Source organism: Achromobacter sp. (genome assembly GCF_049647645.1).
Classification (GTDB): Bacteria; Pseudomonadota; Gammaproteobacteria; order Burkholderiales; family Burkholderiaceae_B; genus Achromobacter.
Map to the genome: position 1 here is coordinate 1 of NZ_JBARYB010000155.1, position 48,744 is coordinate 48,744.

The 48,744-nt window shown below is 66.0% G+C and carries 41 protein-coding genes, 1 other RNA gene and 3 pseudogenes; 20 read left to right on the plus strand and 25 right to left on the minus strand.

Going from position 1 to position 48,744, the window contains the following annotated elements; all coding sequences use genetic code 11:
- Both WBB14_RS18005 and WBB14_RS18010 read right to left on the minus strand, forming a co-directional pair.
- A pseudogene (locus WBB14_RS18005) lies at positions 1-145 on the minus strand (electron transfer flavoprotein subunit beta/FixA family protein); the annotation flags it as partial.
- 72 nt (positions 146-217) lie between these two features.
- Positions 218-1,141: a histone deacetylase family protein gene (locus WBB14_RS18010; protein WP_080551048.1), complete on the minus strand. Its 924-nt coding sequence runs from the start codon at positions 1,139-1,141 to the stop codon at positions 218-220.
- Positions 1,142-1,151: 10 nt separating this feature from the next.
- Between WBB14_RS18010 and mltB the strand changes: the two genes are divergently transcribed.
- The gene (mltB, locus tag WBB14_RS18015) at positions 1,152-2,306 is read left to right on the plus strand and encodes a lytic murein transglycosylase B (protein WP_424241037.1); all 1,155 of its coding nucleotides are present in this window, start codon (positions 1,152-1,154) and stop codon (positions 2,304-2,306) included.
- 44 nt (positions 2,307-2,350) lie between these two features.
- On the opposite strand, the gene WBB14_RS18020 is transcribed toward mltB, so the two are convergent.
- On the minus strand, positions 2,351-3,400 hold the full coding sequence (locus tag WBB14_RS18020; protein WP_424241038.1) for a cyclase family protein: 1,050 nt from the start codon (positions 3,398-3,400) through the stop codon (positions 2,351-2,353).
- Positions 3,401-3,465: 65 nt separating this feature from the next.
- Here WBB14_RS18020 and WBB14_RS18025 point away from each other — a divergent pair, with 65 nt between their 5' ends.
- Positions 3,466-4,242, plus strand: coding sequence for an IclR family transcriptional regulator (locus WBB14_RS18025; protein WP_424241039.1), 777 nt, complete (start codon positions 3,466-3,468; stop codon positions 4,240-4,242).
- On the plus strand, positions 4,239-5,219 hold the full coding sequence (locus WBB14_RS18030) for a Bug family tripartite tricarboxylate transporter substrate binding protein (RefSeq protein WP_424241040.1): 981 nt from the start codon (positions 4,239-4,241) through the stop codon (positions 5,217-5,219). The genes WBB14_RS18025 and WBB14_RS18030 overlap by 4 nt, the downstream gene beginning before the upstream one ends.
- A gap of 105 nt (positions 5,220-5,324) precedes the next feature.
- Here the strand turns inward: WBB14_RS18030 and cysM are convergent, their stop codons facing one another.
- The 15 genes from cysM to gyrA all read right to left on the minus strand — a co-directional run bounded on the left by cysM (position 5,325) and on the right by gyrA (position 21,859).
- Positions 5,325-6,233, minus strand: a complete 909-nt coding sequence (gene cysM / locus WBB14_RS18035) for a cysteine synthase CysM (protein WP_041655288.1) — start codon at positions 6,231-6,233, stop codon at positions 5,325-5,327.
- A gap of 82 nt (positions 6,234-6,315) precedes the next feature.
- The gene (locus tag WBB14_RS18040; RefSeq protein WP_424241041.1) at positions 6,316-6,810 is read right to left on the minus strand and encodes a ComEA family DNA-binding protein; all 495 of its coding nucleotides are present in this window, start codon (positions 6,808-6,810) and stop codon (positions 6,316-6,318) included.
- A 184-nt stretch (positions 6,811-6,994) separates the two neighbouring features.
- Positions 6,995-7,984, minus strand: a complete 990-nt coding sequence (gene rfaD, locus WBB14_RS18045; RefSeq protein ID WP_424241042.1) for an ADP-glyceromanno-heptose 6-epimerase — start codon at positions 7,982-7,984, stop codon at positions 6,995-6,997.
- Positions 7,981-8,922, minus strand: coding sequence for a D-glycero-beta-D-manno-heptose-7-phosphate kinase (gene rfaE1 / locus WBB14_RS18050; protein WP_424241043.1), 942 nt, complete (start codon positions 8,920-8,922; stop codon positions 7,981-7,983). The genes rfaD and rfaE1 overlap by 4 nt, the downstream gene beginning before the upstream one ends.
- The gene (gene lapB, locus WBB14_RS18055; protein ID WP_424241044.1) at positions 8,919-10,133 is read right to left on the minus strand and encodes a lipopolysaccharide assembly protein LapB; all 1,215 of its coding nucleotides are present in this window, start codon (positions 10,131-10,133) and stop codon (positions 8,919-8,921) included. The genes rfaE1 and lapB overlap by 4 nt, the downstream gene beginning before the upstream one ends.
- Positions 10,134-10,188: 55 nt before the next feature.
- Positions 10,189-10,503, minus strand: coding sequence for a LapA family protein (locus WBB14_RS18060; RefSeq protein WP_424241045.1), 315 nt, complete (start codon positions 10,501-10,503; stop codon positions 10,189-10,191).
- Between the two features lie 139 nt (positions 10,504-10,642).
- Complete coding sequence (locus WBB14_RS18065) at positions 10,643-11,002, minus strand: integration host factor subunit beta (RefSeq protein WP_013392394.1); 360 nt, start codon at positions 11,000-11,002, stop codon at positions 10,643-10,645.
- 3 nt (positions 11,003-11,005) lie between these two features.
- Positions 11,006-12,721, minus strand: coding sequence for a 30S ribosomal protein S1 (gene rpsA / locus WBB14_RS18070; RefSeq protein WP_041655272.1), 1,716 nt, complete (start codon positions 12,719-12,721; stop codon positions 11,006-11,008).
- Between the two features lie 197 nt (positions 12,722-12,918).
- Positions 12,919-13,608: a (d)CMP kinase gene (gene cmk, locus WBB14_RS18075; RefSeq protein ID WP_424241046.1), complete on the minus strand. Its 690-nt coding sequence runs from the start codon at positions 13,606-13,608 to the stop codon at positions 12,919-12,921.
- Positions 13,609-13,621: 13 nt separating this feature from the next.
- The gene (gene aroA / locus WBB14_RS18080; RefSeq protein WP_424241047.1) at positions 13,622-14,944 is read right to left on the minus strand and encodes a 3-phosphoshikimate 1-carboxyvinyltransferase; all 1,323 of its coding nucleotides are present in this window, start codon (positions 14,942-14,944) and stop codon (positions 13,622-13,624) included.
- 5 nt (positions 14,945-14,949) lie between these two features.
- Positions 14,950-15,852 carry a prephenate dehydrogenase gene (locus WBB14_RS18085; RefSeq protein ID WP_424241048.1) on the minus strand — a complete coding sequence of 301 codons (903 nt, stop codon included), beginning with the start codon at positions 15,850-15,852 and terminating at the stop codon, positions 14,950-14,952.
- Positions 15,849-16,970 (minus strand): histidinol-phosphate transaminase, encoded by a 1,122-nt coding sequence (gene hisC, locus WBB14_RS18090; protein ID WP_424241049.1) that lies wholly within the window; start codon positions 16,968-16,970, stop codon positions 15,849-15,851. The genes WBB14_RS18085 and hisC overlap by 4 nt, the downstream gene beginning before the upstream one ends.
- A gap of 11 nt (positions 16,971-16,981) precedes the next feature.
- Positions 16,982-18,067 carry a prephenate dehydratase gene (gene pheA, locus WBB14_RS18095; RefSeq protein ID WP_424241050.1) on the minus strand — a complete coding sequence of 362 codons (1,086 nt, stop codon included), beginning with the start codon at positions 18,065-18,067 and terminating at the stop codon, positions 16,982-16,984.
- Positions 18,060-19,190 (minus strand): 3-phosphoserine/phosphohydroxythreonine transaminase, encoded by a 1,131-nt coding sequence (gene serC / locus WBB14_RS18100; RefSeq protein WP_424241051.1) that lies wholly within the window; start codon positions 19,188-19,190, stop codon positions 18,060-18,062. Before serC ends, pheA begins: the two co-directional genes overlap by 8 nt.
- Positions 19,190-21,859, minus strand: coding sequence for a DNA gyrase subunit A (gene gyrA, locus WBB14_RS18105; RefSeq protein ID WP_424241052.1), 2,670 nt, complete (start codon positions 21,857-21,859; stop codon positions 19,190-19,192). Before gyrA ends, serC begins: the two co-directional genes overlap by 1 nt.
- A gap of 402 nt (positions 21,860-22,261) precedes the next feature.
- Here gyrA and ompA point away from each other — a divergent pair, with 402 nt between their 5' ends.
- From ompA to ssrA, 5 genes are all read left to right on the plus strand, one after another.
- Positions 22,262-22,843, plus strand: coding sequence for an outer membrane protein OmpA (gene ompA / locus WBB14_RS18110; protein ID WP_013392385.1), 582 nt, complete (start codon positions 22,262-22,264; stop codon positions 22,841-22,843).
- A gap of 160 nt (positions 22,844-23,003) precedes the next feature.
- Complete coding sequence (ubiG, locus tag WBB14_RS18115) at positions 23,004-23,732, plus strand: bifunctional 2-polyprenyl-6-hydroxyphenol methylase/3-demethylubiquinol 3-O-methyltransferase UbiG (RefSeq protein ID WP_424241053.1); 729 nt, start codon at positions 23,004-23,006, stop codon at positions 23,730-23,732.
- The gene (locus tag WBB14_RS18120; protein ID WP_013392383.1) at positions 23,729-24,403 is read left to right on the plus strand and encodes an HAD-IA family hydrolase; all 675 of its coding nucleotides are present in this window, start codon (positions 23,729-23,731) and stop codon (positions 24,401-24,403) included. The genes ubiG and WBB14_RS18120 overlap by 4 nt, the downstream gene beginning before the upstream one ends.
- Positions 24,404-24,750: 347 nt before the next feature.
- A complete protein-coding gene (locus WBB14_RS18125; RefSeq protein WP_424241054.1) occupies positions 24,751-25,929 on the plus strand; it encodes an MFS transporter in 1,179 nt (392 codons plus the stop codon).
- A gap of 91 nt (positions 25,930-26,020) precedes the next feature.
- Positions 26,021-26,410, plus strand: a transfer-messenger RNA (tmRNA) gene (gene ssrA, locus WBB14_RS18130).
- A gap of 96 nt (positions 26,411-26,506) precedes the next feature.
- On the opposite strand, the gene WBB14_RS18135 is transcribed toward ssrA, so the two are convergent.
- The 7 genes from WBB14_RS18135 to WBB14_RS18165 all read right to left on the minus strand — a co-directional run bounded on the left by WBB14_RS18135 (position 26,507) and on the right by WBB14_RS18165 (position 33,777).
- Entirely contained in the window at positions 26,507-26,917 is a 411-nt protein-coding gene (locus WBB14_RS18135; RefSeq protein ID WP_424241055.1) for a Zn-ribbon domain-containing OB-fold protein, read from the minus strand.
- Between the two features lie 2 nt (positions 26,918-26,919).
- Positions 26,920-28,077: an acetyl-CoA acetyltransferase gene (locus WBB14_RS18140; protein WP_424241056.1), complete on the minus strand. Its 1,158-nt coding sequence runs from the start codon at positions 28,075-28,077 to the stop codon at positions 26,920-26,922.
- Between the two features lie 37 nt (positions 28,078-28,114).
- Positions 28,115-29,254: an acyl-CoA dehydrogenase family protein gene (locus WBB14_RS18145; RefSeq protein WP_424241057.1), complete on the minus strand. Its 1,140-nt coding sequence runs from the start codon at positions 29,252-29,254 to the stop codon at positions 28,115-28,117.
- A 30-nt stretch (positions 29,255-29,284) separates the two neighbouring features.
- Entirely contained in the window at positions 29,285-30,814 is a 1,530-nt protein-coding gene (locus tag WBB14_RS18150; protein ID WP_424241058.1) for an AMP-binding protein, read from the minus strand.
- A gap of 18 nt (positions 30,815-30,832) precedes the next feature.
- Positions 30,833-31,693, minus strand: a complete 861-nt coding sequence (locus tag WBB14_RS18155; RefSeq protein WP_424241059.1) for a MaoC/PaaZ C-terminal domain-containing protein — start codon at positions 31,691-31,693, stop codon at positions 30,833-30,835.
- A gap of 51 nt (positions 31,694-31,744) precedes the next feature.
- Complete coding sequence (locus WBB14_RS18160) at positions 31,745-32,728, minus strand: Bug family tripartite tricarboxylate transporter substrate binding protein (protein ID WP_424241060.1); 984 nt, start codon at positions 32,726-32,728, stop codon at positions 31,745-31,747.
- Between the two features lie 83 nt (positions 32,729-32,811).
- Positions 32,812-33,777: a Bug family tripartite tricarboxylate transporter substrate binding protein gene (locus tag WBB14_RS18165; RefSeq protein ID WP_013392375.1), complete on the minus strand. Its 966-nt coding sequence runs from the start codon at positions 33,775-33,777 to the stop codon at positions 32,812-32,814.
- A gap of 223 nt (positions 33,778-34,000) precedes the next feature.
- On the opposite strand from WBB14_RS18165, the gene WBB14_RS18170 reads away from it, so the two are divergent.
- The 12 genes and pseudogenes from WBB14_RS18170 to WBB14_RS18225 form a co-directional block, all read left to right on the plus strand.
- Entirely contained in the window at positions 34,001-34,753 is a 753-nt protein-coding gene (locus WBB14_RS18170) for a beta-ketoacyl-ACP reductase (RefSeq protein WP_424241061.1), read from the plus strand.
- Between the two features lie 31 nt (positions 34,754-34,784).
- Positions 34,785-35,273 (plus strand): MaoC/PaaZ C-terminal domain-containing protein, encoded by a 489-nt coding sequence (locus WBB14_RS18175; RefSeq protein ID WP_424241062.1) that lies wholly within the window; start codon positions 34,785-34,787, stop codon positions 35,271-35,273.
- Positions 35,270-37,399: an acetate--CoA ligase family protein gene (locus tag WBB14_RS18180; RefSeq protein WP_424241063.1), complete on the plus strand. Its 2,130-nt coding sequence runs from the start codon at positions 35,270-35,272 to the stop codon at positions 37,397-37,399. Before WBB14_RS18175 ends, WBB14_RS18180 begins: the two co-directional genes overlap by 4 nt.
- Positions 37,400-37,444: 45 nt before the next feature.
- The gene (locus tag WBB14_RS18185; RefSeq protein WP_424241064.1) at positions 37,445-38,599 is read left to right on the plus strand and encodes an acyl-CoA dehydrogenase family protein; all 1,155 of its coding nucleotides are present in this window, start codon (positions 37,445-37,447) and stop codon (positions 38,597-38,599) included.
- Between the two features lie 49 nt (positions 38,600-38,648).
- Complete coding sequence (locus tag WBB14_RS18190) at positions 38,649-39,386, plus strand: IclR family transcriptional regulator (RefSeq protein WP_424241065.1); 738 nt, start codon at positions 38,649-38,651, stop codon at positions 39,384-39,386.
- Positions 39,387-39,417: 31 nt separating this feature from the next.
- Positions 39,418-40,548 (plus strand): CaiB/BaiF CoA transferase family protein, encoded by a 1,131-nt coding sequence (locus WBB14_RS18195; RefSeq protein WP_424241066.1) that lies wholly within the window; start codon positions 39,418-39,420, stop codon positions 40,546-40,548.
- 62 nt (positions 40,549-40,610) lie between these two features.
- Positions 40,611-41,438, plus strand: a complete 828-nt coding sequence (locus tag WBB14_RS18200; RefSeq protein WP_424241067.1) for an enoyl-CoA hydratase/isomerase family protein — start codon at positions 40,611-40,613, stop codon at positions 41,436-41,438.
- 3 nt (positions 41,439-41,441) lie between these two features.
- Positions 41,442-42,998, plus strand: coding sequence for a class I adenylate-forming enzyme family protein (locus WBB14_RS18205; protein ID WP_424241068.1), 1,557 nt, complete (start codon positions 41,442-41,444; stop codon positions 42,996-42,998).
- A 295-nt stretch (positions 42,999-43,293) separates the two neighbouring features.
- Positions 43,294-44,448, plus strand: a pseudogene (wecB, locus tag WBB14_RS18210) (non-hydrolyzing UDP-N-acetylglucosamine 2-epimerase).
- A gap of 28 nt (positions 44,449-44,476) precedes the next feature.
- Positions 44,477-46,690, plus strand: a complete 2,214-nt coding sequence (locus WBB14_RS18215) for a hypothetical protein (RefSeq protein WP_424241069.1) — start codon at positions 44,477-44,479, stop codon at positions 46,688-46,690.
- A gap of 12 nt (positions 46,691-46,702) precedes the next feature.
- Positions 46,703-48,406 (plus strand): glycosyl transferase family protein, encoded by a 1,704-nt coding sequence (locus WBB14_RS18220; RefSeq protein WP_424241070.1) that lies wholly within the window; start codon positions 46,703-46,705, stop codon positions 48,404-48,406.
- Positions 48,403-48,744, plus strand: a pseudogene (locus tag WBB14_RS18225) (NfrA family protein); the annotation flags it as partial. The gene WBB14_RS18220 and the pseudogene WBB14_RS18225, both read left to right, overlap by 4 nt.

The following is a 48,744-nucleotide window of genomic DNA, read 5'->3' on the forward strand; positions in this document are numbered from 1 at the left end:
GGCGGGTCGCTTCCTCGACGGCAATCTCGTCGAAGGGGTTCATGGACATCTTCACATTGGCGATATCCACGCCGGTTTGATCAGACTTGACGCGCACCTTGACGTTGTAGTCAACGACGCGCTTGACAGGTACCAATACCTTCATCCCGCTGCCTCCAAATGGAAAAATAATTACCCGGCATGCGCCGGGATCGCATTGCACAATTTTTTCTTGATTCTACAGCTTCGCAAGCGCTCGTATATGCGCGACCACGCTGCGGCCCAGGGCGGACAGGTTGTAACCGCCCTCGAGCGTGCTGACGATCCGCCCCTGGCAGTGGCGCTCGGCCACCTCCACGAGTTGTTCGGTTATCCAGGCGTAGTCGGCCTCGACCAGGCCCATCTGGCCCATGTCATCTTCGCGATGCGCATCGAAACCGGCCGACACCAGGATCAGCTCGGGCCTATGCGCTTCCAGGGCAGGCAGCCAGGTGTCCGTCACGATGGTCTTGACCGCGGCGCCTCCCGTATAGGCGGCCACCGGCACGTTCAGCATGTTGGAGGCCGGATTCTCGGTACCGCTGTTGGGAAAGAAGGGGTGCTGAAAGAAGCTGCACATCAGCACCCGGTCGTCGCCGGCGAAGATGTCTTCGGTGCCGTTGCCATGGTGCACGTCGAAATCGACGATGGCCACGCGCGACAGGCCGTGGAAGTCCAGCGCATGCTGCGCTGCAATGGCGACGTTATTCAGAAAGCAGAATCCCATGGCCTGGGAACGGCAGGCGTGATGCCCGGGAGGCCGCACCGCGCAGAACGCGGTACGGGCTTCCCCGCCCATCACGGCGTCCACCGCCGCCACGCCCGCCCCGGCCGCGTACAGGGCGGCCTCGTAGGTGTGGGGATTCATCAGCGTATCCGGATCGATAGGGAAATACCCTTGCTCCGGCAAATGTTCGCGCAAACTGTTCAGATACTGGACAGTGTGCACCCGCAATATGTCATGGCGGGATGCCTGCGGCGCCTGGCGGTCATCCAGATAGGGCATCAATCCGCTGGCGAGCAACTGGTCAGAGATGGCGTCCAGCCTCTGGGGGCTTTCGGGATGCCAACTGCCCATTTCATGCAGGCGGCATGCCGGGTGGGTAAGATACATGGTCTCCATAAGGAAGATTATGTTCATCTGTCGGCGATTACTGCAACTCGGAACGCTTTCCGCCCTGCTGGCGGGCTGCTCCACCACCGCCCCCACTGCCCCCAATACCCTCGCCGGCCAGCCGGCCGCCGAATCAACCCCGGCTCCCATCCGCATCGGTCCCAGTGCGCCGACACCTGGTTCTGACCTGGCGGACGACGCCCCGGCCGCGCTGGGCGCCAATGGTGCGCTGCGGCCTGAAGTCCGTTCCTTCGTGGAAAACCTGGCCACCGAACGCCAACTGCCGCTGGACCCCATGGTCGCGGCGCTGGCCGGGTCGCGTTACAACGCCACGGTGGCGCGCCTGATCGCGCCGTCGCCGCCGGGCAAGAAGATCTGGCGCAGCTGGCTCACCTACCGCTCGCGCTTCGTCGAACCCAAGCGCATCGGCTGGGGCGTGGAGTTCTACAACGAGAACCGCGACCTGCTCAACCAGGCGGCGCAACGCTTCGGCGTCCCGGCGCCCGTGATCGCCTCGATCATCGGCGTGGAAACGCTGTATGGCCGCAATATGGGCAATTTCCGCGTGCTGGACGCGCTGACCACCCTGGCCTTCGACTATCCGGACCCGGCCAAGCCCGAACGCGCCACCATGTTCCGCGGGCAACTGGCAGATTTCCTGACCCTGGTCATGAAGGACAAGCTGGATCTGGAAACGCGCGGCTCCTACGCGGGCGCCATCGGCATGCCCCAGTTCATGCCCACCAGCGTCATGCATTACGCCGTGGACGGCGACGACAACGGCCATATCGACCTGAGCAACAACACGCGCGACGCGATCATGTCCGTGGGCAGCTTCCTGTCGCAGCACGGCTGGCAGCGCGGACTGCCGGTGTTCGCCCCGGTGGTGCTGCCCGCGGATCCCGCGCCGCTGGTTGACGGCGGGCTGGAACCCAAGCAAAGCTGGGGCACGCTCACGGCGGCGGGCGCCCGCCTGCAGCCGGGCGCGACGGCCACGGGCTGGGGCAACCAGCCGCTGGGCGTGGTCGATCTGGTCGAGGAAGCCCGAGGCACGGCGCAATATCGCGTCGGCACGCCCAACTTCTTCGCGCTCACCAAGTACAACCGCAGCTATTTCTACGCGACCTCCGTGGCGGATCTGGCAAGCGAGATCGAAGCCCGCGTGGGCCGCTGAAAGGAAAGGCCCTTGAGCCGCGGCGTCCAACGCCGCGGCCCGCTTTACACCGTCGCGACAGGCGTCACGGGCGAACCCACGGCGCCGGGCAGGTTCAGCGGCGGCGCTGTCAGCAGGAAGCGGTTGCGGCCGTTGGCGGCGAGCCAGCGGGCAAGGGCGCCCAAGTACCACATCTCGCCTATCGGCATCCCGAGCTTGAAGATGCAATGGTGGTGCAGAGGCAGCGCGGCGCAGCAGGCGTTGGGCTTCTGCGTCGGATAGATTTCCAGGGCGTGGTTGTCCGACGCCATGGCCGCGACTTTCGAGTCCGTGATCCATTGCAGCAGCTTCTCGTCGCTGCCGTCCAGGCCGGCGCAGATCTCGTGCAGCGTATGCGGGTCGGGTTCGCGGTTCTTTTCCAGCAGGGCGTCGCCGAATTCCGTATGGAACAACACGATATCGCCGCGTTCGATCTCGATCCGGTCTGCTTCGAGTATGCGCATCAGGTCGTCATAGCCGACCGATTTCTGCTCCCGCCCGTAGTGGCGCGCCAGATCGACCATCACACCGCGCGTCTGAAGGCATGACTCAGCCAGCTGGGTGATGTCCAGCTTCTTGGCGTTGGAGGCCGGCCCCTGGCCCAGATCGGTCTTGGCGTAGCCATTGTCCACGTCGTAGTCCACCGGACCCACTACATGCTCGTTGGGCCGGTAGCCGTTGTAGTAGACGCGCTCGGGCAGGCCGTCGCCATTGGCGTCGAACAGCGCGCCCACGTGGGCCAGCGAATCCCATTGCGTCGAATACTGCAAGCTCATTTCGACGATGTCATCGCTGAGCACATCGACGCATCCCGGCCGCAGGCGTCCCAACGGAAAATTCAGGTACTGGTCGCCGTCCCTCTCGGTAGGCCGCAGCTTGGGTGGATGACGCCGCACATTCACGCCATTCCCGCCCGGGTAATCCAGCGGCAGCGACAGGCAGAAGCTCAGTCCTTCGCGCACTTCCCGCATGCCGCTCAGCACGTTCGCGGGGGTGATGTAATTCAGGCAACCTCGCTGGTCGTCAGGCCCGAAATCTCCCCAGTTCGATCCCTCAGGGCGGTTGTTCCATCTCATGCTGCGACTCCTGGTCGATTGAATGCCGTTTGACATAAATTTATCACGTATAGGATACTAACATCATGGATGTGAAAACCGCAGGCCGAGTGCTGGATGTGCTGAACCTCTTCGCCGAGGAGCAGAAGCCCTTGCTGTACAGCGAAATCGCTGCCCAGATGGAGATTCCGCTCTCCAGCTGCCATGGCCTCCTGAAAACCATGGTGGCGCGCGGCTATCTCTATGAAATCGGCAAGAAGCATGGCTATTACCCGACCCAGAAGCTGATCCACGTGGCCACCCTGATCTGCCACAGCGACCCGCTCAACGCGGTGATCGAACCGGTGCTGGACCGGGTGCGCGACATCACGGGCGAGACGGCTTTGCTGGCCAAGCTGGCGGACGACAAGGTCGTGTACCTGATCGTCGCGGAATCCAAGCAGACGATCCGCTTCTCCCATCAGCCCGGCGGCTTCAAGGCGGTGCACGCGACCAGCTCCGGCAAGGCGCTGCTGTCGGTGCTGTCCCAGGACGAACGGCAGAAGTGGTTCAAGGCCTACAGCGGTTTTGCCGCCTACACCGACAGCACGCTGACCAGCCAGGAAGCCTTCGACCGCGACCTGGAAGCAGGCGTGGCGCGCGGCTGGCAGCGCTCGGTGGGTGAGAACGTCGAGGACGTGATGTCCATTTCGCTCGGATTCCGGGCATACGAACAACCCTTTGCCATCGTGGTGGCCGGCCCACTGAGCCGGATGCTGAAGAACGAAGCCACCACGGGGAAACAGCTGACCGAGGCCAAGGCGATGCTGCAAGCAGCTCTGCCCTCGGCCAATCTCACCTTTGTAGGAGTAGACAGTAGATGAACAAACGCACCTTCCTCGCCGCGGCATGCTCGGCGATCGCCACGGCAGCCCTGCCGGCAGCAAACGCCTACGCCCAGGCGGCCTATCCCGACAAGCCCATACGCGTGATCATGCCGTGGGCGGCAGGCGGACCGACGGACGTGGTCGGCCGCGTGATCGCGGTCCAGATGGGAGAGATCCTGGGCCAGCCGCTGGTGATCGAAACTCGCGCGGGGGCCAGCGGCACCATTGGCACTGCCCAAGTGGCCAAGGCGCCTGCCGACGGCTACACCTTGCTGATGAACCCCTCGGTGCAGGGCATCTACCCGGCCCAATTCAAGAATCTGAGCTTTGACCCGATCAAGGACTTCCAGATGGTGGGCGTGCTGGGCACGGTGCCGATGGTGGCCGTCGTCCCGCCCAACTCCAAGTTCAAGACCTTTGGCGAACTGATCAAGCAAGCCCAGGCGCAGCCCGGCTCGCTGACCTTCGCGTCCCCGGGCGTCGCCACCTTGCCGCACCTGGCTGGCGAGCTGATCAACACCTCCACCAAGGCCAAGATCACCCACGTCGGCTACCGCGGCAGCAGCCCGGCCCTGACCGACGTCGCGGGCGGCCATGTGGACCTGATGTACGCGCCGCTGGCGCCAGCCTTGCCCCTCATCCAGAGCGGCAAGATCCGCCCGATCGCCGTCACGACCAAGACGCGCCTGGCTGAACTGCCCGACGTGCCGACCATCGCGGAAAGCGTCCTGCCCGGCTTCGACATCGTCACCTGGTACGGCATGTGGGCGCCGAAAGATACGCCGCAGCCCATCATCGCCAAGCTGAACAAGGCCATGATCGAAGCTTCGCAATCGCCCAAGGTGGTGGAAGCGCTGAAGTCGCAGGGAACGCTGCCCAGCGCCATGAGCTCCCAGGAAGCGGAAGCCTTCAACCTTGCGGAAAGCAAGCGCTGGATCAAGGTGATGCAGGACGCCGGCATCCAGCCCGAGTAAGCAGGCGAAGGGCCGGGACGCCCGCCGCGCCCTTCCAATGAAAAACCGCCATGTCCGGCAGATGCCGGCATGGCGGTTTTGTTCAACCCGGATACGGTCTGGCGTTCAGTTGAAAACGCCCGTGGACAGGTAGCGGTCGCCGCGGTCGCACACGATGAACACGATGGTGGCGTCGTTGACGCGTTCCGCCACGCGCAAGGCCGCAACCAACGCGCCCGCCGAGGAAATCCCGCCGAAAATGCCCTCTTCCGCCGCCAACCGGCGCGCCATCTGCTCGGCTTCCGCCTGTTCGATGGATTCGTAGGCGTCCACCCGGCTGCGGTCGAAGATCTTGGGCAGGTAGGCTTCGGGCCATTTGCGTATGCCCGGGATCGACGATCCTTCAGCCGGCTGCGCGCCCACCACCTGCACCGCGGGATTGCGCGACTTCAAGTAGGTCGACACGCCCATGATGGTGCCCGTGGTGCCCATGGCGCTCACGAAATGGGTGACGCGCCCTTCGGTCTGGTTCCAGATTTCCGGCCCGGTGGTCTCGATGTGAGCGCGCGGGTTGTCGGGATTGGCAAACTGGTCCAGCACCAGCCCGCGGCCGTCCGCCTGCATGGCGGAAGCCAGGTCGCGGGCGTACTCCATGCCGCCCTTGTCCGCCGGCGTCAGGATCAGCTCGGCGCCATAGGCCGTCATGGCCGCGCGCCGTTCCACCGACAGGTTGTCCGGCATGATCAGGATCATGCGGTAGCCGCGCATGGCGGCCGCCATGGCCAAGGCGATGCCGGTATTGCCGCTGGTCGCCTCGATGAGGGTGTCGCCCGGCTTGATGTCGCCGCGCTCTTCGGCGCGCGCGATCATCGACAGGGCCGGACGGTCCTTCACGGAGCCGGCGGGGTTGTTGCCCTCCAGCTTGGCCAGGATGACATTGCCCCGGGCCGCGCCCGCGGCCCCGGGAATGCGCTGCAGGCGCACCAGCGGCGTGTTGCCGACGGTTTGCTCGATAGTGGGATAGGTAGTAGTCATGCGGACGATAATAACCTCGGCTGGCGGCGCACGGCGCCAAAAGCCGCGCTCCCGCCAGGGCTACCCGCGCCGGCCGGCGCTGTCAGGGCCGGGCGCGGGCCGCAGGCTGGGACGTCGCCGGTTTGGCTTCAGGTTTGGCTTCGGACCTGGCCGCTGCCGCCCTGCCCGCCGCGGGCTTGGCCGCCATCTCGCCTGGTCCAACCTGGGAGCCCGCGCCGCCCACCAGCAGGCCGGCCTCCTGCAAGGCCTGGGCCTTTTTCGGGCCGATGCCGCGCACGCGTTCAGCCAGGTCGTTCAGCGACTCGAACTTGCCGCCCCGTTCGCGTTCCTTCACGATGATCTCCGCCATGCGCGGGCCTATGCCGCGGACGCCCTCGAGCTGCTGGGCATTGGCCTGATTGACGTCTAGGGCGTGCGCCAGCGGCGCGGCAAAGCCCAGGCTGGCCGTCACCAGCAAGGCGCCCACGACCTGCCGCAAGGGGCGCGGCCGGGCGCCGGAACCAGTGGACGAGCGCAGCCTGCGCCACCGCGCACGAGGCGCAGGCCGGGCCGCGACGGATTGAAGAAATGGATTCATGGAAGGTCTCCCTGGAGTCTGGCGCAACGGCTGTCACGCCACGCTCAGATCATGCCGGCACCCTTTCCGCCCGCAGCGGCGCAGTGAACGGAAACATCCGCCCCGGCAAACCGCCAGGCGTTAAAAAACCACCGCGAACGGTGGTTTTTCCGTGGAGACTCCGCTGCCGCGGTGCCGCTCGCCCTTACTTGCGGGCGCGCCAGTAGCGCACGTACTCGGTCACGCCGGTCCGCACATCGCGCATGGGCGCCTGGAATCCCGCCGCGCGCAGACGCGTGACGTCGGCCTGCGTGTAGCTCTGGTAACGCCCTTTCAGGTCGTCCGGGAACGGGATGTAGCGGATCAGATCCAGCTCGACCAGCTGCGCCAGCGTCAGTTCGGCTTCGCCACGCTCGGCGCGCAGCGCGTTGACCACGCCAGCCGCCACATCGTTGAAGGGCTGCGCCCGGCCCGTGCCGCAGTTGTAGATGCCCGACTGCTCCGGATGGTCCAGGAAATGCAGGTTGACCGCAACCACGTCCTCGACCGAGATGAAATCGCGGCTCTGGCCGCCATCCACATAGCCGTCCCAGCCAGCGAACAGGCGCACGTGTCCATGTTCCAGGAACTGGTTCATGTTGTGAAACGCCACTGAGGCCATGCGGCCCTTGTGCTGTTCGTGCGGGCCGTAGACGTTGAAGTAGCGCAGGCCCACGACCTGTGCCGTCAGGCTGTCCATGCGCTGGCGCAGGACCTGGTCGAACAGCAGCTTGGAATAGCCGTAGACGTTCAGCGGGCCTTCGTTGGCGGGATCTTCCACGTAGATGGACGAACCCCCATAAACCGCCGCCGAGGAGGCGTACAGGAACGGAATGCGGCGCTCTTGGCAGAACTCGAACAGCTCCAGCGTGACGCGGTAGTTGTTGTCGAGCATGTAGCGACCGTTGCGCTCGGTCGTGTCGGAACACGCGCCCTGGTGCAGCACGGCGCGGACTTCGTGCAGGCTGCCGTCGAGGACGCGGCGGCGGAAGTCGTCCTTGTCCATGTAGTCGGCGATCTTGCAATCGACCAGGTTGACGAACTTGTCGCCTTCGGTCAGGTCATCGACCGCGATGATGTCCTCGATGCCGCGGCGGTTGAGCCCGCGCACCAGGTTGCTGCCTATGAAGCCCGCGGCTCCGGTAACGACGATCATGAGGATACTCCTGCCAATTCCGCGGCGGTGACGATGGACGTGCCGAGCTTGCCCACGGCGATGCCGCCGGCCTTGTTGGCCCAGCCCATCGCATCGACCCACGGCAGATCGATGGCGCGCGACACGGCCAGCGTGGCCAGCACGGTATCGCCCGCGCCGGACACGTCGAACACTTCGTGCGCCTGGGCGTCGATGTGATCGCGTCCCGTGCCGGTAAACAAAGTCATGCCCTGCTCGGACCGCGTCACGAGCAAGGCTTCCAGGTCCAGGTCGGCACGCAGGCGCTGCGCGCGATCGGTAAGTTCGGCCTCGGAATTCCAGCGGCCCACGGCCTCCTGCATTTCCGAGCGGTTGGGGGTGACCAGGGTAGCGCCGCGGTAGCGGGCGTAATCATGGCCCTTGGGATCCACCAGCACCGGCACGCCCGCGTTGCGGGCCAGGGCGATCAGCGATTCGACCCGCGCCAGCACGCCCTTGGCGTAGTCGGACAGCACCACGATGTCGTGATTGGCCAGATGGCGCGCAAACGCGGCGTCGACGTTGTCCAGCGCGGCCTGCGCCGGATGCTGCTCGAAGTCCACGCGCAGCAACTGTTGCTGGCGGCCCAACACGCGCATTTTCAAGGTGGTGTGCAGGGTCGGATCGGCGACCAGTTCAACCTGTATGCCGGCTTCGGCGGACAAGCGCCGGACGCTGTCGCCCGCCTCATCCTCGCCCAGCACGCCCACCAGGGTGACGTGGCCGCCCAGGGCCGCCACGTTGCGGGCGACGTTGGCGGCTCCACCCAGCCGGTCTTCGCGGCGCGCCACGCGCACCACGGGGACCGGCGCTTCCGGCGAGATGCGTTCGACTTCGCCGAACCAGTACCGGTCCAGCATCACATCGCCCACCACGAGAACACGGCTATGCGAAATGGCTTCGGCGGGAAAAGAGTTCATTCAAGTTCTTCCAAACGGCGCGGCGCATAGGTTTCCCAGGCATTGCAGCCGGGACATTGCCAGTAAAAGCGACGCGCTTGAAAACCGCAACTGCGGCATGCGTAGCGGTCCAGCCGCTGCGTATGCTTGTGTATCAGGCTGCGCAACAGCGTCAGGTCGGCGCCTGGCACCGGCGCCTGCTCGGCGCTGCCTTCCGAATTGGCCAGTTCGGCCTCCAGCAAGCGGTCCAGCCCCAGCAGCGAGGGATGGCTGCGCAGCGCACTGCGGGCAAAAGCCCATGACGGAGCGGCGCCCTGCTGGACGCGCAGCTCGCGGAACAGCACGTTGAACAGGTCCAGCGAAGCATGGCGCGCATACTGCTTCTGCAGCAGGTCCAGCCCGGCTTCCTCTTGATTGGCCGCCCGATAGTTGGCCAAGATCTGTTCGGCGACCAGACCAGCGTATTCCGGAGCGTCGGTCATGATCGACTCCAGGTACAGCCTTTCGCGCTTGGGGTCCTGCTCGATCAGGGCCAGGCGGGCGCGCAGCATCGCAGTGCGCACCATGCCGCCCTTGCTCGCACCGGCCTCGATCGCCGACAAGGCATGGTCGGCGGCGTCCAGCGCCTTGTGGGCCGCGTCGACGTCGGCAGGCTTGGCCGCCAGCGCAGTCTGCGCCTGTTCACAGTAGTAATGCACGATCTGCGGCACCGGCTCGTCAACCAAGCCTTGCAGCGTCTTCACGGCTTCGATGGCGCGCGGCCAGTCATGCTCGGATTCATAGATGCGGATCAGCGAGCGCAGCGCGGGCAAGGCGTAGCGAGTGTCCTTGAGCTGCTCGAAGCCGCTTTCGGCGCGGTCCAACATGCCGGCTTTCAGGAAGTCCTGCGCCAGTTCGTGCTGCGCGTGGTCGCGCTCGGCGGCGGGCAAGTCGGAACGGTTCAAGAGGCTCTGGTGCACGCGGATGGCGCGCTCCATCTCGCCCCGGCGGCGGAACAGGCTGCCCAGCGCGAAGTGCAGCTCGGTGGTCTCCGGGTCCAGCTTGGCCACTTCGACGAAGGCATCGATGGCGCGGTCCGGCTCTTCGTTGAGCAGGAAGTTCAGCCCGCGGAAATAGGAGTCGGGCAGGCTGCGGGTCTCCCGCAGCATTTGCCGGATATCGAAGCGCGCGGCCAGCCAGCCCAGCGCGAACAATACCGGCACGAAAATCAACCACCAAGGTTCAAAATCCACTATGCGGGCTCTTGCGGTAATTCAGTGCGGAAGGAATACACGACCGGCGCACGCGTTACAACGGCGACATCGGGGCAACGGCCTCAGGCGGCACCGCAGGCGTGGTACCGGCCACGGCGGCCTGCACGCGGTCCAGTTCACGGCGCAGGCGCATGGCCTCGCGGCGGCGGCGCATGGCGGCGGGCACGGTCAACAACAGGCCGAACACGGCGCCCAACACGAACACGACCAGCATCACGACGATGAGCGGAACGTCCTGCACCACGTAATCGGCGTAGAACTTCACGGCGACCGGATCCGTGTTTTTCAAGGCAAACATCAATACTGCAACAAACACGAGCAATCGCAGGGCCCAGACTAGGTAGCGCATGGCGCATGCTCCAAAGAATTCAAGACCATCAATTGTAAGCGACGGATCCTGCCTGGCGCCAAAAAACAAAGCCCCTTGATCGCTCAAGGGGCTAGGTTCTCGGTCCGATCCGCCCGAAGGCGGCCTTACTGCCGTGCCGTCAATGCATGGCGTGCAGACTCACCATCGACGGCATCGGTTCACTCGATCCAGAGGATTGAGCGTCCTCGTCATTGCCGCCGGCCAAGTCCACCCGCTCGCGCAATTCCTTGCCCGCCTTGAAATGCGGCACCTGTTTACCAGGCACCAGCACTTGTTCGCCGGATTTCGGATTGCGACCGATGCGGGGAGACCGCTGCGACAGCGAGAAGCTGCCAAAACCGCGGATCTCGATGCGCTGACCCGAGGCCAGGGCCTGGGTCATTGCGTCGAGCACGGTCTTGACCGCGTAATCGGTGTCGCGGGCGGCCAGCTGAGGATAGCGGGCCGCCAAGGCGGCGATCAGCTCCGACTTGGTCACGAATTAACCGTCGTTGCGCTGTTGGTCCAGCTTGGCCTTCAGCAGCGCGCCGAGGTTGGTGGTGCCGGACGAAGCGCTGGCATCAGACATGCGCTGGATCGTTTCGGCGGTTTCGGCGTTGTCGCGGGCCTTGATCGACAGCTGGATCGAACGCGTCTTGCGGTCGATGTTGACGATCATGGCTTCGATGTTTTCGCCGGCGTTCAGAACGGTGGTGGCATCTTCGACGCGGCCCGAGGAAATCTCGGAAGCGCGCAGGTAGCCTTCAACGTCCACGGACAGCGTGACAACAGCGCCCTTGGCTTCGACGGACTTGATGGTGCCCGGAACAACGGCGCCCTTGTCGAAGGTGGCAACGAAGTTGTTGAAGGGATCGCCTTCCAGCTGCTTGATGCCCAGCGAGATGCGTTCCTTGTCGGTATCGATGCCCAGAACCACGGCTTCGATCTCGTCGCCCTTCTTGAAGTTGCGCACGGCTTCTTCGCCGGTTTCCGTCCACGACAGGTCGGACAGGTGAACCAGGCCATCGATGCCGCCGGGCAGGCCGACGAACACGCCGAAGTCGGTGATCGACTTGATGGCGCCGCGGACCTTGTCACCACGCTTGAAGTTGGTGGCGAACTCTTCCCACGGGTTCTGGCGGCACTGCTTCATGCCCAGCGAGATGCGACGACGGTCTTCGTCGATTTCCAGGACCATGACTTCGACTTCTTCGCCCAGGGTCACGACCTTGCGCGGATCGACGTTCTTGTTGGTCCAGTCCATTTCGGAGACGTGCACCAGACCTTCGATGCCGGCTTCGACTTCAACGAACGCGCCGTAGTCGGTCAGGTTCGTGACCTTGCCGAACAGGCGGGTGCCTTGCGGGTAGCGGCGAGCCAGGCCCACCCACGGATCTTCGCCCAGCTGCTTGACGCCCAGGGAGACGCGGCTCTTTTCCTGGTCGAACTTGAGCACCTTGGCTTCGACTTCCTGACCCACTTGCAGGACTTCGGAGGGGTGACGCACACGGCGCCAGGCCATGTCGGTGATGTGCAGCAGGCCGTCGATGCCGCCCAGGTCCACGAACGCGCCGTAATCGGTGATGTTCTTGACCACGCCCTTGACCACAGCACCTTCGTGCAGGGTTTCGAGCAGCTTCTGGCGCTCTTCGCCCATGCTGGCTTCCAGCACCTGGCGACGCGACAGAACGACGTTGTTGCGCTTGCGGTCGAGCTTGATGACCTTGAATTCGAGGGTCTTGCCTTCGTACGGGGTGGTGTCCTTGACCGGACGCAGATCCACCAGCGAACCCGGCAGGAACGCGCGGATGCCGTTGGTCATGACGGTCAGGCCGCCCTTCACCTTGCCGGTGATGGTGCCGGTAACCAGCTCGCCGTTTTCCAGGGCCTTTTCCAGCTGCAGCCAGGCCGACAGGCGCTTGGCGCGGTCACGCGACAGGATGGTGTCGCCGTAGCCGTTTTCCAGGGAATCGATGGCCACCGAGACGAAATCGCCGGGTTGCACTTCGAGCTCGCCCTGGTCGTTCAGGAACTCTTCCAGGGGAATCAGCGCTTCGGACTTCAGGCCGGCGTTGACGACGACGAAGTTGTGGTCGACGCGGACGACTTCGGCGCTGATGACCTCGCCGGACTTCATGTCCTGGCTCTTGAGGCTCTGTGCGAAAAGGTCGGCGAAGCTTTCGCCGCCGGTGGCGACGGTAGTGGAAACGGAAGACATGGGGTTGAAATCCATTGGGCCGAAATGGCCGTTAAAAACACACCGCAACGGATTGCCCGTCACAGTGGAGTCAAAATGCCTGCTTGCCGGTTCGCCCTTGCGGGGTGGCCCGTGGGGGTTGCGCCTAGCGTGAACAGGGCCGATAAAAAAAACAGAAAACTACGGAGGATTCTTGCGGAAAACCTGCAACCAATTGCTCAATCCGCGGCGGCATTCTTCCAGAAATCCAGTATTGCCTGCACCGTTTCCGCAATCGTCAAATCAGACGAATCCAGCACGTGTGCATCCGCTGCGGGAGCCAGGGGCGCGGTAGTTCGCCCCATATCGCGGGCGTCCCGCTCGCGCATGTCCCGTAGGAGGTCATCAAGATTAGCAGAAATTCCCTTTTCGATCAACTGCTTACAGCGCCTCTGCGCCCGCGCGACCACATCGGCGACCAGGAACACCTTAAGGGGCGCGTCGGGAAACACCACCGTACCCATGTCGCGCCCGTCCGCAACCAGGCCCGGAGCTACCCGAAAGGCGCGCTGGCGCTCGAGCAGCGCCTGGCGCACGCCCGGGAAGGCAGCCACGCGCGAGGCGAAATTGCCGACTTCCTCGCGGCGGATCTCGTGGCCCACGTCCGCGCCTTCGAGGTAGACATGAGGGCCTTCGAAACGCACGTCCAGGGTTTCGGCCACGCGCGCCACGGCAGGCTCATCCTCGGCGGACAAACCGCGGTTGAGCGCCGCCAAGGCGGTCAGGCGATAGAGCGCGCCGCTGTCCAGCACGTCCCAGCCCAGGGCCTTGGCGACACGGTGGGCCACCGTGCCCTTGCCGGACGCAGTGGGGCCGTCGATGGTGATGACCGGGACGATAGAAGAAGTTTCAGAGGCAATCGAAGTCATGGGCAATTCTTCGCTAGGCCGTCACCAGGCCCGCGTAAACATCAAAGTAACCCGGGAAGGTCTTGCTGACGCAACCCGGATCGAGGATACGGACCGCCGCCGGCCCGAAAGCCGCCAAAGAGAAGCACATGGCCATGCGGTGGTCGTCCCAGGTGCCGATGTGCGCGTCGCGCCAGGCATCCTGCGCCGGCGGCGTCACGCGCAGCCAATCCGGCCCCGATTCCACCTGCGCGCCCAGCTTTTCCAGTTCGGTCTGCATGGCGTGGATGCGGTCGGTTTCCTTGACCCGCCAGCTGCCGATATTGCGCAGGCGGCAGGGGCCGTCGGCATACAGGGCCAGGGCGGCCGCGGTCATGGCGGCGTCCGGGATCAGGTTGAAATCGGTGTCGAAGGCCCTCAGGCGTTCGCCCTGGGCCACGCGTGCGCCCGACACTTCGATCCAATCAGGGCCATAGGTTACCGAAGCGCCCATCTCGGCCAGCGTGGCAGCGAAGGCGACGTCGCCCTGGATGCTGTCGGCGCCGACGCCGGTCACGCGCAGCGGCCCGCCGCCGATCGCGCCCAACGCCAGGAAGTAAGAGGCCGTGGAGGCATCGCCTTCGACCGCGATCCGCCCCGGGCTGCGGTAGGCTGCCCCGCCCTCGATGACGAAGCGGCTCCAGTCCTCGCGTCGCACCTGCACGCCGAAGCGTGCCATCAGGTTCAGCGTGATCTCGATGTAGGGTTTGGAGATGAGTTCACCCAACACCTCGATCGTGACCGGCTTGCCGCTGCGGCCAGCCTGCAGCGGCGCGGCCATCAACAAGGCGGTAAGGAATTGGCTGGATACCGAGCCCTGCACGCGCGTGACCGCGTCTGCCGCGATGTCGCCGCGGCCGATGTGCAAAGGCGGATAGCCGGGCTGACCCAAGTAGTCGATGCTGGCGCCCAGGCCCTTGAGCGCGTCGACCAGGTCGCCGATGGGACGTTCGTGCATGCGCGGCACGCCCGACAGGCGGTAGTCGCCGCCCATCAGCGCCAGCGCGGCGGTCAGCGGCCGGATCGCGGTGCCGGCATTGCCCATGAACAGGTCGGCGCTTGCCACCGGAAAGCGGCTCACGCCCTGCACCGTGACGCTGCCTGCGTCCAGCTCCGACACCTGCGCGCCCAGCTGGCGCAAGGCGCCGAGCATGACGCGGGTATCGTCGGAATCCAGCAATCCGGTGATGACCGTGCTGCCTTCGGCAATGGCGGACAGCAGCAGCACCCGGTTGGAAATGCTCTTGGAACCCGGCAGGGCAATCACGCCCCGCGCTTGCCGCACGCGCGGCAGATCGAGATAAGGCAAAGCGCCCATGTCAGCTACTCCTTGCGCCAGTTGCGGCGGGCGCGGGCCGCCGTATCCAGCAGCGTCAGCAAAGCCGCGCCATCGCCCTCGGCAATGGCGCGTTCGGCACGATCCAGCACCGCGCGCACGTCGGCCAGTTCGGCCAGCATCGCGTCGCGGTTGGACAGAAAGATGTCGCGCCACATTTCCGGCGAACCTGCGGCTATGCGCGTGAAGTCGCGAAAGCCGCTGCCCGCCAGAGCCAGGCGCGTGGATGCGTCGGCAGCCTCGGCCACCTGTTCCATGTAGACCGCGGACAACAGGTGCGGCAGATGGCTGACCGAAGCCAGCACCCGGTCATGGGCGTCGGCGTCCATGTCGATCACGTCCGCCCCGCAAGCCTGCCACGCGCGGCGCACCAGATCGAGCGACGCCACGCCGTTCTCGGCCAGCGGAGTCAGGATGACGGTGCGTTTGCGGTACAGGTCCGCATCGGCGGCTTCCGGCCCGGTACGCTCGGCGCCGGCGATGGGATGGCCGGGCACAAACTGCGCGGCCCGGTCGCCCAGGGCGGCGCGCGCGGCCGCAACCACTTCCACCTTGGTGCTGCCACCATCGGTCAGCACGGCGCCGGGACGCAGGTGCGCACGCATGCGCGACAGCACGTCCGCCAGCCCGCCCACCGGGGTCGCCAGCAGGATCAGGTCGGCGCGCGCGGCGGCTTCCTCAACCGTGGCGGCCTCGTCGATCAATCCCAGTTCGACAGCGCGCGCCAGCGATTGGGCATTGCGCCCTACCCCCAGCACCCGGCCAACCTGCCCTGCCCGGCGCAGGGCCGCAGCGAAGGAACCGCCGATCAGACCCACGCCTACGACGGCCAATACAGGAATCAGGGGGCCAGCGGCCCCCTGATCGGATTTAGGTGACGCGTCGTTCATGCGGACAGGATGGCGCTCAGCGCGTCGATGAATCGGTCGTTTTCCTGCGGCAACCCGATGGACACCCGCAGCCACTCCGGCAAGCCGTCGCCGGCAACCGGACGCACGATCACGCCGCGCTTGAGCAGTTCCAGGTTGATGCGCGGAGCGTCGCCCACATGCACCAGCACGAAGTTGCCATAGCTGGGAACGTAGCGCAGCTTCAGGCGCTCGAACGCGGCGCACAGTTGCGCCTTGCCTGCCTTGTTCGAGGCATAGGCCTCTTCCAGGTAGGCGGCGTCGCGCAGCGCGGCAATGGCCGCAGCCTGCGCCAGCGTATTGACGTTGAACGGCTGGCGCACGCGATTCAGCAGATCCGTCAGGACCGGCTGCGCCACCGCGAAGCCCACGCGCAAGCCCGCCAAGCCGTATGCCTTGGAGAACGTGCGCGACACGATCAGATTCGGATAGCGGCGCACCAGCGCCGTGCTGTCGAAGCGGAACTCGGGATCGAGGTACTCGTTGTAGGCCTCGTCCAACACGACCGTAACGCGGTCGCCGTGGGCGGCCTGGACGCGTTCCAGGAAAGCCGCGATCTGGTCGCCCGGCACGAAGGTGCCGGTCGGGTTGTTCGGGTTGGCGATGAACAACAGCCGCGTATCGTCGGCGATGGCGTCGAACATCGCATCCAGGTCATGGCCGTAGTCCTTAGCCGGCACCACGATGTGGCGCGCGCCGCGCGCCTGGGTCGCCAGGCGATAGACCGCGAACGAATGCTGCGCATACACCGCCGACACGCCCGGCTCCAGCAGCGCCAGCGCCGCGATTTCCAGGATGTCATTGGAGCCGTTGCCCAGCGTGATCCAGCTCATTGGCACGCCATAGCGTTCGGCCAGCGCCGCCTTCAGGTCGAAGCCGTTGGGATCGGGATAGCGCGCCAGCGACTCGGCCGCGGCCAGCATGGCCTCGCGCGCCGACTTGGGCATGCCCAGCGGGTTTTCATTGGACGCCAGCTTGACGATGCCGGCGGGATCCAGCCCGAATTCGCGGGCCAGTTCTTCGATGGGCTTGCCGGCCTGGTAAGGCGCGATGGCGCTGACGTGCGCGGGAGCAACGAGGGGCTTGGATGCGGTGGTCATATCGGAGGGGCTCACGGCGCCGGGTAGGAACCCAGCACCTTCAGGTAGGCAACCTGCGCCTGCAAAGCGGCCAGGGCGCGTTCGACGTTCGGATCATTGCGGTGACCCAGGACGTCCACATAGAAATAGTATTCCCACTGCCCGGTGCGGGCGGGCCGCGACTCGAAGCGCGTCATGGATACGCCGTTGGCCGCCAGCGGCGCCAGCATTTCGTAGACGGCGCCCGCGCGGTTCGGCACTGCCAGGATCAGGCTGGTCTTGTCCTTGCCGCTGACCAGCGGCTCGATGTTGCCGATCGCCAGGAAGCGCGTGCGGTTGTGCGGATCGTCCTGGATGCCCGCGGCGACGATCTGCAGGCTCCAGGCGGGCGCCGCCACTTCGCCGGCGATCGCCGCGATGCTGGGGTCGGACGCCGCCGCGCGCGCGGCCTCGGAATTGCTGGACGCAGCCACCCGGGCCACGTCGGGATAGTTGCGCGTGAGCCAGCCCTGGCACTGAGCCAGCGCCTGCGGATGCGCGGAAATCGTCTTGATGCCGTCCATGCTGCCGGACTGCGACATCAGGCAATGGCGTATCACCAGCGAACGTTCGCCCAGGATCTTCAGGGGCGTGTTCAGCAGCAGATCCAGGCTGCGGTTGACCGCGCCTTCGGTAGAGTTCTCGACCGGAACCATGCCGACGTCCGCCTGCCCTGCCTCGACGGCGCGGAAGACCTCGTCAAAGGACGTGCACGGCAGCTTTTGCACGGCATGCCCGAAATGCTCTCGCGCCGCCTGCTCGGAGAACGAACCTTGAGGCCCCAGGAAGGCGACCGTCATGCCGCGCTCCAGGCCACGACAGGCCGAGATGATCTCGGTCCAGACGGCGAACACGCCGGCGTTCGGAAACGGGCCGGGATTGGTTTGCTGCAGGCGGCGGATGACGTCGGCTTCGCGCTCGGGGCGCAGCACGGGGCCATCGGCGTTCGCGGCGTGCTTAGCCTCTCCCACTTCCAGCGCAGCGCTCGCGCGCTGGGTCAGGAGGTCGAGGATCTGGGCGTCCAAAGCGTCGATGCGCTGACGCAGGGGGAGCAGCTTGCGCTGCAGATCGTCATCCATAGCGACGCTCGAATTCCTTGAGGTACTCGACCAGCGCCGACACCCCAGCCAGGGGCACGGCGTTGTAGATGGAGGCGCGCATGCCGCCCACGCTCTTGTGGCCCTTGAGCTGGGTCAAGCCGGCCGCGTCCGCGCCTTGCAGAAAGGCGTCGTTGAGCGATTCGTCGCGCAGCACGAACGGCACGTTCATGCGCGAGCGCACGGGCGCGTGGATGGGATTGCGATAGAAACTGGTGCTGTCCAGATAACCGTACAGCAGATCAGCCTTGGCCTTGTTCGCCGCTTCCATGCCGGCCACGCCGCCATTGGCCTTGACCCACTTGAACACCAGGCCGGCGACGTAGATGGCGAAGGTAGGCGGCGTGTTGTAGCGCGAATGTTCCGCAGCCACGTTGGCGTAATCGAACGCGGACGGGCAGATCGGCAAGGCGTGACCGATCAGGTCGCGGCGCGCGATGACCATGGTAACGCCCGCCGGACCGGCGTTCTTCTGCGCGCCGGCATACATCATGCCGGTGCGCGTCACGTCCATCGGACGCGACAAGAAATGCGAGGACGCGTCGACGACCAGCGGCACGTCGGGTGCGCCCAGCGCGGCGGTGTCGGGCCAGTCCATGAACTCGACGCCGCCGATGGTTTCATTGCTACAAAGATGCAGATAGGCCGAATCCGGGCGCACCTGCCAGGTGTCGACCGGCGGCACCCAGGTCAGCGGCGCCTGCTCGCGGCCATCCAATTGGATGGCCTGCTCGCTGCTTGCCGCGACATGGGTACTGCCGTAGCGGCCGGCTTCCTTGTACGAACGCTTGGACCAATGGCCCGTCACGACGAAGTCGGCAGCCGGCGCGCTGCGGCGCCCCATGAGATTCATGGGGACGATGGCGTTTTCCCCGGAACCGCCGCCTTGCATGAACATGACGGCGTAGTCCGCCGGCAGTCCGAGCAAGTCGCGCAGATCGGACTCGGCTTCATCGCAGATCTGCACGAAATGCTTGCCGCGATGGCTCATTTCCATCACGGACATGCCGCTGCCGTGCCAGTCCAGCATTTCCGCAGCGGCTTGCTGCAGCACCACCTCGGGCAAGGCCGAGGGGCCTGCCGAGAAGTTCCAGGGGCGGGCCATTATTGCTCCGTAGGTTCCGTCGAATCCGTCGAGTCCGCAGCGCCGTTGTCGTCGCCGCCATCCGCGTCCTGACCGTCCTCGTCCAGGTCGCCGTCATCGTCCGCATCGCTTTCAACGACGCGGCGCACGCCGGACAGCGTACTGCCGTCGTCGACGTTGATGAGCGTGACGCCTTGCGTGGCGCGGCCCATTTCGCGGATTTCCGAGACGCGGGTGCGCACCAGCACGCCGCCGGTCGTGATCAGCATGATCTCGTCCGAAGGCATGACCAGCACGGCGCCCACGACCTTGCCGTTGCGCGAGCTGGTCTGGATGGCGATCATGCCCTTGGTGCCGCGGCCGTGGCGCGTGTACTCGGTGATCGGCGTGCGCTTGCCGTAGCCGTTTTCGGTGGCGGTCAGCACGCTTTGCGTTTCGTCGCCAGCCACGAGCAGCGCGATGACGGTCTGGGTGTCTTCCAGCATCATGCCGCGCACGCCGCGGGCGTTACGGCCCATCGGACGCACATCATTCTCGTCGAAGCGCACGGCCTTGCCGGCGTCCGAGAACAGCATGACGTCATGCTTGCCGTCGGTCAGGTCGGCGCCGATCAGGTAGTCGCCGTCGTCCAGGTCCACGGCAATGATGCCGGCCTTGCGCGGATTGGAGAAGTCGGACAGCGGGGTCTTCTTGACCGTGCCGCGCGAAGTCGCCATGAAGACGTAGTGGTCTTCGCTGAACTCCTTGACCGGCAGCACCACCGTGATCTTCTCGCCTTCGGCCAGCGGGAACATGTTGACGATGGGCTTGCCGCGCGAGTTACGCGTGCCCTGCGGCACTTCCCAGACCTTCAGCCAGTACACGCGGCCGCGGTTGGAGAAGCACAGCAGGAAGTCGTGCGTGTTGGCGATGAACAACTGGTCGATCCAGTCGTTTTCCTTCATGGCCGTGGCCTGCTTGCCGCGTCCGCCGCGCTTTTGCGAGCGGTACTCGGACAGCGGCTGGCTCTTGATATAGCCGCCGTGCGACAGCGTCACGACCATGTCGGTCGGCGTGATCAGGTCTTCGGTGTCGAGTTCGGTGGCGTTCAGCTCGATGTCCGAACGGCGCGTATCCTTCACGCCGGTCGAGAATTCCGCCTTGATGGCCTGCAGCTCGTCGGAGATGATCGTCGTGATGCGCTCGGGACGCGCCAGGATGTCCAGCAGGTCGGCGATGGTGGACATGATGTCCCTGTATTCGCCGACGATCTTGTCCTGCTCCAGCCCGGTCAGGCGTTGCAGGCGCATGTTCAGGATTTCCTGGGCCTGCGTGTCGCTCAGGCGGTACATGCCGTCGCCCTGGAGGCCGAACTCGGCGCCCAGGTCGTCCGGACGGAAGGCCGCGCGGCCTCCCGGCGTGTCGCCATCGGCGCGCGACAGCATTTCGCGCACCAGCGAGGAATCCCACGACTTCGCCATCAGTTCCTGGCGCGCGACCGGGGGGGTCGGCGCCGCCTTGATGATGGCGATGAAATCGTCGATGTTGGCAAGCGCGACAGCCAGGCCTTCCAGCACGTGGCCGCGTTCGCGGGCCTTGCGCAGCTGGAACACCGTGCGGCGCGTGACCACTTCGCGGCGATGCTGCAGGAAGTAGTCGATCATCTGCTTCAGGTTGAGCAGGCGGGGCTGGCCGTCGACCAGCGCCACCAGGTTCATCCCGAAGGTGTCTTGCAGCTGCGTGTTCTTGTAGAGGTTGTTCAGGACGACCTCGGGAACCTCGCCGCGCTTGAGCTCGATGACCAGGCGCATCCCATCCTTGTCGGACTCGTCGCGGATATCCGAGATGCCTTCGATCTTCTTGTCGTTGACGAGCTCGGCGATGCGTTCCTGCAGCGTCTTCTTGTTGACCTGGTAGGGGATCGCGTCGACCACGATGGCCTGGCGGTTGCCCTTCTCCATGTCCTCGAAGTGGGTCTTGGCGCGCATGATGACGCGGCCGCGACCGGTGCGGTAGCCTTCCCGCACGCCGGACATGCCGTAGATGATGCCGCCGGTGGGGAAATCAGGGGCGGGGATGAGCTCCATGAGCTCATCGACCGAGCAGCCCGGATTGCGCAGGCAGTACAGGCAGCCGTCGACCACTTCCTGGAGGTTGTGGGGCGGAATGTTGGTGGCCATGCCCACCGCGATGCCCGAACTGCCGTTGACCAGCAGGTTGGGCAGGCGCGACGGCAACAGCAGCGGCTCTTGTTCGCTACCGTCGTAATTGGGGCCAAAGTCCACCGTTTCCTGGTCGATGTCGGCCAGCAATTCGTGGGCGATCTTGGCCAGGCGGATTTCGGTGTAACGCATCGCCGCGGCGTTGTCGCCGTCGATCGAACCGAAGTTGCCCTGGCCGTCGACCAGCATGTAGCGCATGGAGAAATCCTGCGCCATGCGGACGATGGTGTCGTAGACGGACTGGTCGCCGTGGGGATGGTATTTACCGATGACGTCCCCGACGATACGCGCCGACTTCTTATAGGCGCGATTCCAGTCGTTGTTCAGTTCGTGCATCGCGTAGAGCACGCGCCGGTGGACAGGCTTGAGGCCGTCCCGCACATCCGGTAGCGCCCGCCCGACGATCACGCTCATCGCGTAATCGAGGTAACTGCGGCGCATCTCTTCTTCCAGCGATACCGGAAGCGTCTCCTTGGCAAAGGAATCCATATATATAACGACAGAATCGTGTAAGGAGGAACCCGGGCCGGGTAAACAGGAAATTCTATCATCCGATTCCCGGAGCGGTCAGAAGGTCCTCCCCAAGAGGCGCCTTGACGGGCCGGACCGGCTGACAGGGGACGCTGTCCGCCCGCGTCCTGCGGGCCTGTTGTCAAAAACCAACATGGAAAACCGAAGGAGCGCCGAAAACGTCATATCCAGCGTCAATGCGCCTCTCCAGGGAAGCCAAAGCCCCCCAAATGCCTTAAGATTGTTTCCAGCACGCAGGAAACCCAGTAGCTATTCCTTTGAACCAGCTCTTGGCGTTGCTATACTGGCCCCGTTTTCCTGATATGCGGCGGGGGTTCGCTGCGAGTCACTAATCCAGCTTCAAGCTCAACGAGGAGAAACATGAACAAACCCTCCAAATTCGCTCTGGCGCTCGCCTTCGCCGCCGTCACGGCCTCTGGTGTAGCTTCCGCGCAAACCGTGGACAACTGGCGCAACCCGTTCGGTGACGTTTGGAAAAACGGCACGAACGAATTGTGCTGGCGCGATGCATTCTGGACCCCGGCCACCGGTATCCCCGGTTGCGACGGTGTTCCGGTTGCACAACAGAAGGCGAAGCCGGCCCCGATGGCGGCCAAGGTCGTGTTCAACGCTGACACGTTCTTCGACTTTGACAAGTCGACGCTGAAGCCCGAAGGCCGTCAGCTGCTGGACCAAGTCGCCCAGCAAGCACGCGGTATCGATCTCGAAACCATCATTGCTGTGGGCCACACCGACTCGATCGGCACGGAAGCCTACAACCAGAAGCTGTCCGAGCGCCGCGCCGCTTCGGTCAAGACCTACCTGGTCAGCAAGGGTATCGACCCGAACCGTATCTACACGGAAGGCAAGGGTGAGCTGAACCCGATCGCTTCCAACAAGACGAAGGAAGGCCGCGCCCAAAACCGTCGCGTTGAGATCGAAATCGTGGGTAGCCGCAAGTAATTGCTGGACTAGCTACAATAAGAGGGCCTCGCATAGCGAGGCCCTTTTTTTCGCCAGCCACGCACCAAAGCGGTGCAGGGCTGCGCCGCCCCTCCCTCGCCCGGCGCGACGGACCCCTCTATATATAGAGTCATAGAGTCGCCTTACGCTGAACCTGCCCATGACTACGCAAACTCACGACACCGCCCGCCCCGCCATCAACGCCGACCAGGCCGAACTGGACAAGTTCGGCGCCCTGGCCAGCCGCTGGTGGGATCCCGAAAGCGAGTTCAAGCCCCTGCACGCCATCAATCCGCTGCGGCTCGAATGGATCCAGGAATGCGCCGGTAGCCTGGCGGGCAAGAAGGTCCTGGATGTGGGCTGCGGCGGCGGCATCCTGTCTGAAGCCATGGCGCGCAGCGGCGCCGAGGTCACCGGCATCGACCTGGCCGACAAGTCACTGAAGGTGGCTCGCCTGCACGGCCTGGAATCGGGCGTGAAAGTGGAGTACCGCAAGGTTCCCGTGGAGGAACTTGCCGCGGAGCAAGCCGGTCAGTACGACGTGGTGACCTGCATGGAAATGCTGGAGCACGTGCCGGATCCGGCTTCGATCGTGCGCGCCTGCTCGACCCTGGTCAAACCGGGCGGGTGGGTGTTCTTTTCGACGCTGAACCGCAATCCCAAGTCTTTCCTGTTCGCCATCGTGGGCGCTGAATATGTCCTGCGCCTGTTGCCGCGCGGCACGCACAGCTATGACCAGTTCATCAAGCCCAGCGAGTTGTCGGCAGCGGCGCGCGGCGCCAAGCTGGAACCGGTGAGCATGCGCGGCATGGAATACAACCCGATTACCCAGATCTACACCCTGTCGTCCGACACTTCGGTCAATTACCTGATGGCTACCCGCAAATGAGCGCCCTGATCCTGTTCGACTTCGACGGCACGCTGGCCGACACCGCCCCCGATCTGGCCGCTGCGGCCAACCGTCAGCGCACCCGCAAGGGCCTGGAACCGATGCCGTACGAAGCCCTGCGTCCGGTGGCATCCCAGGGTGCGCGCGGCCTGCTGCGCGTGGCGCTGGACCTCAAGCCGGGCGACGCCGACTATGAGCCGACCCGCCTGCAGTTCCTGGAAGACTACGCCGCCGGCTCCACCGTCCACAGCAAGCTGTTCCCCGGCATCGAAGCGCTGCTCGCCGACATCCGCGACCGCGGGCTGTCCTGGGGCATCGTGACCAACAAGGTCACCTACCTGACCCTGCCCATCGTCGAATACCTGGACCTGACGCGCGACAGCGCGGTCCTGGTCTGCGGCGACACCACGGCGCACGCCAAGCCGCACCCGCTGCCGCTGCAGCACGCCGCGCGCGAAGCAGGCTTTTCCGTCGACCGCTGCGTCTATGTCGGCGACGATCTGCGCGACATCCAGGCCGCGCACGCGGCAGGCATGCCGGCAGTCGCGGCCGCATACGGCTATGTCGGCGAAGACGACAACATCACGACCTGGGAAGCGGAAACCTGCGCCAACTCCCCTGCGGAACTCTGGTCCGCCATCCAGCCGCTGCTGCCCAGCGACCTGCGCTAAGCCAAACCGGACGGGCCCCCGCGCGGCCCGCTCCCCGTCTTGCGATGGTTTCCGATAATTAGTTCATTTTGTCGAACAATCTTTCCGGAATCACGGCCTTTATCCTGAAACCAAAGTCACTTAAAGTGTGACCCATGCAAGGCATGCGGGTGCTTCCCAATTGCCTTTTCCGGCTCATGCCGGAGGTTGCGGACACTGCTGCCCGCCGCCATTGATCTCACGCATCGGCGCCCATCGGCCCCGACGCAATTGCCCGGCACTCATGCCGGCGCACCCCTGACCTTTTTTTAGACCGCCCACACCGCCGCCCGCGCGCCGCCATCCAGCGCCGCGCCAGAGGAATGCCTATGCTATTGCCCATCCTGTTACTTTCCGCCGCCGGTTTCACCATCCTGACGACAGAGTTCCTGATCATCGGGCTGCTGCCCGGCCTGGCCCGCGACCTGAACGTCACCGTATCCCAGGCCGGCCTGCTGGTCTCGCTGTTCGCCTTCACGGTGGCGGCGACCGGCCCGCTGCTCACGGCGCTCATGGCCAACATCGAGCGCAAACGCCTGTTCATTGGCGTGCTGGTTCTGTTCGGCCTGTCCAACGCCCTGGCGGCTGCCGCGCCGAACATCTGGGTCATGGCCGTGGCGCGCCTCTTCCCTGCCCTGGCCCTGCCGGTGTTCTGGTCGCTGGCCAGCGCCACGGCGGTGGAACTGGTCGGCCCGGCACGCGCTGGACGCGCCATTTCCATGGTCGCCTTCGGCATCGTCGCGGCCACGGTGTTCGGCATCCCCATCGGCGTGCTGATCTCGGACGCTTTCGGCTGGCGCGCCGCCTTCGGCGTGCTCTCGGCGGTGGCGTTTGCCAAGGCGCTGCTGTTGCTGTTCACCTTCCCCAGCACCCGCATCCGCGCCGACAGCGTCAAGCTCGTCACGCAGCTGCGCATCCTGCGCAACCCCATCGTGGTGGGCCACGTGCTGTTGTCGCTGCTGGTCTTCACCGGCATGTTCACCGCCTACACCTATCTGGCGGACATGCTGGAGCGGCTGGCCGGCTTCAACGGCCAGATCGTGGGCTGGACCATGATGGCGTTCGGCGCGGTCGGCTTGATCGGCAACACTCTGGGCGGGCGCATGGTGGACAGCAGCCCGTTGGGCGCGACCGCCCTATTTTCGGCGCTGATGGCGGCCGGACTGGCGGCGGTCGCCCCCGTGATGCAGTCGCATGGCCTCTTGGCCGTGGCGCTCGGCGTCTGGGGCATCGCGCAAGCCGCGCTCTTCATCGTCTGCCACGTGCGCCTGATGAAATCCGCTCCGGAAGCGCCGGCTTTTGCCGCGTCCCTGAATATTTCGGGCGCCAATACCGGCATCGGCCTGGGCGCCGTGGTCGGCGGGCACGTCATCGACAACTACGGACTGGCCTCGTTGGGCTGGGCCGCCGCCGTCATCGTCGCCATTTCCGTGATCCTGGCCTTCGTGCTGATGGCGGCTTCGCGCCCGCGCCGGGAGCCCAAGGCGGTCTGCGCCAACGCAGCTTGAAGGACCTGCTGTATCGTCCGCGCCACGCCCGGGCAAGGCGGCGCGGGCGGTGCAGCAGGCTATGGCGTTTACCAGTACAATAGACGTTCTTGGGGCCGATCCGGATTCGACGTGGGTCGCGAAACAACTCAGGGCATGCCGAGCACCAGTTCGCTCGTTAAACCACTGGAAACACTACAAACGCCAACGACGAGCGTTTCGCTCTCGCCGCTTAAGCGGTGAGCCGCTGCACTGATCTGTCCTTGGGTCAGGCGGAGGAAGGCAACTTCCTAGGGGGGTAACCCTCGAACCGCAGCAGCGACATTCACAAGGAATCGGTTTGAACTGGGGTCACACGGTTCAAATTTAAATTACGTGAATCGCCTTGGTCCGGCCTGTCGGTTGGCTAAGTCCAAGGTTAAAACTAAATAAATCGACTACGCATGTAGAACTGATTGCAGAGGGCTTGCGGACGGGGGTTCAATTCCCCCCGGCTCCACCAAATACCGCAAACGCAAGACTAAAACCGGTCCGACTTCCAGTCGGACCGGTTTTTTCTTTTTGCGGAAGGCAAGATCACCAGGCTCCCTCGCAGCGCTCAGGCTTCCAGCCTGAACTGCGGCAACGTCATCTCGTCCGACACCCGCTCGAAACACACCCGCACCCGGCTGCCTATCCTGACCGCCTCGGGCGAGCTGTCGACGATGTTGGCCATCATGCGCACGCCTTCGTCCAGATCGATCATGGCGACGACATAAGGCACCTTGTCGCTCAGGGCCGCGTTGCTCGGCCGCCGATTGATGGTGTAGGTGTAGACCGTGCCCTGGCCGCCGCACTCGATCCACTCGATGCTGTCGGACAGGCAGGCCGTGCAGAACTCGCGCGGGTAGAACTGGCGCGTCTTGCAGCAGCCGCATTGCTGGATGACCAGGCGGTGTTCCTTCGCCGCATCCCAATAGGGCTGCGTGATCCGGGTCGGTTGCGGCAGCGGGCGTTGGGCTAGTTCCATGGTCAGACTCCGAGTATCAGGGTGGTGTTGCAGGAAAAAACCAGGCCGGGCGCATGCACCAGGGCCAACTCGGCGCGGGGCAGCTGACGCTCGCCGCATTCCTTGCGCAATTGGTGCACGGCTTCGAGCAGCAGCAACATGCCGAACTGGCCGGGATGGTTGTAGGACAGGCCGCCGCCGGAGGTATTGATGGGGAAGCCGCCTCCGGGAGCCAGGCGTCCATCAGCCACGAAGGCGCCGCCCTCGCCGCGCTTGCAGAAGCCCAGCTCTTCCAGGGACTGGATCACGCCGATGGTGAAGTGGTCGTAGATCTGCACCACGTCGATGTCCGCGCGCGTGACGCCGGCCATCGCCAGCGCGGCGTCCGCCGTGCGCGCTACATCGGTGTCCAGCCAGTCCGCCGTATTGAAGGGCGTGTAGTGGTGCGAGAAGGATTCAGCGATGCCCATCACGTAGACCGGCGGCCGCTTGAGCTCGCGGGCGCGGGCCGCGGACGTGATGATGACGGCGCCGCCGGCGTCGGTCACCAGGCAGCAATCGCGCTGGCGCAAGGGATCGGCAATCATTTTGGAAGCCATGACTTCCTCGATCGAGGTGTCCTCGCGCCGGTAAGCCTTGGGGTTGAGCTGCGCCCATTTGCGCGCCGCCACCGCCACTTCGGCCAGGTCCTTGTGGGTGGTGCCGTAGCGCTGCATATGCAGTTGCGCCACCATCGCGTAATAGCCTATGGGGCTCAACTGGCCATATGGCGTGATGAACTGGCCGCGCGGCAGGCGCATGTCCTCGGGCGTACCGCCCACCTTGCGCGTGCCGTCCGACAGCTGGGTGCTGCCGTAGGCCACCAGCGCCACTTCGCACATGCCGGCCTCGATGGCGGCCATGGCGTGGCGGATGTGCATGACGCTGGACATGCCGCCCACGCTGGTCGAATCCACGTAGCGCGGCCGTATGCCCAGGTATTCCGCCAGATGCAGGCCGGCGAACTTGTCGTCCACGTGCGCGAACACGCCGTCGACGTCCTGCAACTTCAAGCCGGCATCGCGCAACGCGCGTGCGGCTGCCTGCGCCTGCAGGTCCAGCGAGGTCATCCCGGGTACTTTTCCCAGGTCGGATTCGGCGGCGCCGACGATGGCGACCGATTTCGAGAGATGCTTGCTCATGTAGGGATCTGTTCCTGTCGAAGTCGAAGAAGAAGGTTCAAAGCGTGCGGGCGATCAGCTCGCGCATGACCTCCGAAGCGCCGCCGTAAATCCGGTTGGGCCGCACGTCGGTGTACGCGCGGGCGATCGGGTATTCGCGCATGTAGCCGTAGCCGCCATGGAACTGCAGCAGGTCGTCGATGGCGCTGGTGGCTTCGGACGCCCACAGCTTGGCCATGGCCGCGCCGCCAGCATCGAGTTCGCCGTCCAGGTATTGCTGCACGCAGCCGTCGACGAAGGCGCGGGTGGCGGCGGCCAGGGTCTTGATGTCGGCCAGCTTGAAACGGATGTGCTGGTTGTCGATCAGGGCACGGTCGAAGGCGCGCCTGTCCTTGGTGTAGTCCACCGTCCATTGCAGCGCGCTCTCCAGCGCCATGGCGCAGCGCACCGCGATCATCAGGCGCTCGCGCACCAGTTCCTTCATCAGGTAGCCGAAGCCCTGCCCCGGCTCGCCCAGCATGTCCTCGTCGGGCACGAACATGTCCTGGAAGAACAGTTCGGCGGTGTCCTGCGCCTTTTGCCCGATCTTGTCCAAGAGGCGTCCGCGCGTGAATCCGCGCGTCGCGGTGTCGACCCAGAACAGGCTGATGCCGCGCGCGCCGGCGGCGGGATCGGTCTTGGCCACCACCAGCACGCGGTCGGCATGGAAGCCGTTGGTGATGAAGGTCTTCTGGCCGTTGATGACGTAGCCGCCCTGCACCCTGGCCGCCGCGGTGCGGATCGCCTTGACGTCGCTGCCCGCGCCCGGCTCGGTCATGGCAATGGACGCCACGATGTCGCCCTGCGCCATGCCGGGCAGGTCGCGCAGCTTCTGGCGCTCGCTGCCGAAATTCAGCAGGTAGGGCGCGACGATGTCGGAATGGGTGGTGAAGCCGGTAACGCCGGTGGCCAATGCGCGGGCGATCTCCTCCACCACGATGATGGTATGCAGGAAATCGCCGCCGCCCCCGCCATATTCCTCGGGCGTGCTGGGCAGCAGGATGCCCGCCGCGCCGGCCTTGCGCCACAGGTCGCGCGGCACCAGACCTTCCTGTTCCCATTGGTAGTGGTGGGGCGTGATTTCATCCGCGATGAAGCGCGCCACGGTGTCGCGGAACAGTTCATGGTCCGCCGAGAAAAGCTTGCGCTGCCGGTTCATGCCGTCTCCTGATCTGTCATGGTGGGCCGCCTAGGCTTGCGGCCAGTAGCGCTGCTTGACCAGCCGCTTGAGCAGCTTGCCGGTCTCGGTGCGCGGCATGTCGCTGGAAAAGTCCACGCTCTTCGGGCACTTGATGGGCGAGATCCGGTCGCGGCAATATGCGATCAGCTGCTGCGCCAGGTCGGAGCTGGCGGCGGCGGGATCGCGCAATTGCACGACTGCCTTGACCTCCTCGCCGAACTCCGCGTTCGGCACGCCGACCACCGCCACGTCGGCCACCGCGGGATGCGTGCTGAGCAGGTTCTCCGCTTCCTGGGGATAGATGTTGACCCCGCCCGACACGATCATGTTGGACAGGCGGTCGGTCAGGTACAGATAGCCGTCCTGGTCCAGATAGCCGATGTCGCCGTAGGTGGCCCAGCCGCGTGCGTTGTAGGCGCCGCGCGTCTTGTCCGGATCCTTGTGGTATTCGAAGGAGCCGCCGCCGGAAAAGTAGATGACGCCGGGCTGCCCCGCAGGCAATTCGCTCAGCCCGTCCTCGCTCACGATGTGGGCCTGGCCGAACTCCGGCCGGCCCACCGAGCCGCGGTGCGCCAGCCATTCCTCCGAGCCCAGCGAGGTGCGCCCCACAAGTTCCGTGCCGCTGTAGTACTCGTACAGGATCGGCCCCCACCACGCGATCATGGCTTCCTTGACGTCGACCGGACATGGCGCGGCCGCATGCACCGCGTAGCGCAGCGAGGACAGGTCGTGGCGCGCACGCGCTTCCTGCGGCAGGCGCAGCAGGCGGATGAACATGGTCGGCACCCATTGCGAATGCGTGACGCCGTAGGCGGCGATGGCCTCCAGCGCCGCGGCCGCGTCGAATTTTTCCATCATGACGCAGCTGCCGCCCGCGCGCAGCGCCGCCATGTTCCAGCGCACCGGAGCCGCGTGATAGAACGGCGCGGTGGACAGATAGACCGTGTCGCGATCGAAGGCCTTCCAGGCGCTGCTGGGCGCATCACCGACGCGGAAGTAGCGGTTGGCCACTGACAGCGGGCGCTTGATGCCCTTGGGCAGGCCGGTGGTGCCGGACGAATACAGGAAGTCCGTGCCTTCCGGGGTTTCCGGCAGGACCACGTCATCGGCATGGCGCCCGGTCCAGGCCTCGTACGGGATTGCGCTGGCGTCCGCGCCGTCCATGCAGACGCGCAGCACGCCGCGCGCATCCAGGCTGTCCGCATCCGTTTCGGCCTGTGTGTGGCTGGAATAGAACAGCACGCGCGCGTCGCAGTTGTCGATGATGTAGCGCGCCTCTTCGCGCTTCAGGTGGCGGCTGATGGTGGTGTAGTACAGGCCGACACGATGCGCGGCCCACAGCAGTTCGAAGAAGCGCGGATGGTTTTCCAGGAACACCGCGATCACGTCGCCGGCCTGCAAGCCGGCGTCCAGCAGGGCCGCCGCGCATTTGCGGCTGCGCTGTTCCAGCTCGCGCCAGGTCACCGTGGTTCCGGACGGAATCATGCGATAGGCGATGCCGTCGGGCATCTCCCGGGCATGGTCTTCAAGTGCAGACATGAGGACTCTCCAATTTGCTCAATGCGCCAGGCTGGCGGCGCCGTTGCTCAGCACCACCGTGCCGCGCTCGTGAGCCAGTGCGCGGAATTGCAGGCCGTCGCCGTCGCGCCAGATCTCCACGCGCAGCGTTTCGCCCGGAAAGAAAGGCGCGGAGAAACGCGCGGCGATGGCGCCCAGACGTTGCGGCGCCACGGGTGTGCAAGCCTGCAGCAAGGCGCGCGCCGCCATGCCGTAGGTGCACAGGCCATGCAGGATGGGCCGGTCGAAGCCGGCCTCGCGCGCCATGTGCGGCAGCGCGTGCACCGGATTGAGGTCACCGTTCAGGCGATAGAGCAAGGCCTGCTGCGCCAGCGTGGACAGCAGCACGACCTGGTCGGGCTCGCGTTGCGGCGTGGCCGGCAGGGCTTCGGGCGCTTCGTCGCCCCGGCCGAAGCCGCCATCGGCGCGGCAGAACGACACGTGCTCCACCGTGGCCAGCGGCGCGCCGATGGCGGCATCCGAAATATCGCGCACGGTCACCACCAGCGCGCCCTTGCTGGCGCCTTTGTCCACCACGCGCGTGACGCGGGTCTGGCTACGCACCGCGCCGGCCGCGGCCAGCGGCGCATGGAAAGTCATGCGGTGCTCGCCGTGCAGGATCTTCACCCAGTCTATGCCGGTGGCCGGATCCGCCGCCCAGCCGTTGGGCGCGCCTATGGTGGCCAGGAAGGTCGGCACCACGGCCGTCCCTTCTTCATGCACGTAGCGCAGTTCGCCTTCGTTGGCCGGATCGCTGCCGTAGCCGAGTCCCAGCGCGTAGATCATGCAGTCTCGCGCGCTGTAGCGGTCGACGCGGTCCTCGAATTTCCAGTTGCGCAGGTTTTGATAATCGATTGCCATGGATCATGCCTCCCTGTGCATGCTGGCGGCATCCAGCCGCCAGCATGCGGCTCATTCCGCCTTGATGCCGGCGGCCTTGATGATTTTTTCCCAACGGTCCTTTTCCGACCGGATGAAGCTGTCGAACTCGGCCGGCGTGCCGCCCAGCGGAATGCCGCCCTGCTGCGCCAACTGCTTCCTCACTTCGTCGTCAGCCAGGACCGCGTTGAGTTCGGTGTTCAGGCGCGCGACCACGGCCGGCGGCGTACGCGCCGCGACCAGCACGCCCAGCCAGGCTCCGACGTCGACATCGGGGTAGCCTTGCTCGGCCAGCGTCGGCACGTCGGGCAGGACCTGGCTGCGCTCGCGGGTGGTGACGGCCAGCGCCCGCAACCTGCCGGCCTTGACCAGCGGCGCCACGGTGATCACGTTCTCGACCGTGAAGTCGACCTGGCCGGCGACCAGGTCATTGGTCGCCGGCGCCGCGCCCTTGTAGGGCACGGTCACCGCGGTGAAATCCAGGCGGTTCTTCAGCAGCTCTCCGCCCAGGTGACCCGACGTGCCGATCATGGACACCGCCATGGACAGGTTGCCCTGCTTCTTGCGGGCATAGTCGCGGAACTCCGCGAGCGTCTTGACCGGGGCGTTGGCGTTGACGACCAGCGCGTTTGGCATGGTGATGATGCGCGCCACCGGGGCGAAGTCGGACATCGCATACGGCAGCTTGCTGTACAGCGTGTAATTGACCGCGTTCGGCCCGCTGCTGCCCATGACCATGGTGTAGCCGTCGGGTTCGGCGCGCAGCATGCTCTGCATGCCCAGGATGCCGGCCGCGCCGGGCACGTTCTCCACCACCACTGGCTGCCCCAACCGTTCGGACAGCTTCTTGCCGACTATCCGGCTGGTGATGTCCAGGATCCCGCCCGGCGAACTGGGCGCGATCAGGCGCAGCGGTTTGTTCGGATAGCCATCGGCCGCGCGCGACATCTGCGGCAGGGCCAATGAGGTCATCAGGCCGGCCAGCACTGCCAGCGCGACTCGCCTGCGTGTGTTCATGTGTGTCTCCTGATAGTTCTGTGTGCCGCGGGCTTGTGGCGCCCGCTGTTGCGAATCCGCCGGGGCGGACCCGTTACCGCGCATCAATCCACCTTCATGCCGGTGGCGTCGACCACGCCCTGCCACTTCTTCACTTCGGACTTCAGGAAGGCGCGGGCCTCTTCGGGGCCGCCGGTCAGGGGCCGGGCGTAGATCCGGTCCATGAACTCCTGCACGTCGGGCTGCTTGTTGATGTCGGCCACGGCTTCGGCCAAGGTTTTCAGCACCGGCGCCGGCACCTTGCCGGGAGCGGCCATGAAATACACCGCTTCGACGTCATAGCCCTTGAGACCGGCCTCCTCGATGGTGGGCAGGTCCGGCATCGCCTTCATGCGTTCGCGCCCGGTCACGGCCAATGCCTTCAGCTTCTTGGACTGCACCAGCGGAATCGCGGTGGAGACGCTGCCGAACATCATGTCCACGGTGCCCGACATCAGGTCCACTTCCGCCGGCGACACGCCCTTGTAGGGGACGTGGGTCATGTCGACCCCGGCCATGACCTTGAACAGTTCGCCCGCCAGGTGGATGGACGAGCCCATGCCGGCCGAGGCGAAGGTCAGCTTGTTGCCGCCCGCCTTGGCCTTGCGGATCAGGTCGTCGACGCCCTGGATGTTGGAGCCGGGCGGCACCACCAGAATATTCGGCGTGGACGCCACCATGCCGATGGGCATCAGGTCGCGCTCCCAGTCGTAGGGGTTGCGCTTCATGGCGGCGTTGGCCGCCACGTAGTTGGCCGCCATCGCGATCGTGTAGCCGTCGGCTGGCGCCTGCGTCAGCGCCTGGATCGCGATGTTGCCGCCGGCTCCCGGGCGGTTTTCCACGATGAAAGTCTGGTTGAAACGTTCGCCGAGCTTTTTGGCGTACAGGCGGGCAAGCAGGTCGGTGGCGCCGCCGGGCGCGAAGCCCACGTACACCCGCACCGGCTTGTCCGGATAAGCATCGGCCCCGCTGGCTGCTCCGACGGCAGCCAGGCTCAGTACCGCGGCCAACAATCCCTTCAACATTGCCATGAGTCGATCTCCTGCTGTTTTTAGAGATAGGGGAATGCCGGGCCAACTTAATCCGACATGCCGAACAGTATAACGATGTGCCGATATCAATTGTCAATATTTCCGGTGATGTGTATATTCGTTCGGAACCTCGGAAAAATTTAAACCCGCCAGGCGCAGTCTCGAAATATCGGATTTCGGGCTCGGGGCGCCTGGCATCATCAGCTACAGAAGGGGAATGGAGATGGACCTGCAACTCACCGGTAAAGTCGCTGTCATCACGGGTTCCGGCCGCGGCATCGGCTATGCGTCGGCGCTGGCACTGGCGCAGGAAGGCGCCCGGATCGTCATTACCGACATCAACCCCGAATCGGTGGAGCAGGCGGTCGGCAGCCTGAAACAGGCCGGCCACGATGCCATCGGCGCCGTGCTCGACGTCTGCGATCCCGACCAGGTCCAGACCATGGCCGAACTGGCCGCGCACAAGTTCGGCGGCATCGACATCCTGGTCAACAACGCCGGCTTCACCCGCGACAAGTACCTGCTCAAGATGCCAGTGGAGGATTGGGATTCGGTGGTGGACACCATCCTCAAGGGCGCCTACTACTGCACCAAGGCCGCCCTGCCCTCCATGATGGAAAGGAAGTGGGGCCGCGTGATCAACATCGCCTCGCGCGCGCACTGGGGCAATCCCGGCCAGACCAACTACTCGGCCGCCAAGGCCGGCCTGATCGGCTTCACCCGCGCGCTGGCGCTGGAGCAAGGCAAGTTCAACATCACCGCCAACGCCATCGCCCCGGGCCTGATCGAAACGCCGCTGGTGCGCGGCCTGTCCACCTACGAGACCCTGCGCGCCAACGCGCTGGCGCGCCAGCCGGTGCCGCGCCTAGGCGCGGTCGAGGACATCGCCAACGCCGTGGCCTTCCTGGCGTCCGAGCGGTCCTCCTTCATCACGGGCGAGCTGCTGCACGTGACTGGCGGCCGCTACGCTTCGTAAGACGCCTCTCCACTCCGGAATCCGATCAGCCATGCAAAGCGCAAGCCCAGCCAGCCAGTCCCCGCATCCCATCCAGCAGCCCCTGGAAGTCGGCCACAGCTTCGAGTCCGCCGGCCGCACCATTACCGAGAGCGACATCGTCAACTTCGCCTGCCTGTCCGGCGACTTCAACCGCCTGCACGTAGACCATGAATACGCCAGCGCCACGCCCTTCGGCCAGCGCATCGCCCACGGCCTGCTGGTGCTGTCCGTGCTGTCCGGACTGACCACCCAGTCCAGCGGCTACCGCCAGCTGGAGCCCTATGTACTGGCGCTGATCGACATCAATTGCCGCTTTCCCAAGCCCACCTTCATCGGCGACACCATCGTGGTGCGCGTGACGGTGACGGAGAAGGCCGGGCAATACCGGCCCGGCAAGGACAAGGTGGTGTTCCGGCGCGAAGCCGTCAACCAGCGCGGCGAGGTGGTGGTCCAGGCCGATTTCGCCATGGTGCTGCGGTCCATGGAGGACGCGGCATGAAACCGTTCGCAGACCTGACCCGCTTCACCAATCCGCGCAATATCGCCGTGGTCGGCGCCTCCGCCCGCGAATCCAGCCAGGGACGCCGCCTGTACGACAACCTGGTGCAGCATTCGTCGGTGCCGGGCGAGGTGTACGCAGTCAATCCGGCCTATCAGGAGATCGGCGGCCGGCCCTGCTGGCCGTCCATCAGCGCGTTGCCCGAGGTCGGGATAGACGTGGCCCTGATCATGATCAACGCCTCGCTGGTGCTGGATTCCCTGCGGCAATGCGCGGCGCGCGGCATTCCGTTCGCCGTGGTCATGACCTCCGGCTTCTCCGAAGCCGGCGAGGAAGGCCAGCGCCTGGAACGCGAGATCGCCCAGTTGTGCGAAGCCACCGGCCTGCACGTCTACGGACCGAACTGCCCTGGCTTCGTCAATGTGCGCGACCGCCTGGGCATGACCTTTTCCCCCGCCTTCAAGGACGATCTGAACACCGGTTCCATCGGCCTGGCGACCCAGGGCGGCGGACTGGGCCGCAACCTGCTGCAGGGCCTGTCCTTCGGCCAGGGCGTGGGCCTGTGGTTTTCCGCCGGCAACGAGGTCGACCTGGAGATTCCGGATTTCATCGCCCACATGGCGAACGATCCGCAAACCAGCGTGATCGCCTTGCTGATGGAAGGCGTGAAGAATGGCAGGCGACTGACGGCCGCGCTGGAGCTGGCGCGCGCCCGCAACAAGCCGGTGGTGGTGCTGAAAGTGGGACGTTCCGAAGCCGGCGTGCGCGCCGCGCAGTCGCACACGGCGTCGGTGGCCGGCACGGCCGCCGTCAACAGCGCCGTGTTCCGCCAGTTCGGCGCGATTGAAGTGGATGACCTCGACCAGCTGCTGGCCGTCTCACGCTTGCTGACGCGCATTAGCCCAAAAAGCGGCAATGGCCTGTGCATCTATACCTTCTCGGGCGGCACCGCCGCGCTGGCCGCCGACATTGCCGGCGCCGCCGGCTTGCCGATGGCAGCGTTCGCGCCCGAGACCAAGGCCGCCTTGCGCAAGCTGTTGCCGGATTTCGCCAGCATGGACAATCCGGTCGACACCACCGCCGACATCCTGCGCAACCCCGAGGCTTCAGCGGCCTGCCTGCGCGCGATATGCGCCGACCCGGCGGTGGGCACGGTGCTGTTCCCCATCCCCATGGACTACGGGTCCATCACCGACGGCATGGCGCAGGCCATCGCCACGGTGGCGGCCGAAACCGAAACCCTGATCGTCCCCGTCTGGATGAGCCGGCGCCTGGGCGGCGGCTTCCAGCTGCTGGAAACGGCCGGGCTACTGCCCTTCCTGTCCTTGTCGGACGCGATCGCGGCCCTGTCCAAAGCCATACCGTGGCAGCGGCCGGCAGGCGGGACGGCTGCCGTGTCCAGGCGCGCAGAGGGCGCCGTCGCGCAGGCCCGCATGCTTAGCGAAGCCGCGGCCAAATCCTTGCTGCGCGAAGCCGGCTTGCCGATTCCTGAGGGGCTGGTGGTCGCCAGCGCCGAGCAGGCGGCCCGCGAGGCCGAGCGCCTGGGCTTTCCCGTGGTGATGAAGGTGGTCAGCGCCCAGATCGCGCACAAGACCGAAGCGGGCGGGGTCAAGCTGGGCATCTCCAGCGCCACCGCAGCGCGCGAGGCCTACGCCGCCATCCATGAGTCGGTCGCGCGCCATCACCCCGACGCCGTCATCGATGGCATCCTGGTGGAGCGCATGCTGCCGCCAGGCGGGCGCGAGGTGCTGGTCGGCGTGCATGGCGATGCGGCCTTCGGCCTGGTGCTGACCTTCGGCCTGGGCGGCATCTTCGTCGAAACCATCCGCGACGTGGCCCACCGCATGGTGCCGCTGTCGCGCGACGATGCGCGCGCCTTGCTGCGCGAGATCCGCTACGCCGAAGTGCTGCACGGCGTGCGCGGCCAGGCGCCCGCCGACCTCGCGGCCCTGGAAGACCTGATCCTGCGGGTCTCGGACTTCGCCTGGAGCCGCCGCGACGCCTTGCAGGAAATGGAGCTCAACCCGGTCTGGGTCGGCGCCGAAGGACAAGGCGCGATGCCGCTGGACGCGCTGATCGGGTTGCGAGCCGACGCCGATCCCGGCCTGGAGCAGCGCCTGCAATGACCACCGCCGGATTTCTCTCTTCGACCATACCCGCCTAGGACCCGCATGGACTTCTCACTGGACTCCACCCAGATCGAATTGCGCGATTCGCTGCGCCGCTACCTGACGGCCGAAGTCGCGCCCATCGTCAACCGCTACGAGGCCGAAGCCCGCGTGGTGCCGCAGGAGATGGTCCGCGCCATGCGCGACTTCGGCCTCCTGGGCGGCATGCTGCAGGAAAAAGACGGCGGCTATGGCTTGCCGATGACGACCTACGGCATGCTGATAGCCGAGCTGGCGCGCGTCTGGCCGTCGCTGCGCAGCATCGTCAGCACCAGCAATCTCGCCGCCTCGGTGCTGAGCGACGGCGGCTCGCCTTATCTCAAGGAAAAGTACCTGCCGCGCGTCCTCTCGGGCGAGGCGATCGCCAGCTTCGCGCTGAGCGAACCCAACATCGGCTCCGACGCCGCCAATGTCGAAACCCGCGCCGTCGAAACCGCCAGCGGCTGGCGCGTCAATGGCCGCAAGCTCTACATCAGCCTGGGCACGGTGTGCGAGCTGGGCGTGGTGTTCGTGCAGACCCAGCGTCATAGCGGCGAACGCGGCGTGTCCTGCCTGCTGTTCGAGCGCGCCATGCCCGGCTTCTCATCCAGTCCCATCGACAAGATGGGCATGCTGAGCTGCCCGCTGGGCGAGCTGCTGTTCGAAGACGTGGAAATCCCCGCGGCCAACCTGATCGGCGCCGAGGGCAAGGGCTTCGCGCTGGCCAAGAAATACCTCAACATCGGCCGCTGCGTGGTGGCGTTCTCGGCGCTGGGCATTGCCGAGGCGGCCTATGAGGCAGCGGTAAAATACGCCGGCGACCGGGTCCAGTTCGGCCGGCCCATCGGCGGCTTCCAGCTGGTCCAGCATATGATCGCCGACATGATGACGCTGGTCGAAACCTCGCGCCTGCTGTGCTGGCGCGCCGCCGACGCGCTGGACCGCAATGCCGCCGACAGCCAGATGCTATGTTCGATGGCCAAGCGCCACGCCACCGACGCCGTGCTGCGCGTGGCGGAGCTATCCATGCAGGTGCATGGCGGCGCGGGCTACACCACGTTGTTCCCCGTCGAGCGTCATTACCGCGACGCCCGCCACCTGAGCATTGCCGAAGGCACCAACCAGATCCAGGCCCTGCTCATGGCACAGAGCGTACTGGGCATTTCCGCGTTGAAATGACCGATTACGCAACCGCCCGGGCCGGCTCCCCACTCAACTCCGACATCCTATGCCGCAAATCCTCCCTACCGCACAGCGTGTACTGCAAGTCTTCGAAGTCTATGCGCGGGAACGCCGTCCCCTGACGAATTCGGAAATGGCGCGCTTTCTCGATCTTGCCGACAGCAGCTGCTCGGACCTGCTCTACACGCTGCGCCAGGCCGGTTACCTGCTGCGCACGCCGAAATCGCGCTACTTCCACCCCACAGGCAGGCTGCTCGACGTGGCCCAGGGCATCTCGGCGGCCGACCCGCTGCAGTCCTTCGCTTCGGAAGCGCTTGAGATCCTGACGCGCCAGTCGGGCGAATCGTCGATGTGCGGCTTGCTCGACGGCAACAAGGTGAAGATCTACGCCAGCCAGGAGAGCCCGCGCGCCTTGCGCTACGTGGTGAAGGCCGGCACCACCTTCGACCTGCAGGCTGCGGCATTGGGCAAGGCCCTGCTGGGCGAGATGGACGCGGTGGAACGCAATGCGCTCATCGATACGCTGCCGTTCGAACACGTCACGGCCAGCACCATCACCAACCCCGATACCTTGCGCGCGCAGATCGAATCGCAGCTGCCCAAGCACTACTTCAACAGCCGCGACGAAGGCAATGAAGGCGTATCGGCCGTCGGCATTGCGGGGCGCGTGGGCGGGCAGCTGACCGCCCTTTCCATCGTCGGCCCGACCCACCGCATGGACGCCAACATGGAGCAGTACGTCCAGATCATCCTGGACGCGCGCGCCGAATTCTTCGAATCCTGAGAACCCGATACATCATGGAGTGACGATAGACATGGCTGGTCCCCTGAGCGGATTTACGGTGGTGGAAATGGCCGGCATCGGGCCCGGCCCCTTTTGCGCCATGATGTTGGCGGACATGGGTGCGGACGTGATCCGCATCGACCGGCTGGCGCCCGGGTTCCTGGGCGGCGGCGGCACCCTCATCGACCGAGGCCGCCGCACGATCGCGCTGGACCTCAAGAAACCCGGCGCAACCGACATCGTGCTGCGGCTGCTGGACAAGGCCGACGCCCTGCTGGAAGGTTTTCGGCCAGGCGTCATGGAACGGCTGGGCCTGGGGCCCGACGAGTGCCTCGCGCGCAACCCGCGGCTGGTGTACGGCCGCATGACGGGCTGGGGCCAGGATGGCCCGCTGGCGCAGGCTGCGGGCCATGACTTGAACTACATCGCCATCACCGGCGCGCTGCACGCCATGGGACATGCCGGGCTGCCGCCGGCGCCGCCGCTGCATCTGGTCGGCGACATGGGCGGCGGCGCCATGATGCTGGCCTTCGGCGTGCTTTGCGGCCTGCTCGAGGCCGGCCGCACGGGCCGGGGCCAGGTGGTGGACGCGGCCATCTGCGACGGCGCTTCCTTGCTGGCCAGCGCCTACCACGGCAAGCTGCAAGACGGCAGCTGGATCAACCAGCGCCAATCCAACATGCTGGACGGCGGCGCCCACTTCTACGGCTGCTATGCCTGCGCGGATGGCAAGTATGTCTCCATCGGCGCCATCGAACCGCAGTTCTATCGCCTGCTGCTGGAGCTCTGCGGCATCGACGACCCGCACTTCCAGCAGCAATGGGAGCGCGCGCAATGGCCGCAGCTGCGCGCCAAGCTGGCCGGCATCATTGCCGGCAAGACCCGCGAGCACTGGTGTGCGCTGCTCGAAGGCACGGACGCCTGCTTCGCGCCAGTGCTCGACTTCGAGGAAGCGCCGCGGCACCCCCACCATCAGGCGCGCGGCAGCTTCATCGAAACCGGCGACAACGTGCATCCCGCCCCCGCGCCGCGCCTTTCGCGCACGCCGGGACAGGCCGGCACCGTACCCGCGCCCGGCGCGCACACGCAAGAATTGCTGGCGGAACTGGGCCTGGCGCAAGCCGAAATCCAGGGCCTGCGCGAACGCGGCGCCATCGCCTGACGGCACGCGGCAGCTTGCGGCCAGGCCCGCATGGCGCGGCCTGGCCATCATGGAAGGCAGACATGGAGACCGATACGATGCAAGTCATCTCTAGCGAGTTCAAGACCCTGCTCTATGCCGTGGAAGGCGGCGTCGCCACCATCACCCTGAACCGTCCCGCCCAGCGCAACGCGCTGGACATGGTCATGCGCGAAGAGCTGGCCCACCTGGTAGGCACGATCCGGCGCGACCGCGGCGTGCGCGTCGTGATCCTGGCCGGCGCCGGCGGCGCCTTCTGCTCGGGCGGCGACATCGCCACCATGGGCTCGGGCGGCTCCGCCGAAGAAGCGCGCGAGCGCATGGCCGGCCTGCTGCAGACGATAGAAGGCCTGATCACGCTGGACCGTCCGGTGATCGCGGCGGTCGACGGCCCGGCCTATGGCGCCGGCCTGGGCCTGGCCCTGACCGCCGACCTGATCCTGGCCTCGCCGCGGGCCCGCTTCTGCCTGTCCTTCCTGCGGCTGGGCGCCATCCCGGACTGCGCCACCATGTACACCCTGCCGCGCATGGTGGGCCTGCAACGCGCCAAGGAACTGGCCTTCTCCACGCGCGAGTTCCAGGCCGACGAAGCGAAGGAGATGGGCATCGTGTTCGAGATCCAGCCGCAGGAACTGATACACGAGCGCGCGCGGCAGATCGCGCTGTCCATGGCCGAACTGCCGATGGCGGCGCTGGCGATCACCAAGCGCGGCTTCAACGCTTCGCTCAACAGCGACCTGAACGCGATGCTGGACCTGGAGGCTGCCGGCCAGGGCGTGGCCCGTTCCACCGAGTACCACCGCGAGGCGGCAGGCCGCTTTCTCGACAAGGTGGCGCAACGCTTCCAATGGCCGGCGGCGGATGCCCGATAGGCCATGGCCCATCTGATCGATTTCTTCGAGCGCGGCCTGCGGATGTCGGCTGAAGCGCCGTGCTTCGCCGAACCTGGCGGCCGGGTCCTGGACTACGGCACGGTGGCCGGTCTGTCGCACCGCATCGCCAACGGCCTGCACGCGGCCGGCGTCGGCCCGGGCGACAAGGTCGGACTGCTCAGCCCCAACCATCTGCTGACGTTCGTGGCAGTGCTGGGCATCGTCCGCTCCCGCGGCATCTGGCTGCCCGTCAATGCGCGCAACAGCATCGAGGAAAACCTCTACGTGCTGGCGCGCGGCCACTGCGCCTTCCTGTTCCTGCACAGCAGCTTCGCCGCCGACCTGGACAAGATCCGAGCCGCCCTGCCGGGCCTGAAGGGCCTCATCATCATCGACGGCCCGCTGCCGCAAACGCCCGGGCTGGAGCAATGGGCCGCCGCCCAGAGCGCCGCGCCGGTCGAACCCGAGGCGCGCGCCGACGAGGTGGTGGCGATACGCGGCACCGGCGGCACCACCGGCATGCCCAAGGGCGTACTGGTCACGCATCGCATGTATGCCACCCTGCTCGCCAACTGGTTCGCCGCCATGCCCGTGCGCGAAACGCCCGTGCATCTGGCGGTGGCGCCGCTGACCCACGCGGCGGGCATGGTGGCCTTCGCCACGCTGGCCTATGGCGGCGTCAACCTCGTGTTGCCGTCAGCGCGGCCGGAAGCGATTCTTGAAGCGCTGGAACGGCACCGCGTGACCCAGCTGTTCTGCCCGCCCACGGTGATCTACCGCCTGCTGGCACACCCCGACGCGCGCCGCTGGCGCTACGACTCGCTGCGCTACTTCGTCTATTCGGCCGCGCCGATGTCGGCGGCCAAGCTGCAACTGGCGCTGGACGTATTCGGGCCGGTCATGGTGCAGTGCTACGGCCAGGCGGAAGCGCCCTTCACCTGCACCACCATGACCATCGAAGACCATGTCGCCGCCCTGCAGTCAGGCGCCGCACACCGGCTGGCCAGTTGCGGACGCGCCGCCCCCTTCGCGCGGGTCGAGGTCATGGATCCGCAGGGGCGGCTGCTTGGCCCCGGCGAACGCGGCGAAATCGTGGTCCAGGGCGACCTGGTCATGCCCGGCTACTACAACAACCCCGAAGGCACCGCCCAGGCCCTGCGTGACGGCTGGCTGCACACCGGCGACGTCGGCTATCGCGATGCGGAGGGTTTTTTCTATATCGTCGACCGTATGAAGGACCTGATCATCTCGGGCGGCTTCAACATATCGCCGGGCGAAATCGAACAGGTGCTGTGGGCACATCCGCTGGTCAACGATTGCGCCGTGATCGGCGTGCCGGACGACGACTGGGGCGAAGCGGTCAAGGCCATCATCGAACTGAAGCCCGGCGTCCAATGGAACGCGGATGAAGCCATCGCCTATTGCCGGTCGCGGCTGGATGGCATGAAGACGCCCAAATCGGTGGAGTTCCGCGACGAACTGCCGCGCAGCCAGGTCGGCAAGGTCTTGAAGCAGCAACTGCGCGAGCCTTACTGGGTGGGGCGAGACCGGCGCGTGTAGACGCGCGAGGCAGCCGCTACGGGCGGCCGAAGCGCTGTGCTGTTGCGGCCGGGCGACAACGCGTCCCCCACGCCAAGGTAACGACTGGTTGTGGAGCCCCTGCTTCCTGCCTCGCACACATCCTGCACCATTTCCCGGCGGCGTTATGCATCCAGGCACATTGCCCGATGGCGACCGTAAGCATGCATTTCAAGAACCACGGACCAGAAGGAAATAATTCGTCACATATTACGAATACTTTCAATCCATAATCTACGCAAGAAAATGCCACCGGCGTAGGGGGCCCGCTCTTGTGATGAAAGTCCTTTCCATATTCGGGACCCGTCCCGAAGCGATCAAGATGGCGCCCCTGGTGGCCGCGCTGCAAGGCGAACCCCGGATCCAGAGCGTCGTCTGCGTGACGGGCCAGCATCGCGAGATGCTGGATCAGGTAATGGCCCTGTTCGATCTGCGGGCGCAGCACGACCTGGACATCATGGTGCCCAACCAGACGCTCAACGGCCTGTACGCGCGGCTGATCAGCCGGGTGGACAGCGTGCTGGAGGCGGAGCAGCCCGATTGCGTGCTCGTCCATGGCGACACCAGCACCGCATCGGCCTGCGCGCTGGCCTCTTTCCACCGCCGCGCGCGCATCGGCCACGTCGAAGCCGGCCTGCGCACCGGCGATCTGGCCAAGCCCTTCCCCGAGGAAATGAACCGTCGCGTGGTCGACGCGGTGGGTGACTGGCTGTTCGCGCCCACCGCGCAATCGCGCGCTAACCTGCTGCGTGAAAACCTGTCGGGGCGCATCACGGTCACCGGCAATACCGTGATCGACGCGCTGGCCCTGACCTGCGGCAAACTCGCGCCCGAAGGCGCGCTGGCGCAGTAGCTGGCGGCGCGCTACGGCTGGCTGGATCCGCAGCGCCGCCTGCTGCTGGTTACCGGGCACCGGCGCGAGAGCTTCGGCGACGGTTTCCGGCATATCTGCGCCGCCCTGGCCGAACTGGCCCGGCGCGAGGATCTGCAGATCGTCTATCCCGTGCACCTGAATCCGCAGGTGCGCAACGTGGTGATGGCGCAGCTGGACGGCCTGTCGCGCGTGCACCTGATCGCCCCGCTGGATTACCTGGACTTCGTCTGGTTCATGCAACGCGCCTACCTGATCCTGACGGATTCGGGCGGCGTGCAGGAAGAAGCGCCCTACCTGGGCAAGCCGGTGCTGGTGATGCGGGACGTCACCGAGCGCCCGGAAGCCGTGCAGGCCGGCACCGTGACGCTGGTCGGCACCGACACGCAGCGCATCCTGGCCGAAGTAAACCGCCTGCTCGACCACCCGGAACTACACGCCTCTTTCTCGCGCCGCATCAACCCCTACGGCGACGGCCTCGCCAGCCAGCGCATCGTCGACGCGCTCTGCGGCCGAGCCGTAACCGAGTTTTCGCCTCAAGCACAGGCTGCGGTCCGCTAGCCGCCCCCCTGCCCCCCTCGGAGCCTCCATGCACCCTGCCCCCCATTCCCACGCCGCCCGCACCCTCTGCCGCGCCCTGATCGCCGCCGGGTTGCTGCTCCCCTTGGGAGCGATGGCCAGTCCCGCGGGCGACGCCTTGCGGCGCTTGCTGGGCGACGACTGGGTCACGCGCGACACCAGCCTGGAAGACCTGGGCATCCGCGAGCCCGTGGTGCTGAGCAACAGCGACGCGCGCCAGGAGTTCTACCTGCCGGTGCCGCGCGGCGTACCGATAGCCGACGCCACGCTGGACTTCGACGCGCGCTACATCAAGGGCGAACCGGGCCGCGCCAGCATGGTGCTGTGGGTGGACGGCGTGCCGCAGACGGCGCAGCGCATCGCCGACGGCGAGGGCTCCGCCACGCGCAAGCTGAACGTGGAACAGCGCGTGCGCGACACCGGCTTCGTGCGCCTGGCGGTGGACTGGCAATCGGAAATCGCGCAGCGCCAATGCGAGAGCAACCGCGCCACTGCCAACGCCTTGATGGTGTCGCCGCGCACGCGCCTGAGCTATCGCTACGACGCCTCGGCCATCGGCAGCCTGGACGAGGCCTGGAGCACGCTGCCCGGCAAGCCCGTGCTGATGGTGGCGGGCGCCAAGCTCGACCAACAGGCCTTCGACAGCGCCTGGCGCATGGGCGTAGCCATGGAGCGCAGCGGCAAGCGGGTCGCGGTGCGCGCTTTCCCGGCCGTGGGCGACGAGATCGACACCCGCGGCCTGCAGGCCCCGAACGGGCTTGGACAGGTGCCTGCGTTCGCGGCCCTGGCAGGCAATGACAAGCACAAGCTGGCCAGCCCCGCCGAAATCGGCGCGCTGCTGGTCATGGGAGCCCCGGCGGTCAGCGGCGACGTGGTGGTCGCGGACGCCGCGCTGCGCGCCCGCTACACCGAGGCGCTGGACGCCTTGCAGGCGCAATTGGCACAGGACGCCGACGCCGCGGAGGCCTTCAAGGCATGGCGCCAGCGGCGCATGCCCTTGGCGGGCCAGGATCTGCCATCCAAGGAAATCCGCCTGGCGCCGCTGGGCAAGCAGGCGGTGATCGCGGTGGCCGCCGATGCCGGCGCGCAGGGCGCGGGCGCCTTCGACACGGCCTGGCGCCGCATCCTGGTCACGCGCCAGGCGCAGGTCAAGGCGGCCGAGCCGCCGCAGGCCTCGGGCGAGGATGGCATGCGTTTGACGGCGCTGGGCGGATCGTCCGCCAGCTTCGACGTGGTCGCGCGCGGCGACTGGAACGCCACGTTCGCGCTGGCCGCCGTTTCCGCCGACGGCGGCATGCCGGACGAACTGGTCATGGACCTGGCCGCCGCGCCCGGCGCCTCCGCGACCCGCCCGGTCGCCTCGGTGTTCTGGAACGGCATTCTGCTGGCCGCCAAGCGGATGGATGCCGACGGCCATCCCGAGCGCCTGACGGCGCGCGTGCCCGGCTATGCCCTGGGCCTGACCAACGCGGTGCGCGTCACCTTCCAGCGCCAGCCGGTATCGGTGGACTGCAACGAAATCCCGCAAGGCTATCCCGTCAACGTGCTGCCCACCAGCTATGTGAAGCCGGGCCGCGCGCAGCCCGATGGCACCTTCGTGGGACTGTTGCCGATGTTGGCCGGCAGCCCCCAGTTGCTGGTCCCGGACACCTATCTGGCCGATGCGCCCGCCAGCCTGCAACGCATCATCGGCATCGCCACGGCCAGCGGCGTGTCGGCCACGCGCGCGGCGCTGTCGCTCACGCCGGCGGGCCAGACGGCCAAGCCCGGCGGCCCCTTCCTGGCGATGGAAGTCGCCGTGGACGGCGCCAAGCCCATGGTCAAGGTCACCGACCGCAAGCAGCTGACGGTGGACGGCAAGAACGCGCCCTGGCTGGACATTTCCGGCCTGGATAACCTGAGCACGGCCGAAGTGGTGCGCGCCGGCGGCCAGGACGGCCTGCTGTGGCACACGCTGGGGCAGCGCCCGGCCATGCCGCAGACGCCCTTCGTGCTGAACCGCGGCAACATCGCCATCATTGGCGCGGCAGGGCCGCTGGCCTGGATCGACAGCGCCAACCCCGCCGCCGGCCAGCCGCCGGGCGCGGGCGCGAGCGCCTTCTTCGAGTGGCGCAACTACCTGTCGTGGAGCGTGCCGGCCCTGAGCGTGGGCCTGTTGATCCTGCTCCTGATCCTGATCGCCGCCTTGCGCGTCAGCCGCAGGAAGAACAAGGACAGCAAGTAATCCGGAGGCGCCATGTCCTCGCTTTACTGGCCCTACCTCATCGCCGACTACTACCGCGGCCTGGAGATCGTGACGGCGGTGGTCGGCGTCATCATCCTGCTGTCCAGCCTGGACGACCTGTTCATCGACGGCTGGTTCTGGCTGCGCGAACTGCGCCGCGGGCTGACGGTCAAGCGCCAGTACGCGGCGCTGACCGCCGAGCAGCTGCGCGCCAAGCAGGAACAGCCGCTGGCGATCATGGTGCCCGCCTGGCTGGAGTACGACGTGATCGCGCCCATGCTGGAAAACATGGTGTCGACGCTGGAATACAAGAACTACATGATCTTCGCCGGCACCTATCAGAACGACGAGCGCACGATCAAGGAGGTGGAGCGCATGCGGCGCCGCTACCGCCAGCTGATACGCGTGGAAGTTCCGCACGACGGACCGACCTGCAAGGCCGACTGCCTGAACTGGATCGTGCAGGCCATCTTCGCGCAGAACGCGCTGCAGCCCGTGCCCTTCGCCGGCGTGATCCTGCACGACAGCGAAGACGTGCTGCACCCCCTGGAACTGAAGTACTACAACTACCTGCTGCCGCGCATCGACTTCATCCAGCTGCCGGTGACCTCGCTGGAACGGGAATGGCATGAGCTGGTCGCCGGCACCTACATGGACGAGTTCGCCGAGTGGCACACCAAGGACCTGGTCGTGCGCGAAAGCCTGTCCAGAATGGTGCCGTCCGCCGGCGTGGGCACCTGCTTCTCGCGCCACGCCCTGGAGGTGCTGGCGGCGGAGACGAACAACCAGCCCTTCAATACCGACACGCTGACCGAGGACTACGACATCGGCGCGCGGCTGGCCCAGCGCGGCATGCGCCAGATCTTCGGCAAATTCGAGGTCGAGTACGTGACGCGCCGCCGCGCCTGGTTCGGCCTGGGGCGCGAGAAAGTCTCCGCCATCAAGATGCCGTTGGGCGTGCGCGAATACTTCCCCAACACCTTCCGCACCGCCTACCGGCAGAAGGCCCGCTGGACGCTGGGCATCGGCCTGCAAGGCTGGCAGCAGGTGGGATGGACGGGATCGCTGGCCACCAGGTATCTGCTATTCCGCGACCGCAAGGGCCTGTTCACCTCGTTCATCGCAATCCTGGCCTATCTGCTGCTGGCCAACTTCTTCCTCTTCTACCTGGCCGACCGTTTCGGCTGGTGGAAGGTTTACTACCCCTCGTACTTCCGCCCTGGCGGCTGGCTGGTGACGCTGATGTGGCTGAACGCCGGGGCGCTGCTGCTGCGCGTGGTGCAACGCGCGTATTTCGTCGGCCGCATGTACGGCTGGGAACATGCCCTGCTGTCGATGCCGCGCATGATCGTCGGCAACTTCATCAACGCCATGGCGGCGGCGCGGGCCTGGCGCCTGTTCATCGGCCACCTGATCACCGGCAAGCGGCTGGCCTGGGACAAGACCATGCATGACTTCCCGTCCACCGACCAGTTGGCGCAGCAACGCCAGCGCCTGGGCGACCTGCTGCTGTCCTGGCAGGCGATCGACCACCAGATGCTGGAACGGGCGCTGGAGATCCAGGCGCGCGAGAAGCGGCCGCTGGGCGAAATCCTGATGGAACAGGGCTGGCTCGACGAAAAGACGCTGCACGAAGCCTTGTCGTTCCAGCAAGGAGCCCCGACGCAAACCGGACACCCCGCGGACCCGCTATCGCACAGGCCCTCTCCTCCATGACCGTCAATTCCCGTACGCTGGCTTTCAGCGCCCTGCTGTTATGCGTGGCCACGGCCCCCGAAGCCATCGCGCAAGCTGCTGCCGCAGCCGAACGTCCGCTGGAAGGCGACGCCTACCAACTGGCCGACCAGGCCTACAAACAATACGACGCCGGCCATTACGAAACCGCCCAGGTCATGGCGGAGAACGCCATCCGCTTGCGGCCCGACGTGGCCCGCCTGCGTCTGCTGCTGGTGTACGCCCTGGAAAAGCAGGGCAAGCGCCAAGAGGCCGCGCGCGCGGCCGACGCGGCCATCGCCGACGGCCTGGACACGACCGAACTGCGCCAGGCCAAGGCC

Excerpts from the sequence above, each read along its gene's own strand:
- WBB14_RS18215 (WP_424241069.1), top strand. The coding sequence starts at position 44,477 with ATGCACCCTGCCCCCCATTCCCACGCCGCCCGCACCCTCTGCCGCGCC.
- ompA (WP_013392385.1), top strand. The coding sequence starts at position 22,262 with ATGAACAAACCCTCCAAATTCGCTCTGGCGCTCGCCTTCGCCGCCGTC.
- WBB14_RS18120 (WP_013392383.1), top strand. The coding sequence starts at position 23,729 with ATGAGCGCCCTGATCCTGTTCGACTTCGACGGCACGCTGGCCGACACC.
- WBB14_RS18195 (WP_424241066.1), top strand. The coding sequence starts at position 39,418 with ATGGCTGGTCCCCTGAGCGGATTTACGGTGGTGGAAATGGCCGGCATC.
- WBB14_RS18040 (WP_424241041.1), bottom strand. The coding sequence starts at position 6,810 with ATGAATCCATTTCTTCAATCCGTCGCGGCCCGGCCTGCGCCTCGTGCG.
- aroA (WP_424241047.1), bottom strand. The coding sequence starts at position 14,944 with ATGGGCGCTTTGCCTTATCTCGATCTGCCGCGCGTGCGGCAAGCGCGG.
- WBB14_RS18135 (WP_424241055.1), bottom strand. The coding sequence starts at position 26,917 with ATGGAACTAGCCCAACGCCCGCTGCCGCAACCGACCCGGATCACGCAG.
- WBB14_RS18205 (WP_424241068.1), top strand. The coding sequence starts at position 41,442 with ATGGCCCATCTGATCGATTTCTTCGAGCGCGGCCTGCGGATGTCGGCT.
- WBB14_RS18160 (WP_424241060.1), bottom strand. The coding sequence starts at position 32,728 with ATGAACACACGCAGGCGAGTCGCGCTGGCAGTGCTGGCCGGCCTGATG.
- WBB14_RS18220 (WP_424241070.1), top strand. The coding sequence starts at position 46,703 with ATGTCCTCGCTTTACTGGCCCTACCTCATCGCCGACTACTACCGCGGC.
- WBB14_RS18165 (WP_013392375.1), bottom strand. The coding sequence starts at position 33,777 with ATGGCAATGTTGAAGGGATTGTTGGCCGCGGTACTGAGCCTGGCTGCC.
- WBB14_RS18175 (WP_424241062.1), top strand. The coding sequence starts at position 34,785 with ATGCAAAGCGCAAGCCCAGCCAGCCAGTCCCCGCATCCCATCCAGCAG.
- cysM (WP_041655288.1), bottom strand. The coding sequence starts at position 6,233 with ATGACTACTACCTATCCCACTATCGAGCAAACCGTCGGCAACACGCCG.
- WBB14_RS18030 (WP_424241040.1), top strand. The coding sequence starts at position 4,239 with ATGAACAAACGCACCTTCCTCGCCGCGGCATGCTCGGCGATCGCCACG.
- rpsA (WP_041655272.1), bottom strand. The coding sequence starts at position 12,721 with ATGTCTTCCGTTTCCACTACCGTCGCCACCGGCGGCGAAAGCTTCGCC.
- WBB14_RS18150 (WP_424241058.1), bottom strand. The coding sequence starts at position 30,814 with ATGTCTGCACTTGAAGACCATGCCCGGGAGATGCCCGACGGCATCGCC.
- hisC (WP_424241049.1), bottom strand. The coding sequence starts at position 16,970 with ATGACCACCGCATCCAAGCCCCTCGTTGCTCCCGCGCACGTCAGCGCC.
- WBB14_RS18085 (WP_424241048.1), bottom strand. The coding sequence starts at position 15,852 with ATGAACGACGCGTCACCTAAATCCGATCAGGGGGCCGCTGGCCCCCTG.
- serC (WP_424241051.1), bottom strand. The coding sequence starts at position 19,190 with ATGGCCCGCCCCTGGAACTTCTCGGCAGGCCCCTCGGCCTTGCCCGAG.
- WBB14_RS18200 (WP_424241067.1), top strand. The coding sequence starts at position 40,611 with ATGGAGACCGATACGATGCAAGTCATCTCTAGCGAGTTCAAGACCCTG.
- ubiG (WP_424241053.1), top strand. The coding sequence starts at position 23,004 with ATGACTACGCAAACTCACGACACCGCCCGCCCCGCCATCAACGCCGAC.
- mltB (WP_424241037.1), top strand. The coding sequence starts at position 1,152 with ATGTTCATCTGTCGGCGATTACTGCAACTCGGAACGCTTTCCGCCCTG.
- cmk (WP_424241046.1), bottom strand. The coding sequence starts at position 13,608 with ATGACTTCGATTGCCTCTGAAACTTCTTCTATCGTCCCGGTCATCACC.
- WBB14_RS18185 (WP_424241064.1), top strand. The coding sequence starts at position 37,445 with ATGGACTTCTCACTGGACTCCACCCAGATCGAATTGCGCGATTCGCTG.
- gyrA (WP_424241052.1), bottom strand. The coding sequence starts at position 21,859 with ATGGATTCCTTTGCCAAGGAGACGCTTCCGGTATCGCTGGAAGAAGAG.
- WBB14_RS18140 (WP_424241056.1), bottom strand. The coding sequence starts at position 28,077 with ATGAGCAAGCATCTCTCGAAATCGGTCGCCATCGTCGGCGCCGCCGAA.
- rfaE1 (WP_424241043.1), bottom strand. The coding sequence starts at position 8,922 with ATGAACTCTTTTCCCGCCGAAGCCATTTCGCATAGCCGTGTTCTCGTG.
- WBB14_RS18190 (WP_424241065.1), top strand. The coding sequence starts at position 38,649 with ATGCCGCAAATCCTCCCTACCGCACAGCGTGTACTGCAAGTCTTCGAA.
- pheA (WP_424241050.1), bottom strand. The coding sequence starts at position 18,067 with ATGGATGACGATCTGCAGCGCAAGCTGCTCCCCCTGCGTCAGCGCATC.
- WBB14_RS18170 (WP_424241061.1), top strand. The coding sequence starts at position 34,001 with ATGGACCTGCAACTCACCGGTAAAGTCGCTGTCATCACGGGTTCCGGC.
- WBB14_RS18010 (WP_080551048.1), bottom strand. The coding sequence starts at position 1,141 with ATGGAGACCATGTATCTTACCCACCCGGCATGCCGCCTGCATGAAATG.
- WBB14_RS18155 (WP_424241059.1), bottom strand. The coding sequence starts at position 31,693 with ATGGCAATCGATTATCAAAACCTGCGCAACTGGAAATTCGAGGACCGC.
- WBB14_RS18020 (WP_424241038.1), bottom strand. The coding sequence starts at position 3,400 with ATGAGATGGAACAACCGCCCTGAGGGATCGAACTGGGGAGATTTCGGG.
- rfaD (WP_424241042.1), bottom strand. The coding sequence starts at position 7,984 with ATGATCGTCGTTACCGGAGCCGCGGGCTTCATAGGCAGCAACCTGGTG.
- WBB14_RS18125 (WP_424241054.1), top strand. The coding sequence starts at position 24,751 with ATGCTATTGCCCATCCTGTTACTTTCCGCCGCCGGTTTCACCATCCTG.
- WBB14_RS18145 (WP_424241057.1), bottom strand. The coding sequence starts at position 29,254 with ATGAACCGGCAGCGCAAGCTTTTCTCGGCGGACCATGAACTGTTCCGC.
- WBB14_RS18060 (WP_424241045.1), bottom strand. The coding sequence starts at position 10,503 with ATGCGCTACCTAGTCTGGGCCCTGCGATTGCTCGTGTTTGTTGCAGTA.
- WBB14_RS18180 (WP_424241063.1), top strand. The coding sequence starts at position 35,270 with ATGAAACCGTTCGCAGACCTGACCCGCTTCACCAATCCGCGCAATATC.
- WBB14_RS18025 (WP_424241039.1), top strand. The coding sequence starts at position 3,466 with ATGGATGTGAAAACCGCAGGCCGAGTGCTGGATGTGCTGAACCTCTTC.